Here is a 57,671-nt window from a genome sequence, read left to right as displayed (position 1 = left end):
GCGGGACTTTCTAAGCCGATTTGTTCGGCCAGGGCGATCGCTTCGAGAATACTATCGACATCGCCGCGATTGGCTAGATTTCGAGCGTTGGCGAGTTTGTTCGTATCGTCTCGGGCTTGTTGGACGCGCTGGGTAATTTCTTGATATTTCGTCGTCGCCCAATATTGGTTGTCCACCTCCAACAGGTTCGTCGCTTCTCGAAACGCTGCCGTCCACCGTTGGTTTTTTAGGTGGTTTTCGATCGCTTCGTAAATGTCTTCTCCTTCCGCCCAAACCTTTTTCCAAGACTCGATGCGAAGTTCGATGGTGCGTTCTAAGGTTTGTCGCGGTTGGGGCGGTAAAGTATCGGTGGGAACGCGACGGGCGATGTCGATCGCTTCGACGAGTTTGCCGTTTTGAAAGGACGTTTCCGCTAAATCGAGTAAATCTTGCGTCCAGAGTTCCAAATGTTGGTCGATGGTGGGGCGCAATCCCGCATCTTCCGAAACGCTACTGACGAGTTCGATCGCTTCGAGTAAATCCTCGGGATTGTTCTTGTTTGCCGCCAGTTGTCCGCAGTAAAGCCGCATCGACGCCGAAGCCGTCGGCCAGAAAATTGACGGACAGTTCGGAACGGCGGGCAACCGCAACAACAACGCTGTGGCGGTAATTCCAGTACCCATCGTACCGAGACCGAACAACAACGCCCAGACTTGCCAGGGGGGAAGTTGCCATTTGCGTTGCTGAGACTTGGCAGATTTGGAAGACTTGCGGCGACGGCGCCGAGACGAAGACGACGCCGGCGATGCCGATTGCAAGGCGTCTTGGGATTGCGAAGCCGTTCGTTTAGACGGTACGGAGTCCTTACGGACGTTCTTGCGATTCAACGGCACACCTCGATCTCTCCTCATCACCAATACCTCTGGCTTCTCACGCAGAGACAGGATCGATCGATATCGTAACATTGTCCCTCAGTTCGAGGAGCGGGTTCGTTTACAGTGAACAGGCCAACCATACGCCCCATCCCCAAACCCCATGCAACACATCATCATCACCGGAGGATCGAGTGGAATCGGAAAAGCTACCGCCCTCAAATTCGCCCAACAAAACGCCAAACTCTCCATCCTCGCGCGAGATTCCGCCAAACTCGACGCCGCCAAAGCCGAACTCGAAGCGGTGACATCCCAACAGGTTCTCGCCCTGTCCGCCGATGTCAGCGATCGAACCGCCGCCGAAACCGCCATCCAAACAGCGATCGATCGTCAGGGAATCCCCGATCTCCTCGTCTTATCCGCCGGAATCGCCCAACCGGGTTACGTCACCGACTTAGACACCGACACCTACGAACGCGCCATGTCGGTGAATTACTTCGGTTCCCTCTACTGCACTCGCGCCGTTCTCCCCGCGATGATACAACGCCGTCGCGGTCACTTGGTCTTTCTCTCTTCCGGGGCGGGATTGGTGGGCTTGTTCGGTTATAGTGCCTACAGTCCCAGTAAATTCGCCGTTCGCGGTTTGGCGGAATCCTTGCGGGGCGAGTTGAAACCCCAGGGAATCGGCGTTTCGGTGGTGTATCCGCCCGATACGGATACGCCGCAACTGGCGGAGGAAAACCGCACCAAACCCCCGGAAACTCAGGCGATTACGGCGACGGCGAAACTCTGGACGCCTGACGCCATCGCCCGAGAAATTGTCAAGGGCGTTCGTCAAAATCGCTTTGTGATTGCGCCGGGGTTGATGATGGGGATGTTGGCGCGATTTCACGGGGCGATCGATCCGCTGTTAGAGGGGTATTTCGATCGCGTTGTCGCCAAATTCCAAAAACTCTCGTAATTCCATGAATCGGCTGCGACGACAACTCGATATCCTCGAAACTTGGCTGCACTACAAATCGGGCGATCGCTACTTTTGGGGATGCGCCAGTCTCGGCGTCTCTCTCTATTTCGGACTGGTTTCTCTCGTTTACGCCTTCAGTTTCGACTATATCGTTCAAGACGACGCCCGCCAGCATATCGTTGGGTTGCAACGCTTTATCGATCCGGCGTTGTTTCCCAACGATGCGATCGCCGATTATTTTCTCTCCGTCGCCCCGTTAGGATACCGCAGCTTTTACGCAATTCCCGCCCAATTCGGACTCGAACCGTTAGTTTTCGCCAAGTTCGTCCCCCTCGGCTTGTCTTTACTGACAACGGGGTTTTGGTTTTCCGCCTCGTTGGAACTGGTTTCGCTTCCCAGTTTGGCGTTTTTATCCGCTACCGTTCTCAACGAAACCATTTGGATGAACGACGATCTCAGTTCGGCGACACCTCGGGCGTTTCTCTATCCTCTCTTTGCGGCATTTTGCTATTTTTTACTTCGAGAAAATTTAATTTTACTCTTAATTTGCATTGCCTTACAGGGTTTATTTTATCCGCAAATTATGCTTTTAGAAATTGCAATTTTAGGGGTTCGATTGTTGGAAATTCGCCCAAAACGGGGTCTCTTAGAATTGCAGTATAATTCGATCTCCTACGATTCCCCTACCCAGGTAGGGGCGAACGGCCGTTCGCCCCTACGCCAACGGTTTCGGAATTTCATCAACTCGTCTTATCGCAAGCTCTCCAACAGACCGAAAAACAGCATTACTTTAACTCGAAACCCCCCAAAATATCGTTTTTTTATCGCCGCCTCTCTGGTGAGTTTTCTGGTTTTACTCCCGTTTTTCCTCAACTTCTCCGAATCGGGAACTGTCGTCACCACTTCGCAAATGAAAACCATGCCCGAGTACGGATTCGGCGGACGAAACGAGTATTTCGGCGTCTCTTGGTTTCGCTTTCTGTTTCACGGATCGAGCGGCTTAAGAATTCCCATTTTCCCCTCTATTTTACCCCTGGGCTTGGCGTTACCCATTTTAATATTTTACCTTAAAAATAAATATTACACTCAAAAAATCGCTTTAATTTTATATTTAATTCTCGCTTCATTAGTATTATTTACAATCGCCCATATATTCTTACTCAAATTCCATTTTCCCAGTCGCTACACCTATCATAGCTTTCGTTTTGTCCTCTCGATCGCCTCCGCCATCGCCTTCGCCAGTTTTCTCGATTTAGCCAAAGCAAACCTTCAAAATCCATCCTTAAAATTCCCCAAATTCCACATCATTGGCGTGCGACTATTCCTAATCTTTTCGATCGTCTCACTCCTGGGTCCCTTGATTCCCGTGGTATTCTTAAACTATCAAGGATGGCAAATTGGTAAATCTCCCGAAATTTACGAGTTTTTAGCGCAGCAACCCATAGATACTAAGGTGGCGTCGCTATTACCCGAAGCGAACAATATCCCGGCGTTTTCCGGTCGATCGATCCTCGTCGGGAGAGAGTTCGCCATCCCCCATCAGGTGGAATATTACCGAGACTTTAGAAATACCGCAAAAGACGTAATTCGCGCTCATTACACCGACGACGAAACGGAATTTTCAGACCTCGTTCGCCAGCGAAACATCGATTTCTTTTTTATCGACAACAATACCTTTAATCGAGATTTTTTAAAACAACCCTTAAAACAAAAAGATTGGCTGTTTAACAGTTTATTGAATCCCGTGGTATCTGAGGTAATTTCAGAGTTAGAACGAGGGAAACGTCCCGTTTTACTGAAAAAGGGCGATAGCTGCGTGGTTGTCAAAACCGATCGATCGCAGTTAATCGACGCCAACTGTGTAACCCAATCTCCCCTATAGGTGCGTTGCGTGAAACGCACCTATAGGGACTTTCAAGGACTTTGACCCTTCAAACCTAAAGTTGTCCGTTCGTCGCTAAAATCGCCATACAATCTTCCGTATCCGTACAAATTCGATCGCCCAATATCACCCCCGTTAAATTCACATCTTCCAAATTTGCCCCTTGAAGCGAGACGCCTTCCAAATTCGCCCCTTCCAAATCTGATCCTTCCAAATTAGAATTGGAGAAATTCGCATTTCTCAAATCCGCCCCTTCAAAAATCGAACCTTCCAAATCCACACCGGAAAAATCGACATTTTGCAAATCCGCCCCTTTAAAATCGATTCCATTTAAATCCGCTTCAGTGATAATCGCATCTTCCAAATCGGCGTATTGAAAGTTGGTTCCATCCAAGGATACCGCCCGTAACGTCGCCCCTTCCAGATTCGCCCCCGACAAGTCGCTAGAATTGAAATTCACCCCCGACAAATTCGCTTGGGCTAAATTCACTTGTTCCAAATCAGCGTGTTCGAAGATAGCATTTTCAAGGTTCGCCCCTTCTAAATTCGCCCCTTGTAAATCCGCCCCTTCTAAATTCGCCCCTCTGAGACTCGCCCCGGTTAAAATCGTCGCTTCTAAATGAGATTCCGAAAGGTTAGCAATTTGTAAATTGGCGTTGGATAAATTCGCCCGCGCGAGATTTGCTTTAAACAAACGCGCCCCTTCCAAATTCGCGCCCGATAAATCCGCACTCCACAACGACGCCATTTCTAAATTCGCGCCGCTTAAATTTCCCCCCGTCAGCTTGGCTTCACTTAAATCCGCCCCGACTAAATTGGCGTCTTCTAAATTGACGTTAGGAAATTCCGCATTTTCTAAATCGGCGCCGGATAAATCGCAACCGGAACAGACACCGTCGTTCCGCAGTTTGACTAAATCTCGCGGATCTTCTGAAATTGCGGGTGTCGCCACCAACGCGATCGCGCCGAGAGACCACCACAATCGAGGCGATTTCAAGATTTTAAATATCATGGAAATTCCCTAAAAAATGCTACACATAACTCTATTATCTCTAATATATTCCCGATTGACTAGAGGTGAAATTTTAATGTTTTTTAATATTATGAAATTGCGATCGAAACTCTTTAAAAAACGATAAAATTATTTACATTACTCGACGCTTCAAACAATAAGCTTAGCAAGCAGCGCGATCGAAATTACCCTAAAAAACATTGTTGTTCCCTAGAGAGTTTCCACCGTTGCGCCGCAGTTGTATCATACGTTGAACTATCATACGTTGAACTATCATACGTTAATCGCCAACCTTCCCGGGTACCCCCTCCGTTAACTCCACTATGGCCGCCGCAGTCGCACCCCCAAAAACCACGATCGATCTCCTCCGCGATCGCGCCGAACAATTCCCCGATCGCACCGCATATCTCTTCCTAAAAAACGGCGAAACCGAAGAAATTTCCCTCACCTACCGCGACCTCGATCGCCAAGCCCGATCGATCGCCTCCCACCTCCAACAGCAACAACTCAGCGGCGAACGCATCTTACTCGTCTACCCCTACTCTCGCGGACTGGACTTCATCGCCGCCTTTTTCGGCTGTCTCTACGCCGGATCGATCGCCGTACCCTGTCACCCTCCCCAAAACCGACGGACCGCCATCGACTTACAACAGCGCCTCGGCGACGCCGAGGCCAAACTCCTGCTGAGTACCCAAACCCAACTCCCCAAACTCACCGCCGAACTTCCCGTTCCCGGTCTAGCCACCGATAGCCTCATCCCTGATTACGACTGGATTCCAGCCTCCCAAGCCCCCGACACGATCGCCTTCTTGCAATACACCTCGGGGTCTACCGGACAACCCAAAGGCGTCATCGTCACCCACAACGACCTCCTCACCAGCCAAGCCATGCTGAAACAGGCGTTCGGTCACGACGACACCTCCATCGGCGTCAGTTGGCTTCCCATGTTCCACGACATGGGACTCATCGGAACGGTAATCCAAGCCTTATATCTCGGTCGTCCCTGCATCTTCTTCTCCCCCATCGATTTCGTCCAAAAGCCGATTCGCTGGTTGAACGCCATTTCCCGCTATCGCGCCACCACCAGCGGCGCCCCCAACTTCGCCTACGATCTCCTCTGTCGCCACGTCACCCCCGACCAAATCGCCACCTTAGATCTCAGTTCTTGGGAAGTAGCGTTTTCCGGCGCCGAACCCATTCGTCCGGCCACCCTCGATCGATTCAGCGAAACCTTTGCAGCCTGCGGGTTTCGGCGAGACGCCTTTTACCCCTGTTACGGAATGGCGGAAGCGACGCTGTTCGTCTCGGGAGGTCCCAAACTCACCCCACCGCGCATCTTGTCCCTGGACGAAGCGGCGTTGCGAGAAAATCGCGTCGTTCCCCTCTCTCCCGACAAACCCGGCGTCCGCGAGGTCGTCGGTTGCGGTCGAACTTGGGGAAATCGAACCATCGCCATCGTCGATTCCCACACCCACACCCCCGTCAGAGAAAACCGCATCGGCGAGATTTGGGTGGCGGGTTCGACCATCTGTCAGGGATATTGGAAACGACCCCAGGAAACCGAACGCAGCTTTGGCGGCGAAATTCGCGGCGGTGACGGAACGCGATTTCTGAGAACGGGAGATTTGGGATTTTGGCGAGACGGCGAACTCTTCGTCACGGGTCGTCTCCACGAAGTGATGGTGTTGTGGGGACTCAACCACTACCCCCAACATCTCGAACAAACCATCGAAGCCAGTCATCGGGGACTGCGGAAAAACGGCGTGGCGGCGTTTTCAGTCGAAATTGACGGGGAAGACCGTTTGGTGGTGGCTTGCGAGATCGATCGCAGCTATCGCAAGCAATTCGTCCTCGAGGATATCGTGGAAACGGTGCGCTGGTCGGTGTTTCAGGAACATTTCGCGGAAGTGTTCGCCATCGTCGTTCTTTCGCCGGGTCGTCTCCCGCGCACCTCTAGCGGAAAAATCCAACGCCGTCGCTGTCGGGAATTGTTTGAAAGGGAAGAATTTGAGTGTTTGGGAAGTTGGAAATCCTCCGATGCGATCGATCTGACTTCGACGGTTCGTCGCTACCTCGATCCTCGCCTCCATCTCCGTCGGTATTTGGCGGTACTTCGCGGTTATTGGCGTCAGTTTTGGGGATAAGGTTCGCCAGATACGACGGTCCACAGAGATAAATAGGTGTCGTTGGGGGTGAGGAGTTGGGGTTGGTAGATTTCGGCCATCGATCTCGATGATTCTTGTTGTAAGACTTCGAGAAGTTCGGGAGAGGGATTGAAGAGAAATCCTTCGATATCGGAATCGATCGCCTCTGGCGTCAGGAAGTCAATTCGGACTGAATTATCGAGATGGTGACTCAAGGACATCAAATCGGGGATTTGGGAGGGTTCGGCGTACAAAACCGGATCGATCGCATCATTGAGAATTTCTGCAATCGGCGGATTATGTTGGTTTCGACCTTTGAGATACATCGGAACCGCGTCTAGATTGTGAATTCCCGATGCAATTCCCAAAACCAAAACCATCACCGCAACGGACTTTTTCCAATTGTCCAGCCTTCCGCTTCCCAAAAAACCCGCCACCGCCATTTGAACCATCACCAGGGACGGAACCAGATAGCGAGGTGTCGCCGAAACCCGACCGCCACGGAGGAGATCGATCGCCCCTAAAATCAACAGTGGCGTTACCATAGAAATTAAAATAAAAGACCGAGTGTTCGCAGAAGTTCGGCGCACCACCCAAACCAAAGAAACACCGATAAGCGCCAACACCCAAAGCGCCACCAAACTCCCCAAAACAAGAATATAGGGCGTTTTTGGAAACGGTAAATCCACAAATTGCGCGATAAAACTATAAATCCAAATTCCCACGATCGCCCCCCAACTTTCCCCGTCTCCCGTCCAAGTCGTATTTTCCTGAAACCGTCCCCAACCACGCAGAAACACCAGCAACCACGGCGAAAACAAAACCAAACTCGCCCCCACCGCCACCCAAAATTTTCTGTGTCTTCTGTGTTTCTGGGGTGACTTCTCTTCTGAGAAAATCTCAACAAAAAGCCCATGTGCGATCGCCATCAAACCCGACAATAATGAGGTATACCAAGCCAGCGTCAAACTCAAGCCGTAACCTATCCAATCTTTCCCAGAGTTAGACTTAAGAGACCGCAGCAAAAACAGTCCCGACAACAACACCGCCACCGTCCACAAACTATAGGGTCTTGCTTCCTGAGAATAGCCAATTTGAAACGGCGAAATTGCCATGAGAACGGCGGCGAAACTCGCAGCTAGACGAGTTTGAAACAGTTCCCAGGCTAAAGCATAAGCGCAGGGAATCGCCAGAATTCCGAAAAGGACGGACAGCGATCGCATCGCCCCAGGCGTTCCGCCAACTCGATCGACCCAAAATCGGGTTAAAATAAAATAAAGCGGTGCGTGTTCTGGACTTTGCGACAGCGCCGAAAATACTTCTCGAAAATTTGCATTTTGGGGCGATATTTGATAGAATTGTAATTCTTCTAAATTGGAAGTTTTATCTTTATAAATTTCTCGAATTACGGTTTCTTTAGTGAATCCCGAAACGCGAATAGCGGTGGAGACTTCATCGACCCAAAAAATGGATCGATCGAGTCCGTAAAATCGAAAAAATATACCCAAATAAATAATAAAAATAGTTGAGAAATAATAAATATTTTTAAGATTTGATTTCACTGACAAACTTTCTCAAAAAATATTGTCGTTACTTTAAACAATCGGCTTCTTAGAAGGGTCGATCGTCATCTATCACGCTGCTAACTGGCTGATTTTTCGCCAATTCAAACTTGAACTGGCTTCGACAAATCCACAAACAGCTTACGGAATTGGGCAGTCGTGCGTGACTTCACAGCTTATCTGGGTCGAGTTCTTGGGTTTCACCAGCATGATACTCAGCCATTGCTGAAGCTGCGAGTTTCGCAAGTCTATCTGGAGAACGGGAGAAGGCTTCATCCCACCGCCGCTCGTCCTCAATTTCCTCTAAAATCATAGTCGCGATCGCGTTTTGCTCGCTTTCAGGTCGGGCTTGCAATTTCGCGATAGTGCGACGCACCGCTTACGCGATCGCCCGTTCGAGTAATTCAGTCATTGCTTCTACCCTCAGAATGTTACAACAAGAATAACGACTGTTTGAGAGAGGACTCGATCGCTCGTGCAACAGTGCATCTACTCGATTTTACTGTGCCAAAAAGCGATCGCGGACTCCCGACAGGAGAAGCCTTCACCAATGCAGTGTTAGGCAAGCGGTATAACCCGGAGGCGTAATCCGAGTGCCTGTAAAACCTTCAGAACTGTAGCCAACTCTGGATTGCCTTCACTCGATAAAGCGTTGTAGAGCCTTTCACGTTCTATACCTGTTTCACGGGCAATCTGCGTCATTCCTTGAGAACGCACAATATCGCCTAATGCAGCCACCACTACGCTAGGATTGCCATCTTCAAGGGCAGCTTCGAGATAGGCAACGATATCTTCTTGGGTTTCTAGATGCTCTGCTGCATCCCAAGGATAGGTTTTGAGGGTAGCCATGAGGATCTCCTATAAATCTTTTGCTAAATCTAATGCTGTTTGAATGTCTCGTTTTTGAGTTCGTTTATCTCCTCCTGCCAAGAGGATAATCAAAGTCTCACCTCGTTGTATAAAGTACACTCGATAGCCCGGACCATAATTAATTCGCAGTTCTGACGCACCCTGACCGACTGGCTTAACATCGCCTGGATTACCTATCGATAAACGACGAATACGATATCTATACGCGCTCTGGCTTGGCGATCGCGTAGGGATTCAAACCACTTAATATAAGTCGATGTTTGACGAATTTCCATCATGCATCAAGTGTATCCCGTGGAATCCATTCCAAACTTCTCGGTCAGACGAACTCGACCACTGCGATCGCGAAACAGGCTAATCCAAACAGATGTATCGATCGGTAACATGACGAGTTGCGCGAAGAGCTTTACGATCGAACTCGGAAGCGAACTGAATTTTCCCGGCTAAGTCGAGACGGTTTTTCTTGCGGCGCGATCGAACCCGTTCGTGCAAAGCTAGATTGACGGATTGACTATAGCTCTAGTCTAGCTGAGGTTTTCAGGCGGCTAAATATGGCGTTTCTCAATCTATCTACTGACTGGCAATACCTATTTTTCACTTGAAAAGATTGGTTAACCGAAAGGTGCGATCGCTATCTGATGGGGAAAGAACTGAACCAACAGGATGCCTAGCGGAAAGTGCCGCCTGTTACCCGTCCGCGGCTTTACAGGGTTAGCTGGTTGTTCAGGGGAATAACTCAAAGTAATCGCAATGGCTTGGACGAACGATCGAAAAATCTCGAAGGAAGATCGAGCGTGTAAACGCGAGCGATATTTAGCCGTTCTGCGATCGCAACGATCGCCGCATCTGTAAAATCAAGCTGAGTATCAGAATACTGTTCCAATATCTGATGCACTCGCACCAAATCTTCTGTAGTCATCGACTCAACTCGAACCGCATCAGATGTCATTCTGGACACAAAACGGCGCATTGCTGGATGTCCCAATCTCGATGCAATGAGATAGCAAACTTCAGGAAAAACAAGGCTCTTCGCCGTTTAGGGTGACAGAAAAACTGACTTCACGAGATTTCAGGGGTTTTGGCTCTCGATTCTCCAGGTATTTGTATTTTGCTATACATTTTCCCCCGCAAACGGCGGAGACCCAAAAACAACGACAGGTAGCACCAATGGCTCGTTCGCACTTTGAGCAACAGTCAGTACCCGCTGATGGTTGCGATCGCTGCGATCGGTTAAGGCAAACAGAAAACTTGTGTCGAGTATTGCCATCACGAGCGATCGTTTGGCTGGTTGTTCCAGCCATAAATGGGATCGATTTCATTGCGTAAAATCTCCTCATCAGACTCAGAAACGTCCTGTTGTCCAGACTCACCTAACCCTGCAATGCTGAGCAGGACATTTTGCTGAGAACTGTCGATTTCCTTGCACTGGGCTGTTTTATAATGCAAGTAATCCAGAAAATTTTCTAACTCTCCTATCACTTCATCAGGTAGATCGTTTATTCTCTCAATGAGATGTTGCCGTTCTGCTCTGACATCTCCCCAGCCCTAGAAGGGCGGGGGTTCATGGAATCCACCTGACTCTGACTGGCTCTCGGATAGACCTACACCATCCAGCCTCTTATCAGGGTTCAACCATGCTTCCCGGTCGTTCTTCTCTGACGCTGGCACTGCCGCAACGTTGGCAATCCGAGGACGGCCAATCGAAGATTGTCTATACTGGTTTCCCGCTTGCTGCCAAGCCGACCATAGGAGCGAGTCCGCACCCAGGAATCCGCTTCGAGCGGCTTCCGCTTGGTAGCAGCCATCTGCATCGACAAACCGAGCGAGATATCCACTGAATAAATCTCGCTGAGACACCACCCCACACTCACAGGCATGTACCCGTTGAGAGAGGGGCTTTTTGTTGATGCGTCCGCATATACAGCGCTGGGATAGTTTCGTCGTTTGGGTTGGAAATTCATTGACGCTGCCGCCAGCATTTTCAGCTTTTTGCCGCAGCCGTTCGACAAACATTCCAGGGGCACGTTTACCCACTGAACGACCAAACATCTTTTGCAATGCCCGATAGGAAAGCTTCTCAATGTTGATGAACTTCCCAATAGACAAGATTCTGTTCACTAGCTCACCCTGGAGCGATTTGCGGTGAGCGCTCAACTTCCGTTCAATATTTGATTTGCGCGTCCTGGTCTTCATGTAGCGCTTCGATTGGTTGACGTGCCTCTTCCCCTTGATAGACCGACCTAGCTTACGCTTGCCGTGCTTCTGCCCAGGTTTGGGCAAGTCACACCGGGACGACTCAAAGCAGTCCGGGTTGTTCGCCCTCTGCTGTCGTGCCATCTGCCGTTGCAGTCGTGCGATGACCTTCGATGCGTCGGCCAGTGCATCACAGAACGGCTCCAGAAATGCCTCATCCTCTCCCACCACCGCAATCGTTGATGGGCCAATGTCTGCCCCAACAACATCACCGCCAATCCTGTTTTTTGGCTTCTGAAAAGGCTTTCCTTCATTGATGAGTTGGGCATAGAACAGGTTCTTCCCGTTTACCTTTCGCCTGACCAGGCGCACATACTTCACGGGACTGTTCAGACCATGCAGGATTACCGGGTCGTTGCGGTCGATGTAGGACTGTAACGCCAACCCCTTCCAGATGAAGGTTTCATTTTGCCACTTCATCGGTGACCGCTTTGACTTCCCTTCGAGGGAGTCCATCTGGTTGATGCCCTTAAACCGGACTCGCTTCGAGCGTCCAAGCATCACATTTCGAGCGGCACGAAACGCACGGGTGCCTAGCTTCTGAGCGGTATCCGCATCAATATGCACCCCAATCCAACCATTGCCGCCATTACGGATCTTGATTGCATAGCCCTGGAGCGCGTAATCGCTGAACTCATGCGCATCCCAGGCGAACTTAAACGCATCACTGCGCGTTTTGTTGGCTCTACCGTCTACCGTCCTGGGGAGGGACTGAGCGAATTGAAATAGCTTGGACTGCTTCACCAGTCGGACGCGACGCATCGCCTCACCTAAGCAGGCGTTATAGAGTTGACGCCCTGCTTCCAGTCGAGCCAGCAGCACCCGCTCCTCTGATGGGGTGACCACCAGAGGAATATCGGTCACAAATGTTGGGGTTGACTTGCGGGGCATGATGATAGATTGATAGAGTCTATCTAATATTATCACGAATGAGTCAAAGGAACTACAAAAGCAACAAGAACATTGTATTTAGCTGCAAATACCATGTTGTGTTCTGTCCAAAATACCGTCGTCCGGTTTTGACGGATGGTGTTGACGAGCGATTCAAGCAAATTGCATTGGAGCTATCTGAAGAGCTGGGTTTTGAAATTGTTGAACAGGAAGTCATGCCTGACCATGTTCACCTGCTTATTGACTGCGACCCACAATTTGGGATACACCGGATTGTCAAGCAGCTAAAGGGTCGCTCATCCAGGCTGCTGCGAAGTGAGTTCCCCTGGTTGAAGCGAAGGCTGCCGAGCCTCTGGACAAACAGCTACTTTGTTGCAACGGTTGGGGGTGCCCCTATCGCCATCGTCAGGCAATACATTGAAAACCAGAAATGGGTTGCAGATAACAAATGACTCGCTGCTGCGCTCGGCTGTCTATGTAAGGGGTGGTCGTTCCTCCCCATGTCTGAAGCCAGCGGCTCCCCGACCACCCCTTACAAACCCCGATTTTCGGTGGTTTCAGACATGATGCGATCGCTCGTGGAACGGTGTATCTACTCCATTTTACCGTGCCAAAAAGCGATCGCGGACTCCTGAAACAGACGAGTTGCAGGTAGAGCCTTACGATCAAACTCGGAAGCGAACTGAATTTTCCCGGCTAAGTCGAGAAGGTTTTTCTTGCGGCGCGATCAAACCCGTTCTTGCAAGGCAAGATTTATCAAATCTTCTTTTATCAAATCTTCTTGCGTACTCAGGTTAGTGAGTTGTAATGCTTCACTGACCAGGGATTCATCGACATCGAGTGTAATTCACATGGAGTACCTGTCGGATAATAATCTTTTACGGGATCGATCGACCCAACTTATAAGATCGGCGATCGCCCGTCCGTCCCCTGCACTGAATGATGAGACACAATAGGCAACTACACAAATACAACTGTAACTTTAGCCGTCTTACATTCCTTCTCAATCGATCTACGCTGTTTCGCAGAAACTTTACCAAACAGGTAAATACATCGTTCGTGCTTGGGATAGTAATGGCTGTAGCTCAGAACTTGCCCGATCGCGTGTTTATACTGCCTAACATTTTTTACTTCGATTACTTGAGAAGCTGTCAGAATGTCAATCTTTCCCGTAGCAGTTTTTACTTCGGTTCGACTACCAGACATTCCTGCAGCCAAGCGATCGCGAATCACTCTTTCCTTTTGGGAAGTTTTTGACTTAGGATAACGACGAGTTCCATTCTGTAACTCTTCAATCGCGGGTTTTAGAACAGGGATTCGATCGTGGCAAACGTCAATGATTAATTCTCCTGTTCTTTTGAAAGCATCTTGGGCTAACTGACGTGCAAATCTCTCAAAATAATTACTCATTTTTTCTCGTCAATTTCTTGAAGATAATTTTTTATTTTTAACTTGAGATCTTGTGAAATAGGATATGATAAAACTTCTCTTTCAATATCATATATGGACTTTCCCTGCCTGCGAAGTTCGTCTACAACTGCCTGAAATATTTTTTCAAATCCATATTCTGTTAACCCTTGAGAGATTAATGCCAAAATTCCAAGTACAGCAATTCCTCCTAACATCCCAAAAGGACCACCAAGCATAGCTAAAGCGGCTGTAATTGCTGCTGCGCCAGCCCAACCTGTAACAGCCATAGCAACTAGAAGAACTAAACCAGGCACTCCTAACGCAGCAATTTTATCTACAATCCGATCCACTCTTCATCCTCCTGTTCAAAAGTGACTGAAAATTCAACAAACATATCTTTGATATAGAAATGTTTGCGAACAAGCGGGCGTTTCACCTCGGTCTTATGAGGTTATCCCACAGTTGTGGGATAATACTCCATATTGGAGACTTTTACCGTAGCTGGAGCGATCGAAACACCGCAACCCCCCAAACTCCTCGATCGACTGGTTCTCAAGCACTTGCGGCCTCTCAGTGGTGCAGAAAACTTTTCGAGATCGGGGATTGACAAAATACATGCAATATGTATTTAAGTGTGAGCCATATCCCCGGGATGCACCCGGCAATGCTTATCAATTACGCGAATCCAGGGTTTTATTAGAACCCGCTTCTACCAAGACAAAGACCGCAGTAATAATGTGCATAATCATGCCCACAACAGGAATCCATCCGATACAAGATGTCACAATACCGAGAACATTGCCCGCGATCGGACGATTCTCTTGCTTAGATAACACAACGGTAACAATGTGTAAGGCTAAGGTAACAATGAGTGGAGTCCAAGCAAGACTTACAATTATTGTTCCGCCTAAAACCGGAATACCAAGAGCCGCTTCTAGCCCACCAGAAACCCACTTTAAAATTCGTGCTTTTGAAACATTACTAGCGTGTGACATGGTTAGTTTTGGGTTGTGATTGCTTTAGATTTTATTGGTGATTCTAGTTCTTCTTTGCTGTATTCAGTAGTTTCAAGAAAACCATATAAGCCCCCATTTAGAACCCTAGAAATCCTCAGTATTTAGACACCTCTATCTACAGCAGTGCTAAATCACTTTTGTATTCTCGTCATAAAAAGGGCTTGATAATCTCGATCTTTTCACGGATCGCCGAGGTTTTATAACCCCAAAACTGCCCCGTGAAGAACTCATTTTTTTATATCCTTTATTTTATAGGCAATCAAGCCATAACTGGTGTTTTTTATAAAAATTTAATGCTTTTTAAATTAAAAAAAAGCAGCAAAACAATAATGAAAGAATTTGGACTTTCACCTATTAAGAAAACCTGACATTTAACTCTCGTATTTACGAAAAACTACTTAAATGTTAGGTCGATCGAATTACGTATAAATATGGCTAACTCATGATGATTTGGTTTCTCCTCACCAACTGTGACTTGTCCCTCCTCCAAACCAGTACAGTTCAGAGTTAGAGAAACGATGGTGTCACCTCTTAAGAGGCTCTATATATCTCTCGGCAAAAAACGGCGAGTTTTACGTCAAACGTCCTGAATTATTACAAAAGTTCACAAAACCACCGGATTTCGCCTGCTCCGAGGGAGAGAAAAGCGAGTCTACAGCAGGGTCGAACGGAACAGGGCGACCGCTATAAACACAAGGTTCAGGCAGAGAGGATGGCAAGGGTGGGATCGATCGCATCAGAAACAGCCCGTTTTCAGCCCTATCTCGCCCCCTATCTCATCCCAAAGATCGCATCCCCCGATCGCATCCCCCCGACATCCCCACAAGGTACAATCGAAAAGATTGCATATTTTCGTAAACTCACTGTCGCGACCTTAACGATGACCGTCAATCTTCCCTCGCAGTACGACCCCACCGAAACCGAAGCCAAATGGCAACAATACTGGGAAGACCGCCACGTCTTTAAAGCCGACCCCGACGCCCCCGGCGAACCCTACTGCGTCGTCATACCGCCGCCGAACGTGACGGGAAGCTTGCACATGGGTCACGCCTTTGAAAGTGCGCTCATCGACACCCTGGTTCGCTACCACCGGATGCAGGGACGCAACACCCTTTGGCTACCGGGAACCGACCACGCCAGCATCGCCGTCCAAACCATTCTCGACCAGCAACTCAAAGCTGAAGGAACGAATCGCCACGAACTCGGACGGGAAAAATTCCTCGAACGCGCCTGGAAATGGAAAATCGAATCCGGCGGAAAAATCGTCAACCAACTTCGCCGTTTGGGGGTGTCCGTGGATTGGTCGCGGGAACGCTTCACTATGGACGAAGGACTCTCGGAAGCGGTGTTAGAAGCCTTCGTGCGCCTCTACAACGAAGGACTGATTTATCGCGGAAACTATCTCGTTAACTGGTGTCCCGAAAGTCAATCGGCGGTGTCCGATTTGGAAGTCGAACAGAAAGAAGTGGTAGGTCATCTGTGGCATTTCCGCTATCCCCTCAGTGACGGTTCGGGATATGTGGAAGTGGCGACGACGCGCCCCGAGACCATGTTAGGCGATACGGCGGTGGCGGTGAATCCCGAAGACGATCGCTACCAGTCCATTATCGGGAAAACCGTGACGTTGCCGTTGATGAAACGGGAGATTCCCATTATCGCCGACGAACTGGTCGATCGCGAATTCGGCACCGGATGCGTGAAAGTGACCCCCGCCCACGACCCCAACGACTTCGAGATGGGGCAACGGCACCAACTGCCCAAAATTAACATAATGAATAAGGACGGCTCGCTCAATGAGAACGCAGGCGAGTTCCAGGGACAAGACCGTTTCGAGGCGCGGAAAAACGTCGTCAAACGCCTTGAGGAAGAAGGCTTTTTGGTCAAAGTCGAAGACTACAGCCACACCGTTCCCTACAGCGATCGCGGTAAAGTTCCCGTAGAACCCCTCATGTCTACCCAGTGGTTCGTCAAAATCGACCCCCTGGCGGACTTCGCCCTCAACTGTCTCGACGAATCCGACGCGCCTCACTTCGTCCCCGAACGCTGGAAAAAGGTCTATCGCGATTGGCTGGTGAACCTGAAAGACTGGTGCATTTCCCGTCAGCTTTGGTGGGGACATCAAATTCCCGCCTGGTACGCTGTCAGCGAAACGAACGGCGAAATCACCGACAGCACCCCCTTCGTGGTGGCGAAAAGCGACGAAGAAGCCTTAGAAAAGGCGAAATCTCAATTTGGCGACGATGTGGAATTGGTGCGCGACCCCGATGTGTTAGATACCTGGTTTTCTTCGGGATTGTGGCCGTTTTCAACGATGGGTTGGCCTCACGAAACGAAAGATTTAGCGAAATACTATCCCACCACAACCCTGGTGACGGGTTTCGATATCATCTTTTTCTGGGTTGCCCGGATGACGATGATGGCGGGACATTTTACCGGACAAATGCCGTTTAAGGATGTCTACATCCACGGCTTAGTTCGGGACGAAAACAATAAGAAAATGTCCAAATCTGCCGGAAACGGCATCGACCCGCTGTTACTCATTAATAAATACGGGACGGATTCTCTGCGCTATACGATGATTCGAGAAGTGGCGGGCGCGGGTCAGGACATTCGATTAGAGTACGATCGAAAGAAAGACGAATCCGCCTCCGTCGAAGCTTCCCGCAACTTCACTAACAAACTCTGGAACGCGGCGCGGTTCGTGATGATGAACCTGGAGGAACAGACACCTCAACAACTGGGACATCCCGACGCAGATAAGTTAGAACTGGCGGACAAATGGATTCTGTCGCGGTTCAACCAAACGGTTCGTCAAACCGACGACTACCTCAGTCATTACGGCTTGGGAGAAGCGGCTAAGGGACTGTACGAATTCATCTGGGGCGACTTCTGCGACTGGTACATCGAACTCGTCAAACCCCGCTTACAGGGAGACGACGCCGATACCAAGCGCGTCGCACAGCAAACCCTGGCTTTCGTCCTCGACGGGATTTTGAAACTGCTGCATCCGTTTCTCCCCCATATTACTGAGGAAATTTGGCACACTTTGACCCAAACGGGAGAAGAAACCTGTTTGGCGGTGCAAGGGTATCCTAAAACAGAGGAGTCTGCGATCGATCCCGATTTAGAAGAAGCGTTCGACCTCGTGATTGGCGCCATTCGCACCCTGCGAAACCTCCGCGCCGAATTGGAAATCAAACCCAGCGTTCGCATTGCGGCGATGTTACAAAGCGATAGCGATCGCGAACGGGACATTTTAACCCAAGGCGCACCTTACATCGAAAACCTGGCGCGAGTCGGTCAAGACCAGCTTACAATTGCCGAAAACCTCAATGGCGATTCCGGAAAAACCATTGCGGGCGTTGTGGGTACAGTACAAGTGTTAATTCCTTTGGCCGGAGTTGTGGACATCGATGCAATTCGCGCCAAAATAGAAAAAAGACTCGAGAAAGCCCAAGCCGAAGTCAAGTCCTACGCCGGACGGTTGGGAAATCCCAACTTCGTCAACAAAGCCCCAGAAGCCGTCGTCCAAGGGGCGCGGGACGCTTTAGCGGAAGCTGAAACGCAGGTCGCCATGTTACAAGATCGGTTGAGTCGGCTGTAAGGTTGTCAAAACGACCTGAAAAACAGTCGCAAAAACCGCCAATTTGACCCAAAATCCCGGCGATCGTGCGGTATGGTTTGCATTAAGATACCTCCTAACCCAACAGCGATCGCCCTATGCTACATTTAGCCCAGGTTACGAAAAAAGGTTTGCTTGGTAAGACAGTCTTACGACTTTTAGCCCGCAGACGACCCGATGAAACCTGGGCTGTTTTGTCGGGTGACGAAACCGTGGAAGTGGACTCGAACGCCTACAGCGAGGGTGTATTGGTCTTAGCAGATGTGGGTGCGAACCGCCAGGTCCAAAGCGTTAAAGAAGCCAAAGAGTGGGTGTTGGGGTTAATTACCCAATATCTCGGAAAAGGGTTTACGCCAGAATTTTTACAAAAAGAAGCCGAACGCGCCGAACAGTGGCGTCAATCGCTGACTCTCCAAAGTCAAGATTTAGCGAGGAGAACTGTGGAACTGGAAACTCGCCGCGAACAAATTCAGGCTTTAGAGGAAAAACTCAAACGAGAAAAACGCCTTTTACAGTCGATGGCGGCGCAGTTGAAGGCGAAAGCCAGCAGGAATTGATGATGAGATGATGAGATGATGGGGTGGGGCTTTGGTAGGGTGCGTGACTTGAAAAATAGGGTGTCGATCGTGAGACCTATAAATTGTCACGCACCGCCAATGTACATTGCTCATCACCCCATCACCCCATCACCCCATCATCCCATCACCCCATCACCCCCATCACCCCATCACCCCATCACCCCATCATCCCATCATCGCCGCACGAATGGCGGCACCGATGAGGCCAACTTTCGGTTCGAGGACGATGTGGATGGGAACTTGTTTGAGAAGGGGACTGACTCGGCCTTTGTCGAGATAGGATTTGAGGAAGGTTTGGTTGCGATGGAGTAGGGGGAGGATTTTGGCGGCGATTCCTCCGGCGATGTAGAGTCCGCCGTAGGGAAGTAGTTTTAAGGCGAGGTTCCCGGCTTCTGCGCCGTAGGCGGAGACGAACAGTTCCATTGCTTTTTGGGAAATGTCGTCGGTTTCGTCGATGGCGGCGTTGGCGATCGCTGCGGCGGGTACTGCCTCTTGGAGCATTTTACGGGCGTTGGGGTGGTCTGCAAAGTGGCGATCGCACAGAAATTCGTAAATCGATAGGATTCCTTGACCAGATACCACCCGTTCGACGGAAACGCGATCGATGGATTTGGCGGTTTTGAGATGTTCGAGTAGCTCGAATTCGAGGGTCGATCGCGGTGCGAAATCGCTATGTCCGCCTTCTGTCGCCCCCACGTAGGCGCGATCGCCCCGTCCGATGAGAAAACACTCTCCTAACCCAGTTCCCGCCCCAATGACTGCGATCGGAGCTTCGGGTTTCGCCTCTGCGGTTTGCAGACTGTGTAAATCGTCCCCTTGCAGTCCTAAGACGCCGTATCCGACGGCGACGAAATCGTTAATCAGGGTGACGCGATCGAGCTGTAAGTCTTGTTGTAGCCGCGTTCCGTCCAGCGACCAAGCTAAATTGGTCAGTTGCGAGGTATTCTCCACCACCGGCCCGGCGATTCCGAAACAGGCGCGTTTGGGGGTGGCGTCATCTCCCGCTTCGGCGAGAAATTCGCGGACGATGGGGACTAAATCGGGGTAGTCCTGACTGGGGTAGGTGTTTTCGTGCAACACCTCCAATTCGGGAACGGCTTCGGACGCGGTATCGGTTTCCGTGGCGCGAACTAAGCGCAAAATGGTTTTCGTACCGCCGATATCGCCAGCTAAAACAACACTCATAAAAAGTTCGATCGCACTTCAGAAGGATAGACCCAGCTTAATTAAATCGTATCTTCGACTCACTTTCGCTCAAATAGGACGTATCGCCGTTGAGTTCCATGCGCCAACCGTCCCCAGAACGCACGAATTTTAACACCGCGCAAAACGCCGCGCGAATCTCCGGTTCGCCTCCCATCAAGGCTTTGGCGATTCCCATCAGCGTCGCGCCATGTCCCACCAACAGCAGGTTTCCGGAAAACTCCTCGATGAGTTGTTTCGCCGTGTCTCCGGTTCGTTTCCAACAGACGGATTCGGGCGTTTCGGGATAGGTTGGGGTGGTTCGAGAGTCATAGGTGCGATCGATCCGAGGAAAATCGGCGCTCAACTCCTCAATTGGCGCAGTTTCCGGCATTTCCGTCATCCAGTCGGGATTGAGCCACTCGCAGATTCCCCATTCCAGATAAATCGGGAGATCGAGGGCTTCGGCGACGTGATACGCCGTTTCTGCGGTGCGTCGAAACGGAGAAGCGACGATGCGATCGATCCCTTCTCCTTGAAGCCGTTTTCCGAGTTCCTTCGCTTGCTGTACCCCTTTCGCGGATAACGGCGGATCGTAACGCCTCGTAGCAGTTTCAAACCACTCAGGACGCTCGAAATCGTAGCGATGGCCGTGGCGTGCAATCCAAACGGTTTGAGTCATATCGTCGTTCGTCAGTGAGTTATGGAAAAATTTACAGGCTCGGAGCCTATGCTACCAAGGGTTTCGAGATTTACGAGGATATTGCCAAGATATAGGAATTAATTAGACCGGCAAGAGTACCTCAACTGATGAATTACAATGAAAGTTAACTTAATTTTCAAAACAATCGCAATGTAACGTTCCATTTGCGACTGTTCGGCACGAAGTACGTGCCTGATGCGAACGAAGTCAGTTTGGCGGGTCTATGCCTAGAAGACGCAAGAAAACATTTCCCTGTGGTCACAAAGGTTACGGTCAAGTGTGCCATCGATGCGCCCAAGCCAAGGTTCTAGAAACTCAAAAGGAACAGGTTCGGGCGAAAAAACAGCGAGAGAAGCGAGAATGGGAAGCCACGTTCGATAACGATCCCATCGACCTTCGCACTTTACCGCCCCATGTGGTGACGAAAGCTCGCGATATTATTGCAGGCTTAAACGACGATCGAAATTACCGTGACTTCGGCGGAAAACGGCTGCGTCACAACCGCCAGATTATCAGTATTCCGATTACGCGCAACTATCGCATGATTTGTCACGATAACGGCGGCGTGGCGATTCCGCAGTCGGTGTTGTCTCACGAAGCCTATAACGTTAAGAAACCGGGGGCGCGATCGATCTAATAATTTCGATTCGATTTGTTGAATTCAAATCTCATTTTTGAGATCCGACTCAAGCAAAATCCTTTTGGATTCGGGGCGCAACCGCCGCTATAATGCTATAATTTTAGTTGCGTCGGTTGGGTTTTGACTTCCCTCGACCCAACCGACAAATTTTAAATATCTGTTATCAAATATCTGTTAAAGTCTTTTCCTAAAAACATGAACGACCTCGAACAAGAACAGCTATTTTTTGAAATTCACAGTAACAACCCGCGAGAAAGTCCGGGAAGTTTTGAATCGACGCAAAAAGCCTTTTCGATGTTGGACGAGTTAAGTTCGTCGCCAAATATCCTCGATGTAGGCTGTGGGCCGGGAATGCAAACCTTAGATTTAGCTCGGTTGACAGAGGGGACGATTACGGCGATCGATACCCATCAACCCTACATCGATCGCCTCTCGAACCAAGTCCAAAAATTAGACTTACAAAATCGCATTTTGACCCGCAACCTTGATATGTCCAATTTGCCCTTTTCTGAAGGTGAATTCGATTTAATTTGGTCCGAAGGTGCGATTTACAACATTGGATTTGAAGCGGGATTAAATTACTGGAAATCCTTTCTCAAACCGAAGGGATATGTCGCCGTGACGGAAATTTCCTGGCTGCGATCGCCCGTTTCAGACGAAGCCGCCCAATTCTGGAACACAAACTATCCCCAAATGCAAGATATTGCCACAAATCTAAACAGTATTGCTCGGGCGGGATATCGAGAAATCGGTCATTTCGTACTTCCGGAATCCGACTGGTTGGATAACTATTACAGCGCGATCGAACCCAAACTATCGATGTTGCGAGAACAGTATGGAAACGACGCCGATGCGATGGCGATAATCGAGAGCGAACAGCAAGAAATCGATTTATATCGCCGACATTCCGACGAATACGGCTACGTTTTTTATATCGCGCAAAAGTCGTAAATCTGTAAAAAACACTATGGCAATTCAGCAACAGATTCCAGTTTATCGAACAGCTTCGCTAAAATAACGTTTGAGAATAAAAACCCTTCGGGATCGGTGAGTCGAATTCGGCGGTGTTCCTTGTCGTTTGAGACATCTTCTGACGAATTCTCTGCGGTATAAACCTCCATCCAACCACAGTTTAAATACGGATCGATCGCCTGCCAAAACCGCTTTAACGTCTCCTCGGTGACGTTTCGCTGTAACTCGTCTATCGCCAGCCCCTCCGCCAAGCGAAACCGCAACATCAGCGTTTCCAAAATCAAATCGCTGTCGGAAACCCTTTCCCCCTCGATTTCACCGCCAGAATTGACGTATCGTTCCACCCAGTCAGCATAATCCTTGCGAGTGCGGGGACGGGCGAACCGCTGACCGCCGACATAACTCGTCGCCCCGAGTCCGAAACCGTAATAGGGTCGATCGAACCAATAAGTGAGATTGTGGCGACACTCGAACCCCGGTTTCGCGTAATTGCTAATTTCGTAACGACCGTATCCCGCCGCTGTCAATCGCTGCTGGGCGAGGCGGTAGAAATTGGCGGCGGTTTCGCTGTCGGGGAAGGGTTCGGCGTCCGGTTTGTAGAAGCGATCGAACACCGTCCCCGGTTCCAGAATCAAATCGTACAGCGATAAATGGGCTGGATTGAGTTTCAACGCTGCGTCGAGGGAGTCTTCCCACTGCTGGGGGGTTTGGTGGGGAAGTCCCGACATGAGGTCGAAACTGACGTTGGCGACACCTTCGGTATCTAACAGATTAAACGCAGCGTAAATATCGGCCACCGAGTGCGATCGCCCGCAATATTGAAGCAACTCGTCCTGAAACGCCTGGGCGCCAAAACTGACGCGAGTAATTCCCGCCTGGAGAAACCCGCGAAGTTTCGCGCGATCGAACGTACCGGGATCCATCTCGATGGAGATTTCCGCGTCGCCGACGATACCGAAGTGTCGATCGAGAGTCGTTAAAATGCGATCGAGCTGAGACACCGACAACAGAGACGGCGTTCCCCCGCCGAAAAACACCGTTTCCAGAGGTCGATCGCGCGGCGGCGTCGCTTGAATCTCCGCACAAAGACGCTTCACATAACTTTGAACCGTCAGAGAATTCTCACCGTGTTTGCGATCGCCGACGACCGAAATCGGAAAATCGCAATAAAAACAGCGTCGCCGACAAAACGGGACGTGAACGTAAGCCGAAACAGGCGGCGTCACAGCAATTTGACGCCAATTGTCCCCAGCCTTAACGGTATCGTAAACCGTTCTAGAAAAGTTCAACAAAAATCCAATCCCAAAACTCGATCGAGGATTTCAACCCAAAAAATCAACAACATTTGAGGAACGGTCGATCGTATCGTTGTAGTTTCCCCAAGACCGTCTCGCTCTCCAACACCAACCCTATCTCAGACAACTCGTCAAAGAACAGAGGCCCGAGACGAGTTCGGTTTTGCCCCCTAAAATCGAGGGCGATCGTCAGGGAGATCGACCATTATAATAAACCCATGTCAAATTTTTTTGAGAGCCAGAGAACCATTCTCCCTCTCAAACCCCCAACGTTTCCCCGAAACGTTTTCCGCTCCGATCGATTCGTCTAATCGGCTAGAACGATGCTCGACGCACTCATCATCATCTCATTCATCATAGCGGGAGCAGGCATCGGCTTCTACAGTATCGAACTGCTTCCGGGTAGTGCGATGCAGCAAGTCACCAACATTGACGGCTTGCGCTGGGTCGTAGCCAGCTTCACCGCAATTGTCGGCGGAATGATCGGCCTGTCGGTGCAAACCACCTACCGCCGCATCGAAGCCAACATTCGCGAAATGCCCCTCGAAGTCCTGCTAACCCGAGCGATCGGGTTAGTGGCAGGATTACTCGTAGCCAACCTCATGTTGGCGCCGGTCTTCCTGGTTCCCGTTCCCAAAGACTTTACCTTCATCAAACCCTTCCTCGCCGTCCTAGGAAGCGTCATGTTCGGATTTCTCGGCGTCACCCTCGCCGACACCCACGGCCGAGCGTTTTTGCGCTTGCTCAACCCCAACAGCGTCGAAACCCTGATGGTAGCCGAAGGAACGCTCACACCCGCCGCCACGAAAATCCTCGACACCAGTTGTATTATCGACGGCCGCATTCAAAACCTGCTGGATACCGGCTTTATCGAAGGTCAGTTTCTCGTCCCGCAGTTCATCCTCGAAGAACTGCAACAGGTGGCCGATGCGTCGAACGATCGCAAGCGGGTACGGGGACGCCGGGGTCTCGACATCCTCAACCAAATGAAAGAGGATTACCCCGATCGCATCGCCATCCACCCAGCGGACTACGACGAACCCATGACCGTCGATGCCAAACTGGTACGACTAGCGGCAGAAATCAACGGAACCCTGCTGACGAACGACTTCAACCTCAGCAAAGTCGCCACCCTGCAAAAAGTCCCCGTCCTCAACGTCAACGACCTCGCCCAAGCGGTGCGGTTGTCCTACCTTCCCGGCGACAGCTTCGAGGTAAAAATCCTCAAAACCGGGAAAGAACCCGCCCAAGGGGTGGGGTATCTCGAAGACGGGACGATGGTGGTCGTCGAAGACAGTTCCGACGCCATCGGCAGCGAAATGCGAGTCGTCGTCACCAGCGCCCTACAAACCTCCGCCGGACGCATGATTTTCGCCCGTCCCCACGCTTCCGTCGTGGCGTCGTGATCGGGAGATGATGGGATGATGGGATGATGAGGTAATGAGAATTTCCCCAAGTCTCCCCCTCTCCCCCTCTCCCAATCTCCCAATTTCCCAATTTCCCCCTCTAAATCACGATGCTTCCGTCACCTGAGATTCCCGTTCCAGGGCTTCGATGGTGCGTTGGTATTGAGATTGTAGGCGAGTCCAAAGAGACGGCGCATCCGCTAACTCCCCTTCCTTGCCAATGCGTTCGAGTTGCTTGGCAATGTCCGAGAGGGGCATCGCACCGAGGGCGGCGCTGGTAGATTTCATCGAGTGGGCGGCATCTCGCAAGAGTTCGGCATTGTCCGTTTGAATCGCCCTGTCGATGCGATCGAGCAATTTCGGGGCTTCCTCGAAATACAATTCGATCAACTCCTCCAACGCTTCGATTTCCCGTAAATCCTCCAACGTTTTCTCGTTCAACGGCGTGGCGTAAGCTTCCGGCTTAGGCGAAGGAGACGGCGACGTTAAGGACTCCGTACAGTTGCCCACAGAGGGACTCGGCCCGTTGCCGTTGGTCAATTCCGCCGCATCCAGATGGCTGGCCACCGGACAGCGACTCAGGGCGTCCACCAGTTCGTCTACGCGAATGGGTTTACTGATGTAATCGTCCATTCCCGCTTGAATGCACTCTTCGCGATCGCCCTGCATGGCGTTGGCCGTCACCGCAATCAAATAGGGCCGACGTTCGGACGACCATTTCCGACAAATACGCCGCGCCGACTCCAAACCGTCCATCACCGGCATCTGCACGTCCATCAACACCACATCGTAATGCTGGCGCTGGAGGGCATCGAGAACCTCCAACCCGTTGCTGACCACATCGGCACGATAGCCCATACGTCCCAGGGTTTGCGTAGCCACCTTCTGGTTGACCGCATTATCTTCCGCCACCAAAATCTTTAAGGGTAGACGTTCGGCTAAATGAACGTCCAGTTTCGGGGCTTCGGTATATTCCCGCAACACCGGCCGCCCCTGCAAAACGCTAACGAGTACATCGTAAAGTTGCGAGTGTTTGATGGGTTTGTTGAGGAACGCCGCCAAATCCACGTTGGCATCCTTCACGTCCGACCCCATCGAGGTCAGCATCACCAACGGCAGCGTTTTCCCTTTCTCCCGCTGGCGAATTTTCCGCGCCAGACTCAACCCGTCCAACTTGGGCATCTGCATATCCAGAATCGCCAAATCGAAGGGCGGTTCGGATTCCAACACCTCTAAGGCTGCATAACCGTCGGCGAGAGTGTGGGTGTCCATACCCCAACCGTGGGTTGCCACAGCGAGGATTTTACGGTTGGTCTCGTTATCGTCCACCACCAACAGCCGCTTGTCTCGCAGTTCCACTTCGGGAGCGAAGTTCTCGAAGGCGGCGGGGGCGGGGGCAGTGCGGGCAACCGTCGTAAAATAGAAAATCGAGCCGCGATCTTCAGCGCAGGTGGTAATCGCGAAGTCTTCTGGAGGATCTCCGGTACAAACCCCCATACTTTCGACCCACATCCGGCCGCCCATCATTTCTGCAAGGCGTTTGCTGATGGCGAGTCCGAGTCCGGTACCGCCGTACTGACGAGTGGTAGAGGAATCCACCTGAGTAAAGGAGCGGAACAGGCGGTGCATTCGATCGCAGGGAATGCCGATTCCGGTATCGCGCACGCAGAACTGAATCTCGTAGAGAGGAAGGTCGTCGTTTCCCTGACCGTTACAACGGGTACACTCGAGATCTCCCTCGAGGGCTTCGGCCGTCACCGAGATCACCACTTCCCCGGCGTCAGTAAACTTCACAGCGTTACTCAGCAGGTTCACCAAGACCTGCCGCACTCGGGTCACGTCGCCGCAAATGCTGACGGGGGTGTTCTCGTCCATGAGATAGGCCAGTTCCAAGCCTTTCCCAGATGCCTTCGAGGCCAGTAAGTCGAGGGATTGTTCGACGCAAGCCCGCAAATCAAACGGATGCTGTTCGAGTTCGAGCTTGCCGGATTCGATTTTAGAAAAGTCCAGAATATCGTTGATAATCGTCAGCAAGGCATCGCCGCTACTGCGAATGGTTTCGACAAAATCCCGCTGTTCTGGCGAGAGGGGCGTATCTAACAGCAAGCCAGTCATGCCGATGACGGCGTTCATGGGGGTGCGGATTTCGTGGCTCATGGTGGCCAGAAACTCGCTTTTGGCTTGGGTGGCGGCCAGGGCGCGATCGCGGGTGCGGGCTAGGTCGGCGGCGGTTTGTTGCCGTTCGATTTCTCCGCCAATCCACTGAGCCATGAGTTTGAGGATTTCACGATCGACCGGTTTGAAGGGGTCGCGTAAGGGAATCCGACTCGAAAAACTCAAGGTTCCGTAGACTTCTCCAGCCACCACCAGCGGCGTACCGATATAGGCTTGAATGCGGAACGGCCCGTATTTCGGCGGTACGTTCGTCCCGTACATGAGCAGAAACTCGAAGTACAGGGGGTCTTGGGCTTCGATGGTGCGATAGCAGTAGGTCTCTTCCAAATCCATCACATCCCCCGGTGCGATCGCGTTCTCGGGAGATTGGGCGACCACCACCTCGAATCGATCGTCTTCAATCCGAGACAAAATCCCGATTTCCATACCGAACCGCTGGCGTCCTAACTCCAACAATCCCTGCAACCGCTCCTCGAAATCGAGCTGGCGAGAGGAGGTGACTTTGTAAATGGCGCGAATGGAGGCTTCGCTTTCCCGCAGGTCTTCTTCGGCCAGTTTGCGTTCGGTAATGTCTCGGGAAACGGTGACCACTTCCCGCACTTCTTGGGTGTTGGGGTCGCAGACGGCGCGACTGGTGGTCTCGAACCAAACGTAATGGCCGTCTTTGTGGCGAATGCGGTAACTGATGGTGAGGGCTGCCGGAGACGAGAGCGCTTCCACTGTCGAAGAGAGGAAACTCTCTAAATCTTCTGGGTGAACGAGATCCCGCGCCTGTTTGTGGACGAGTTCTTCGGGTTTGTATCCCAACAAAACCTCGCAGGCGGGGGAGGCGTAGATAAAGGTTCCATCGGGACGCTGGCGGGCGATGAGATCGGTGGAGTTTTCCGCCATTAGGCGATAGCGTTCCTCGGTTTCCTGCCGTTCGGACTGCGATCGACCCAAGGCGTCGAGCATTTTGTTGATACTCTGGGCTAAGCTCGAAAGTTCGTCTTGACCGACCGGTTCGAGGCGCATCTCCAAATCGCCGCGATCGCCGACGCGACTCACACTCTCGGTGAGAGACGCTAAGGGCGACAGCACCAGTTTTTCCACTAACAGCAACGTCAAGCCGCTAAAGGCGAAGCCCACCCCGGAGAGGATGACGGTGAAGTATTTCAGGCTGGCTTGACCCTGTTGGTAAATGACGCGAGGGGAATCCACCCGCAATAACAGGGTGGGTTGGCCGTAGATGTCGTTGAGGAGGGTATATCCGGCAATTCGTTCCTTGGTGGAAAACGCCACATTGGTCGGCGGGAGGGGCGATCGCCAGAAGGAGGGTTCGGTGGTTTCCTGTCTCGAGTCCGGGGGAGGAGGGTCGGGGTTCGCCGTTAGGGGAACGATGGCGATCTCGTGGCTGTCGAGTTCCAAGTCTCCCGCCAGTTGGGTCGCGCTTTGGCAGATATTGACGCCGCGATCGATCGTCGCCAGGGCTTGTCGGGCGTCTTCGGGAAGCTCGGCATCGCTGACATCGTAAAGGTAGAGGGAGAGTTGGGTGCGGTGGCCGATTTTTTGGATTTCGGTGCGATCGAGATCTCGCGCGACCACGAGGCTGCCTCGAGAGGGGCCGGTGGCGCTACTGGTGACGATGGGACGGGAGACTACGGTCATCGCCCCCCGCTCGAGTTTGAGAATGCCGCTGACGCTATCTTGGGGATCGTCGTGGTGCAGAAGGGGACTGTCCGGTTGCAGGTGGCTCGTCAAGTCTTCCGGTAGGGGCGCAGCGGTTTGACGGCGGCGATCGAATCCTTTACTAAATCGAATCTTTCCCTCGCCATCGACGAAAACCATTACGTTAAGATTGAGATAAGAAAACGTCGAATCGACGAGGTTCGATCGCACGTACTCTCGATTGCCCGTTTTCATAAACTCATAGGTATCGTCCCACTCTGCATAGTCGCGGGCCATAGTGTTGGTACTGGCAATTTCCGAGGAGATCGCACCGAGGGCGTGGACAACATCTTGGCGAACGTATCGTTCTTCAAGGCGATCGAAGTCGCGCAGCAAAACGAACGAAGATGTGGCGTATAACATTAAATTGAGCGCCACCAACGCCGCACCGACGATGAGTAAGGTTTTTTTGCGTAATTTCATGCCGGAGTGGAAGAAGACGACCAGTCTGTAACAGAAACGAGATGCACCGATGGAACCAGAAAACTATCGCGTATCGAAGGATACCTACTGCCTAAATTGTATAGATTTACCGGGGACTCGTAACTCGCGCCCCACAACAATTAATACTTAATTCAAGCAATATTGCCCGTGATTTCCACTTCAGACTCCCAAGATCGGCGTCGTTGGCGGTTGGTTCTCGGCTCTGAGGCCGAGGAAGGGACAACCGACGACGGAATACTCGACCCTCGCGATAAGGCACTCGATCGCGCTTTATCAGCTTTGTACGACTCGGACCGTCGCGGGGGCTTAGGAAGTTCCTCTCCCAATATCGCTCGTTGGCTTGGTGACATCCGATCCTATTTTCCCAATTCTGTGGTGAAAATCCTGCAACAAGATGCGATCGAGCGTCTGGATTTGCGGCAAATGCTCCTCGAACCGGAGCTTCTGAACCAGGTAGAACCGGACGTGCGTTTGGTGGGGGACTTACTCGCCCTCAAAGATGCCATGCCCGTCGAAACTCGAGAAACTGCCCGTCAGGTGGTGCGTCAGGTGGTCGAAGACCTCAACCGCCGTCTGGCTGTAACCACCCGTCAAGCGGTCGTCGGAAGTCTCGATCGCGCCCGTCGCAACCGCCGACCCCGCTATCGAGAGATTAACTGGGATCGCACCATTCGCGCGAATTTGAAGCACTATCGACCGGAATACGGCACGATAATTCCCGAAACCCTCGTTGGATACGGTCGGAAACGGTCGTCTCTTCAGGATATCGTGCTGTGTCTCGACCAAAGCGGCTCGATGGCCACCTCGTTGGTGTACGCCAGCGTGTTTGGGGCGGTTTTGGCGTCCCTCTCGGCGGTCAACGTCCGTTTTGTGGCGTTCGATACGTCGGTGGTGGATTTGACAGCGGATCTCGGCGATCCGGTCGATCTGCTGTTTGGACTGCAACTCGGCGGCGGAACGGACATTCAACAGGCGTTGGCCTACTGTCAGAGCCAGATTCACCGCCCTCTCGATACGATTTTGGTGTTAATTAGCGATTTGTTTGAAGGGGGGAATGTTGAGGCTCTGTTCGATCGTATCGAAAATTTAGTGCGATCGGGGGTTCGGATGGTGACGCTTTTGGCGTTAAACGACGATGGCGCCCCCGATTTTTCTCATGGGAATGCCGAACGATTGACCGCTTTGGGCGTTCCCTGTTTTGCTTGTACGCCGGATTGGTTTCCGGAGTTGATGGCGGCGGCGATTCAGGGACGGGATTTGACGCAGTGGGCGGGGAAATATTTGGCTTAGCCTCAATTGGTGTTTTCACCCTCAGAGACACCGAGGATATCGAGAGGTTGGGGGTGGGTGAAAATAACAGCTAAATTTATGGCGATCGCATTGCTTTTAAAAACTCTTTTACGGCTTGGATTTACTCGAACGGACGCCGGAAATGCACCCGTCAATTAACGTCTATATCCGGCAAAAATAGACTGCGATCGACCTCCTGTATGGCTCTCTATTCTCCAGCGTAAAACGCCAATCGATCGCGCCGTCAAATCCATACTTTTGGTATGACAAAACCTTGATAAATTGCCAATCGATTGTCATGTATTATCGACGCCGCCGCTCGTTAAATTAATTGCGATCGCAAAATACCCTGAAGCGGAATATCCATTTCTTACCCATAGCGTTCTAAAATTCGATCGAGAATCGTTTTAAGTAAATCCTGTTCGGAAGATGGTATAAAAAATGGTCTAAAAAATTAGAGCGTTTCGTCAATAAAGAACAAGCGCAATCCGGGATCGTCCCCTGAAATCTCGAGGATTCCTGGGTATTCGGAGTTTGAGGCGATCGGCGGATTTTATACCCAGTCCGACCCTACCCAGATTTTATATTTAAATTAACAAATGACACCGTAATCTCAGAAGAACCGGATTCCTTCCGACTGCTGCCAAAAAATACCGGATAAAATTACCCGCCGTTCGATTGCAGTTTCGGTTGATTTTAAATAATTTTAAATTAATTGTAAAATAATTAATTGTAAAATCCTTTTCGTCGCAAAACTACCCGTCAAAACAATATCTAATTATCAATTCATGAATATAACTCATTAAACCCAGAAAAAGCTAGGGTTTAGGGGGATCTGATAGAAGGATAATTTAACCAATCTTATCAAAGCTCGACAATTTTTATAAAAATCACATAAAATGTATTCAAAATATATCTAAAAATTAATCTTCAAACCCTGAAAATCTCCCGGTCTTCCGTGCCTCTGTTACGAACCCTCCAAAACTCTCCAAAATGGTGAAATTCAACGTCAGACGAGGCTTATTTCTCTCCCATCTCCTCGTGATGCTCGTCGGCTTAGGGAGCTTTATCCTGATTAGCAAAATCTACTCCCCGCGCCAATTCCTCCTACAAATCGAACGCATGGAACACACCGAATTTTTCAGCGTGCGTTCAGTAAAAACCTATCTCGTCAAAGGCTTTGAAATCGCCTGGAACCGCAGCACCTTTTGGTCGGTCATCACGGGGGCTTCCGCCGCCGGAATCCTCAGCTATTGGCTCTCCAAACGTATCACCCAACCCCTACGGCGAATGCGACAAATCACCCAGAAATTTGCCGCAGGCGAATTTGACGAACGGATGCCCAAAAGCGAAATTCCCGAATTCAACCAACTCAGCCTCAGTTTCAACCGCATGGCGGACAGCATCATCGATATCGAACAGCGTCGCCGCACCCTCATTAGCGACATGACGCACGAACTGCGAACGCCGCTGACGGTAATGCGGGGCTATCTGGAGGAACTGGCGGACGGACGCCTCAATCCCACCCCAGAAACCTATTACAAACTCGCCAAGGAAACCCGACGCCTGGAACGGCTAGTCAACGATTTACAAGAACTCTCGAAAGCCGAGGCGGGGTATCTCACCATCGACGCCAAACCGATGCCGTTACAGCCGTTGTTAGTGTCTTTGGTCGATCGCCTCTCAGAACAACTCCCCGAAGAGTTGAGTTTGTATTTGGACTGTCCCGAGGATTTACCGGAGGTTCGGGCCGATCGCGATCGCACCGAACAAATCCTCGTCAACCTACTCGGAAACGCCGTTCGCTACTCCGACGAGGGTAAAATCGGCTTGCGGGCGCAGGCGGTCGGTTCCACCGTCTGGGTGGAAGTCAGCGACAGGGGAATCGGCATCGCCGAGGAAGACTTACCCTACGTCTTCGATCGATTTTGGCGGGCCGAACAGTCGCGAAACCGCTATTCCGGAGGAACGGGAATCGGTTTAGCAATTACCCGGCGACTGGTGGAACTGCAAGGGGGACGCATCGAAGTCGAAAGCGAACTCGGACGGGGGAGTGTCTTTCGCTTTTCCCTTCCCGTCGCCCGTTCTCAACGGCGTTTTCTCCGGACGGCGGACGAGTTTTGATACGATCGCTCAAGTAACGTCGATGCAAACGTCTACAACAGGCTCGATCGTATTCATCGAAAAAACTCAACGGGTATCAGATGCGAATTTTAGTCATGGGTGGAACCCGCTTTATCGGGGTTTACCTCACGAAGCAATTAGTCGAAGCCGGCCATGAGGTGGTTTTGTTCAACCGAGGGAACAAAAGCGCCCCCGTCGAGGGGGTCTCGGAAATTCACGGCGATCGAACGGACCCCGAACAGTTGCGCGAAAAGCTTTCTGGCGAGTCCTTCGACGCCATTTTCGACAACAACGGCCGCAAACTCGGCGACACGCAACCGTTAGCGGATTTGTTTAAAGACAAAATCCAACATTTTATCTACGTCAGTTCGGCGGGGGTTTACCTCAAATCCGATCGAATGCCCCACCGAGAAGGGGACGCCCTCGATCCTGAAAGTCGCCATCGCGGGAAATTCGAGACGGAAGAGTATTTAGCCAAACAGGGGGTTCCCTTTACCTCGATTCGTCCGACGTACATTTACGGGCCGCTGAACTACAATCCTTTAGAAGCCTGGTTTTTCGATCGCATCGTCCGCGATCGACCGATTCCCATTCCCGACAGCGGAATGCAAATCACCCAGTTGGGTCATTGCGGCGATTTAGCCAAAGCGATGGTGGCGGTGTTGGGGAACGAAACCGCCATCGGTCAGATTTATAACGTCTCGGGCGATCGATACATCACCTTCGACGGCTTAGCCAGGGCTTGTGCGGTGGCGGCGGGGAAATCGGCCGATTCCCTAGAACTGGTGCATTACGACCCCAAACAGTTCGATTTCGGCAAACGCAAGGCGTTCCCCTTGCGATCGCAACATTTCTTCTGCGACATTCGCAAAGCCCAAGACGAGTTGAACTGGACGCCAGCATTCGACCTGATTTCCGGGTTGAAAGATTCCTTCCAAACCGACTATCTCGCCAACGGACGAGATAAAGCCGAGGTGGATTTCTCCACCGACGACGAAATTCTCGCCGCCCTGTCGCGGTAGATCGATCGACCCACAACGACAGATCCCCCCCCAAAACAACCCCGATATCTCAGCGATACCGGGGTTTTCCTGTCATCTTTCCCAGCAACAACCTTACTCGTCTTCAGCGAAGACAAAGCGACGCAGTTCGCTGGCGTCAGGTTCGGGGCTAGATTCGGCGAATTCCACCGCGTCGTCGATGACCCCTTGAATTTTCTTCTGAATGTCCTTGAGTTCCTCCGCACTGGCGAGGTTTTCTTCCGTCAGATAGGTTTCAAACCGATGAATCGGGTCGCGAGAGAACCAGATTTCTTTTTCTTCTTTCGATCGCAGTTCGTCCGGGTCAGCCAGAGAGTGGCCTCGGAAGCGATAGGTCAACGCCTCGATGAGGGTGGGGCCTTCCCCGGACCGCGCACGATCGACCGCCTCTTGCGCCGCCGAGCGCACCGCCATCACGTCCATACCGTCCACTTCCACCCCAGCCATGTTGAAGACACTGGCTTTCTTGTAGATTTCCGGTTGCGAGGTGGCTCGTTCGTGAGCCATCCCGATGGCCCATTTATTGTTTTCGACGACGAAAATAATCGGTAACTTCCACAACGCCGCCATATTCAGGGTCTCGAAAAACTGACCGTTATTGCTGGCACCGTCGCCGAAGAAGCAAGCCACCACTTGGTCGGCGGAGTCGTCCCCCATCACTTCCTTGCGATAGCGCACTTGGAACGCCGCCCCCATCGCCACGGGAATACCTTCGGCGACAAACGCATAACCGCCGAGGAGTCGGTGGGGTTCCGAGAACATATGCATCGACCCCCCGCGCCCTTTACTGCATCCGGTGGATTTTCCGAACAGTTCCGCCATCACTTCCCGGGCGGGAACGCCGCAACTGAGGGCGTGAACGTGGTCGCGGTAGGTGCTGCAAACGTAATCTTCGCCGGGGCGCATGGCTTGGATGACGCCGGAGGATACGGCTTCTTGACCGTTGTAGAGGTGAACGAAGCCGAACATTTTACCGCGATAGTACATTTCGGCGCACTTGTCCTCGAAGAAGCGCCCTAAAACCATGTCTTCGTAGACTCGCAGCCCTTCTTCCCGGCTGATTTCAGCCGTATTGCTGTAGGACGTGGGGATTGTGCGTTCTGTGACCATTAGTTTCGACGTTGCAAACTTTTGACTTAATAAATATAGGATACGGGAGACGGGGCGGGGTGCGTATCGAACTTTCTCAAATCTGGATTGAGACAGGAGTTCGGCACTTGTCGCCCAAGAAACCCGATTTCTCCTTCTGACCCTGACGCTGAAATCACAGAATTCTGTAAAGAAACCGGGTTTCTGCGTAGGGATTGAGAACTCAGATTTTCTGGGATTTCCCCGATTTATGACGTTCTGCATCGATATCGAACGCGATGGCTGCATCTCAATAATTTAAATTCATCGCAGACAAGCTGACGGACTCGAGCGAGCGGCTGTTGGGTTCCACGGAGGTTTATACAACCTACCCAGAGCTTCATGTTTTTACAAAATTCAGATGCACCCAAACGCGATCGATCGCACTGTTGGAAATCCCTCTCTTCCTGGTTCTCTGTAAAAAACCCCGATATCTTCTAGATACCGGGGGACTTGCGGTTGGTAAGTCACCACTTACCAAAACTCAAAAATAAGCCGAAAAAAACCGAGATAGATTATACAAAAAAACTGTTTTTTAAGCAGTTTTTTTAACTACAAAATTCTCGATTTTTTACAGCAAAACAGTCTATTTCGACTTATTTTTTCTTCAGCCAAGAGAACATCGCCCGCAAGTCTTTCCCGACTTCTTCGATGGGATGTTCGGCTTCTTGGCGGCGCATGGCGGTAAAGCCAGGTTTGCCCGCTTGGTTTTCTAACACGAATTCCCGCGCGAACTGACCGGATTGGATTTCGCCGAGAATTTGTTTCATGGCTTCTTTGGTTTCGGCGGTGACGACGCGAGGTCCGCGAGTGTAATCGCCGTATTCAGCGGTGTTGGAAATGCTGTCGCGCATGGTTGCCAAACCGCCTTCTACCACTAAGTCAACGATGAGTTTGACTTCGTGCAAGCATTCAAAATACGCCAGTTCCGGTTGGTATCCGGCTTCGACGAGGGTTTCAAATCCGGCTTTGATTAAGGCACTCAAACCGCCGCAGAGAACCGCTTGTTCGCCAAACAGGTCGGTTTCGGTTTCTTCGCGGAAGCTGGTTTCGAGGATTCCGGCGCGGGTTCCGCCGATGCCTTTGGCGTAAGCCATGGCGCGATCGCGGGCTTGTCCGGAGGCATCCTGATACACGGCGAACAGACAGGGAACCCCTTCCCCTTGTTCGTAGGTACGACGCACTAAGTGACCGGGGCCTTTGGGGGCGATCATCACCACGTCCACGTTTTCGGGGGGAACCACTTGTCCGAAGTGGATGTTAAACCCGTGGGCGAACGCCAGAATATCGCCGTCTTTGAGGTTGGGGGCGATTTCTTGGGTGTAAACGGATTTTTGCACTTCGTCGGGCAGCAGAATCATAATCATGTCGGCTTTTTCTGCTGCTTCGGCGACACTGTACACCGTCAGTCCCGCTTCTTTTGCTTTCGGGGCGGACTTACTACCTGGATACAGCCCGACAATGACGTTGATGCCGCTATCTTTTAAGTTCAGGGCGTGGGCGTGACCTTGCGACCCGTATCCGATAATGGCGACGGTTTTACTGGATAACAGGTCGAGATTGGCATCTTCGTCATAGTACATACGAGCCATGGGGACTTCTCCTTGGAAAAACTCGGTGGGTGGACGGACTACAGCGGTTTCTGCGGTATTTCCAGTTTGTGGGTGACTGGGCTGGAAACAGAAAACGCTGATAAAACACAAATTTTGATTCTATCAAATTCTGGGGCTGTATATCCGTTCTCGATCGAGGCAGTTTGGGAAACCGTCGCGACGATCGAAGACGAGGTAGACTACGGGAAACTCTCGCACGATATCTTTGACAATATCTTTGACAATAGAGTTCAAAAGAGTTCAAAAGATTTCAACGGTTGGAAAGAGGGGATAAGGAATGAGTTGGGCGCGGTATCCGACAGGTTGGGCTGTAGCGATGGCCTCGATCGCCTTAATCGCCGGAAGTTCGATGGCGCAAGTCGAACCGACGGAACCGACTGAGGAACAGAACGGACAAACGGAAACGCTTTCGGAGGAGGAACGGGAGGAGTTAGAGGCTTTTCGCGATCGAGAATTCCTGCGGGAAAACGTCGAACGCAGCCTAGCCGAAAGTACGTTTTTGCGAGATCGCATCGACGAGGAAATTGAAGACGCCATGGCCGCCAACCGGCCGCCAATTACCGCCCTGTTCGTGGTGTTGGCGTTGTTACCGATTCTCGGGGCGATCGCGGTATGGTTGATTCTCAATCGCTTGGAAAATCGAGCCGCCGCCTACGCCCAGGAACTCGAAAGTCTCAAAGCTGACGCCATGTCGGAGTTAACCTCCTTGGTGTCCGAGGCGCAAACGGTTCTCGACGAAATTCAACATAAAATGGAAGTTCCGCTTCCGGCTGTCTCGGCGACGGCGACGCCCCCAGTACAGCGCCATCGCGACGATCGATTTCTGGAGGAAAACCCCGCCGAAGACCCCACTCCACCCCCTCCGCCGCCACGACGCGCGACGGTGTCCGACGGACGGGAACTGTTACAGGAGTCGTCGGAGTCGGGAGAGGAGATTCTCGAAGACTCTTCGACTGAAGCACTTCCCCCCCAGGAAGAGGTGGCGAGTCTCCTTGAAGATCCTGAAGCAGAGGAGGTTTCTGAGAGCGATCGCATCCTCACTGACGAAATCCTCGAAGAGGAGGAAGACTCCGAGAGCGATCGCATCCTCAGCGACGAAATCCTCACAGACGAGGAAAGCCGCGAAGAACCTGAAGAGGAGGAAGAATTCTCACAGCGCGATCGCATCCTCAGCGACGAAATCCTCACAGACGAGGAAGAGGAAGACGAGGAAGAAACCCTCTTCGACTCCCCCAACCCTCACAATATGAGTTTGCTCTTCGAGGAAGAAGCGGAAACGCCCCAAACCGTCCGAGAAGCCCCGCAACCCGAAGATCCCCAACGATTGAGAGCCTTGTTCCACGAGGAAGAAGAGGACGCGGACGTTGAAAATGAGAAAGATCTCGAACCTCAAGACTCCGTAAACGGAACCACCCCCCAATCCTCCACGACCAAACGGATTCCACCGCCGCCCCCATCGGGAACGCCACCCCGCGACGACGAAAGCGCCCGAGAATTTTGTCGCCAGGGGAACGCGCTGTTTTTCAGCCAGCGATACGCCGAATCGATCGAAGCTTACGATCGCGCCCTCGCCTTAAAACCGGATTACCATCAAGCCTGGAGCAATCGCGGTAGCGCCCTGTTCCACCTACAACGCTTCGACGCCGCCATCGAATCCTACGATCGCGCCTTGGAATTCAAATTCGACTATCCCGAAGCCTGGAACAACCGAGGCGGCGCCTTGACGAAACTGCGCCAGTTCGAGGAAGCCCTCACCTCTTACGATCGCGCGGTACAACTCAAACCGGATTACGTGGAAGCCTGGAACAATCGCGGTTTGGCGTTGATGGAACTGGGACAGTTCAAGGAAGCGATCGCCTCCTACAACCGCGCCGTCAAGCAAAAACCCGACTACGCCGAAGCTTGGAACAATCGCGGTTTGGCTCTCGCTGCAACTAACCGCCACGAACAGGCGCTTCCTTGCTACGCCAAAGCCGCTCAAGTCAAGCCAGATTACGCGGAAGCCTGGAAAAATCGCGGCGCGTCTTTACTGGCCTTAGAACGGGACGAGGAAGCCCGCCAGTCCTACGTTCGCGCTACGGAACTCACCCCCAACGACCCGGCGGCGTGGTTCTATTTCGGTCGTCTCCTGGCGAAACTTCAAGAGTACGAGGAGGCCATTTCTGCGTTCGATCGGGCCACGGCGATTCAACCGAACGCCCCCGACGTTTGGTATAACAAAGCTTGTTGCTATAGCGTTGGCGGCTTTGTCGCTCCGGCGATCGCTGCGTTAGAAGAAGCTGTTCGTTTGGCACCCCATCCGTATCGAGAACAAGCGAAAACCGATCGCGCCTTCGACGGAATTCGGGAAGACGAACGGTTTAAAACCTTGATTTACGAATAATTTATCCATTTTTTACGGACTCATCCCAACACAGGTAAGGCTTATGAAACTTCAACACGCTTCGCTTTTCCTCCTCTCGACGCTTTTGGTGTCCGTCGAAGCCGCCACCGCCCAAACTCCCCCTGATACCGCCCCCACCGCCCCCCAACCGGAAACGGTGACGCCGCCTCAACCCACTGCAACGCCGACGCCGATTCCGCAACCCCCCGCCCCTCCGGCCGCCGTTCAAACTGCACCCGCCGCACCCGCCCCCGCTGCGATCGATCGCTCGGAAATCGAAAGAATTGTTGAAGAAAGTCTCGAAGATAGCGATGCCGTCCGCGACGCCATCGACAACGCCGTAGACGATAATTTTTCGTGGACTTTTAGCCTGCTGAATATTCTCCTGTTGTTGTTGATTCTCTTCCCCATCGTCGGCATTATTTTGCTGTGGACGATGCGCCGCAACGCCATCGACCAAGTGGTTGAAATTGTGGAAGACCGCCTCAGTCACGATTTGAAAGATGAAGTCAGCCGCGAGTTAAAAGCGGAATTCGAGACTCGTCCGTCTCTTCCCGACGGGGGCGGCGCGTTAGCGACTCAGGAACCGGGACAGTTGAAGGATATGGTGTCGATGGCGTTGTCGGTACAGAACGTCATGGACAACGCCCGCCACACCATCGAAAATTCGATGGATTTACAGGAACGGTTGGGAACTCGCCTCAAGGATGTGTTTGAAATGCACTTGCGTCAAGGGCGGGAACTGGCGGCGGCGGGTCAACATACGGAAGCCCTGGCCGCGTTCGATAAAGCGATCGAAATCGATGGCGGCCATCCCTTACCGTTCTGCGAACGGGGCGCGGTATACGCCCAACTGCAACGGTTTGAGGAAGCTCTCTCTTCTTACGATCGAGCCATTGAAGTCAGTCCTGACTTTCCCAACGGATGGTACGGAAAAGCTCGCTGTTTCGCCCTCGTCGGTTACGGCGAACAAGCGATTGAAAATCTGAAAAAGGCCATCGAACTCAATTCTGAGTTGAAAGCCCAAGCGCAATCGAACCCGGATTTCGCCTCGATTCGCGAAAATGAATGGTTCCAAACCGCTGTCGTCGGCTAATTCTACCGTCGGGGCGTCGTCCACAACGCCCCGACGTCAACCCTCGATTTTCTTTGTTTTAAAAAAAACTATTACAATTTACAAAAAAAAATGACATTCTACGCAAATTCCTGTATAAGTCTCCAGATCCCCGGCATCTTGGAGATGCCGGGGATCTGATGCAACCCTCGATCGAACTGTCTATTTTCTTTTTTTTTAAAAAACTATTACAATTTACGACAAAGTATTGACATTAACGCAAATCAAGTATAAAAAATCGGTTTTATGAATCCACTCTCTCTCAACATCTTAGCCATCGGCATTTTCAGCATGACCATGCTTACCCTTGTCGGTCCGATGGTGAACCTTTCCCCCGTCGTTCCCGCCGCTACCGTATTCGTCATTTTGGGACTGGCGACGGTAGACACCTTGGGCTTTAACGGTCAAGGAACGATGGTATTACTGGATTGGCTGGGGAATACCACCAGCGATCGCCGCGATCACATCGTCCGTCACGAAGCCGGACATTTCCTCGTCGCCTATCTCCTCGAAATCCCCATCGCCGACTACACCCTAAGCGCCTGGGAAGCCGTCAAACGGGGCTATCGCGGCTACGGCGGCGTTCAGTTCGACGACGCGCATCTCCTCGAACAACTGCAACAGGGTACCATTTCCGCCCAAACCCTCGATCGCTACGCCAAAGTCTGGATGGCGGGAATCGCCGCCGAACAACTCCACAACACCCACGAAATCGGCGGAGACAACGATCGCGTACAACTGCGTCAAATTTTCAAACAACTCCGTCCCGCCGTCACCGACATCGTACAACGAGAACGCTGGGCAATTTTCCAAGCCAAAACCCTCATTTCCACCCATCAAGACGCCTACAACGCCCTCGTGGAGGCCATGACAGAAGGTCGCAGCGTCGCCGAATGTTGCCGGGTTTTGGATGAAGAGATGATGGCATGATGGGGGAATGGAGGGAGCGGTGGGTTAAACCTTTCGCAAGACCAAGACCTCGAAGGCTTCTAAGGTTTCAGGAAGATCGATCGCCGTTCCCGTTTCCTCTCGAAACGGCTCCGTTCGATTGTCGCGAGCCGAAACCAAAATTTCCCATCCCGTGCGATCGATCGGAACGTCCAGGGTCAGCGGCTTTTTAAACGAAAAATTAATGGCTACCAACACCGTCTCGCCGTCCGTTTCCCGCAAATAGGCTAAATGCTCGTGGGGATAGTGAATTAACGTTTGCACCCGCCCCCACAACAACGCCTCGCTGTTGCGACGGACTGCGATGAGCCGTCGGTAAAAATGCCACAACGATCGCTCGTCCTTTAGCTGCGCCGCCACGTTCACCTCTTTATAATTGGGGTGAACGGGCAACCAAGGTTGAGGATTTTTCCCGAAACTAAACCCCGCTTGCGGCGAATCGTCCCACTGCATCGGCGTCCGCGCCCCGTCCCGCCGTTCGGGAACTTCGCCGCTTTCGGGATTCGGTGCGATCGCCTGATCCCGCGACAGTTCCAAGGGAATATCGTCGTAGTCCACCATCCCGATTTCCTGACCGTAGTACAACACCGGCGTTCCCCGCACCGTCAGTAACAGCGTCGCCGCCGCCATCGCGATCGCCATCGAATCGACGCACAAACTACAGTCTACCCACCGCGAAAGATGTCGCGGAATGTCGTGATTGTCCCAGAAATACACCGGTTGCGCCCCTTCCGGCGTCAGGAGTTCTTTGCGTTCGATTTCCCCTTGCAAATGACCGGGATACCAGGGACTAAACGCAAACTCGAACGTAAACGGTAGATGCAACTCGTCATGATTGACGCCGTAAAACGCCACGGACTCGTAAAGTCGGTTGTCGATGAAGGTTTCGCCGATGAGGAGGCGATCGTCGTATTCATCGATAATTTGCCGGATTTCGCGGACGATTTCGTGGTTTTCCGGTAAATTTTTCTCGTAGAGGTGATGGTAGTTGTTATAAGCGTTTTTGTCGCTGGAGGCGAATTTTCGCGGATTGTCGCGGAAGTATCGGTCTTTGCTATAGGCACTCGAAGCGTCTAAGCGAAACCCATCCACGCCGCGATCGAGCCAAAACCGCACGAGATCGAACACCGCTTCTCGAACCTCCCGATTGCGCCAGTTGAGATCCGGTTGGTTGGGGTTGAACGTATGAAAATAATACTGGTTCCGTTCCTCACAAAACGTCCAACCCGAACCGCCGAAATAGGACAGCCAGTTATTGGGCGGATTGTCTTTATAACCTTCTTGCCACAAATACCAGTCCGCTTTGGGATTCTCGCGGCTCGATCGCGACTCGAGAAACCAATCGTGTCGGTCCGAGGTATGGTTTAGCACCAAATCTAAAATGATTTTGATGCCGCGCTGGTGTGCTTTTTCGAGCAGTTCGTCAAACTCCTCCAAAGTCCCGAACATCGGACAGATTTCCCGATAGTCGCTCACGTCGTACCCGTTATCGACCATCGGAGATTTGTTAATCGGAGAAAGCCAAATGGCATCGACGCCGAGGGATGTTGGACTGTTGGGATTGCCGTTGTTTAAATAGTCCAAGCGTTCGATAATTCCCCGCAAATCTCCCACGCCGTCGCCGTTACCGTCTGCGAAGGTGAGGGGATAAATTTGATAAATAACACCGCGATCCCACCATTTTTTACGGCCGCAATTCATATATTTTTACTTATTCTCTACGGTTTTAATTATCCATATTTTTTGGATAAAACGCAGTCAAAAATTAATAGAAGCTTGAAATACTTTACTTAAGTTTGAATTTTTCAACTTTTTGCAATCTATAAATTCTATCTAAAGATAGATTAAAATGCTGACCCAAATTGCTAATTCTAATTGATAATTATTTCTTTAGATATTCTTCAGATCCCCGGCATCTTGAAGATGCCGGGGATCTAGCCCAAACTCCTCAAAAAAAACTCCTCAAAAAAATCTCAAAATTGAAGACAACGCCGCTACGAGAGCAATTTTCCGGTCGATTTTCACGGTAGAAAAGGCCGCTACATCACCGATCGCAGCGAATGGCGAAAGTCTGTATTTCCCGTATAACCGGATAACTGAGCCAAATCCTCTAACTCCCGAACCCCTTCGTACAACTCCCCGTTAATTTCCCACGTCGGATAGGCGCGAATTCCCGCCGAACGACAAACCTGGGGTTTCCCGTTGACCCCGCGCGGGTCGCATTCAATATAGTCCACCAGTTCAAAAGCTTCTCGTCCGAATAGCTGCTTCTGACTATAACAGTGGGGACACCAGTAGGCCCCAAAAGTCCGCGCCCCAATTTCCCGTAAATATCGCGCGAATTCCACCTCAGCGGTTCCCGACTCCGTAGTGACGGCGGGAGGGGCTTGTTTCGTCCCGGCGACGGGTTCTGGCGCAGCCGCCACAGTGGGGGAAACATTCGCGTACAACCCCGTGACCCCGACGAGGGTGACAATCCCCACCAACAGACTCGCAAACAGCGGTTGTCCCGCGTCTTCCCAATCGCGGCCGAACACCGCCAGTCCGAACAAACTAAAAGAAAAGAGGGCTGACGCGAAGCAATAGGGGCAGAACTCCTGAAATTCCGTGACTAATAAATAGCTTAAATAGCCGCTAAAGGCGGCCATGACTGCGCCACCGACGAGTAACGCCCATCCGGTGATTCGATCGACTCGATCGCGACGGCGGCGGTTCTCCTGCGGGTCGAAGGAATAGGGCGCGAAGGCGAAAATCGTCATCGCTGCGTATCCCAGGAAGCCGAACACCGTCAGCGGAAGTCCGAAAACGGTAGCGTAGGGGCTAGTCAACACGCGATCGCACCCTTCCGTCGGACAGATGGCGGCGACGTTGTTCGTCAGCTTCACCACCGTTAACACCGTGGTTTCCAAAGCGCCCAACAGGGCGATCGATCCCATCAACGGGCGAGACCAGCGATAAAAACGATCGATCGAACGTCGGCGAGTCATAGCGGTTCTCCGTAGGATGTTTCCCGAGTTTTTCAGCTTTTTTAAGACGGCACTTTTTTATAGGACGGAGACGGAGCGATGGAACTATTGCGATCGACGCTGTTGTGAGCGGCGTCTACAAACTGACCGACGCGAATCGGATCGATCGGGGCTTCGATGTTGCCATGTCGCTTCAAGGAACTCGACACGATCGCCCCATCCGCCGCTTGCATCAATTCCGAAATATTTTCCCAAGTGGCGCCGCTGCCAATCAAAACCGGCTTGTTGCGGGCGGCGTGTTTCGCCAGTTCCAAATCTTCCAAACTCGGCGGCATCCCCGTGGCCATTCCCGAGAGAATGACACAATCTGCCAAACCCCGTTCGATGGTTTCGCGCACCGTCAAAGTGAGACTGGGGGTTCCCAAGGGCTGGGCATGTTTGACCAACACGTCCGCGAAAATCTGCACGTCGCTGCCCAGTTCTCGGCGGTAGCGCATCAGATCGTGAGCGCAGCCTTCAATAATGCCTTGATCCGTCACCATCACCCCCGTCAAAACATTGACGCGGATGAATTTCGCCCCCACGCAAGTAGCGATCGCGAGGCTGCTGTGGGCGTCGTTGCGGAGGACGTTCACGCCGATGGGAATCGTCACGATACCGCGCAACCGTTCCACGATCGACGTCATGGCGCTGACCACCGCCGGATCGACGCGGGAGTTCGTAAAGGGCGCGTCGAAGAAGTTCTCAACGATGATACCGTCTACACCACCGGCCGCGAGGGCGGCTGCTTCGCGTTCGGCTCGATCGATCACCGCTTTCAGACTCCCCCCCCATCGCGGCGAGGAGGGTAACGGCAATAAATGTACGACTCCAATAATGGGATTGGGGGTTTTGAAAATCTGCTCGAAGTCCACGTTTTTGCTTGTCTCGGAGTCAGTGACTAGGGGTGTTCGATGAAAGTGCTAACAGAAGCGGCGACCGACGACACTGTCGCTCGGTCACGGGAAGAGGGCGCGTCTCGGCGGTTCGCCCGTCGGGTCGCCCCTCGGGTCGGATGCGATCGCCCTGTGCCTTACGGATATCCGTCGAGGCGATCTCTCAACGAGATCGATTTCGAGCGAACTCGGCCCGTCTTATATGGATTATAGGGGGTTCAGTGTCGCTCGTTTAAACTGTAGGAGGTAGGACGACAGGAGAAAACGCCCTTGAAACTCGCGTTGGTGGTACTGTTAGCGATTGCGGGATTGGCCGTCGCCATCGAAATCGGCTTGCGAGTATTGTTTGGTTTTGGCAAACCGCCATTGTACGTCGCCGACGACACCATTGGCTATCGTTTGGCACCCAACCAACAGACCCGCCGTTTGGGAAATCGCATCGAGATCAACCGCTATTCCATGCGTTCTGAGGATATCGCACCAACTCCCAATCCCGATACCTTGAGGGTTTTACTTCTCGGGGATTCGATCGCCAACGGCGGTTGGTGGACCGACGGAAACGAGACGATTTCCGCGATTTTACAACGGCGTTTAGCCCCGATTTCTCCCGTCGTAGAAGTCCTCAACGCCTCCGCGAATTCCTGGGGACCGCGCAACGAACGCGCCTATTTGGAAAAATTCGGCACTTTTGGCGCTCGTGTTGTTGTTTTATTAATCAATACAGACGATTTGTTCGCCAGTGCGCCGAGTTCGCTGAAAGTGGGGCGCGATCGCAGCTATCCCGATCGCTATCCGCCCCTAGCTTGGGTGGAAGTTCTCTCCCGCTACGTTCTTCCCGCCCCTCAATTTCCCGAATTCGAGAACGCCGCCCCCGAAGAAAAAGATATCGTCGGCGCTAATTTAACGGCGATCGAACAAATTCACGAGCGATTACTCGCCGACAACGTTGAATTTCTTCTCGTGATGACGCCCCTCAAACGAGAATTAGGAGAACCCGGATCTCGCGATTACGAAATTCAAGCCCGCCAACGCTTGTTACAACTGACCCAAACCCTTCAAATTCCCTATATCGACTTTCTTTCTCTCTTCAACCAACAGGATTCGATCGACTCCCTTTATCGAGACCACATCCACTTAAGTCCCTTCGGAAACGAACTCGTTACCGCAGCGATCGAACGCCAAATTCAAGAGAATCTCAATCAATAAACCCATCAATATCCCTTTTTTTGATACTCATAAAAAACTATTTATAAACATAAAAAACAATATTTTTTGAATTGAAGCAACCAATTCAATCGGGTATTTTCTCGAGCTATTTTGCAGTTAAATTGGCTAAAATTTAGGGATTAAAACTCTCCATTTCCTCCGTATTTACGAACCAAATCCCTTCAACCCGTCTCTTCAAACCCCCTGAAACCATCCCGTCAAATTTTTAAAAAAACTTTAAAAAACATCGCCCCAACTGCCAGAATCTCCGAGCTACAGTTGGGAAAGGACTGTCCCAAAAAATGGTGTTACCCCTGATGAGTCAACCCCCCACCCCCGTCCCGTTCGTCGATTTACACGCCCTGCACCAACCCCTACAAGAGAAAATCGAGGCGGCCGTGCGGGACGTACTCGATCGCGGCGACTTCATCCTCGGACGAGCCGTCAAAGCCTTCGAGCGGGATTTCGCCAGAACTTGCGGCGTCGAATACGGCATCGGCGTCGCCTGCGGAACCGACGCCATCGCCCTCGGACTCCGCGCCTGCGGCATCGGAACGGGGGATGAAGTCATCGTTCCCGCCAACACCTTTATCGCCACCCTCATCGGCGTCTTACACGCCGGAGCGACCCCCGTCCTCGTCGATTGCGATCCCAACACCGCCCTCATCGACCTAGAGGCCGCAGAACGGGCGATTACGCCCCGTACCCAAGCAATTCTCCCCGTTCACCTGTACGGACAAATGGTGTCTCCATCAGGTTTACAAGCCCTCGCCGAAAAACACGACCTGCTGATTTTTGAAGACGCCGCCCAAGCCCACCTCGCCCAGCGAGAAGGCTATACCGCCGGGTCAGTGGGAACCGCCGCCGCCTTTAGCTTCTACCCCAGTAAAAACCTCGGCGCAGGTGGCAACGGGGGAATTACCGTTACAAACAACAGCCCCATCGCCGAACGCCTGCAAGCCCTGCGGAACTACGGCGCCCCTCAAAAATACGTTCACGCCTATCGCGGGACGAACAGCCGCCTCGATACCCTACAAGCGGCGATTCTCAACGTCAAACTGCCCCATTTAAGAGACTGGAACCGCCAGCGCAACCAAGCCGCATCCCGTTACGATCGACAGTTGGAATCCTTACGAGAGTGCGGTATCGTCCCCCTGCGGAACGACAGCCAAGGCGGTCACGTCTATCACCTCTACGTCCTGCGCGTCACCGACGAGTCGCCTCTGACGCGGGACGAACTGGCCGCCGAACTCGACCAACAGGGCATTCAAACCGGCATTCACTACCCGATTCCCTGTCATTTACAACCCGCGTATCGAGACCTCGGTTACGAGGAAGGGCGTTTTCCCCATTCCGAGACCCTATCCCGTCAAATTCTCTCCCTGCCGATGTATCCCGGCTTGAGCGAGGCGCAGATCGATCGCGTCGTGGGGGCGATCGAAACCGCCGTTCGCCATCCCGTCGCCACCGCTGGCTCGTAAACTTGAAGAAAACCGCATCGCACAACCCTCCTAACAGTTGGTTGAGACCTCGGTTATGAAATTACAAACGACCCTCAAAACCTCGTTCGATCGCTACCCCAGCGAACTCATACTCAGCGTTCTGCTGGCGTTGATGTACCTGCCCCTCATCGCCCACTGGTACGACGGCTGGCTCAACAAAACCATCAGCCTCGAACACGAATACTTCAGCCACGGCATCATCGGCTTGCCCTTCGCCGCCTATATCATCTGGACGAAACGCGATCGCTGGCGAGACCTCGACGATCGCTTCAACCCCCTCGGCGCCGTCTTACTAGGTTTGGGTGGCGTCCTGTACGTCAGTCGAATGCCCGATTTCGTCAACCTTTCCTTTCCCATCGTCCTCGCCGGATTGTCTCTGGGATTAAAAGGTCATCCCGGCTTTAAACTCATGGCGTTTCCCTGGCTGCTGGTGTTGCTGGCGACGCCCAACGACCTGCCCTATCTCATCGCGCCGTTTTCCGAACCCCTACAAAGCTTCATCGCCGGAACCGCCGGATTTATCCTGACCCAATGGGGATTGGACGTGACCGTTCAAGATATCCTACTGCTCGTCGGCGGTCGCGTCGTGGAAGTCGCACCCCACTGCGCCGGGTTCAAAATGCTGTTTACCACCCTTTACGTGGCGTTGATGCTGCTGTATTGGACGGGTTCGTTGAAATCTAAAAAAACCACGGTCGTCTTTTTACTGTGCGCCGTGGCGATTAGCGTCATCACCAACATTTTGCGAAACACCTTCCTCACCCTGTTTTACGGAACTGGACGAGACGAGTTGTTTCACTGGCTACACGAAGGCTGGGGCGGCGACGCGATTTCCGCATTTATGCTGTTAGCCTTGATTCCAACCCTGGCGGCGATCGAACGATTGCGCGAGGCTCTGTCCGGTTCCGATACCATCGAGTCCGTGTAGCCTAGAAGCAATTCTCGAAGACCGCTTGCTGTTCGTTGTCAAAGCTAATCGTGGAAAAATCCGCCCCGTTCCCTAAATTTCTCCGGCGATCGTCCCCCTTTGCCCTCGCGGCGATCGTCCTCTTCCTCCTGCTGTTGCTGGCCGTCGCCATTCCCAACTACATCCGGGGACAACTCCCGTTTCGCGAAGCCCAACCCGCCGAACTGAGTGGCTTACAAAAACTCAACGACACCGGACTCGAACTGTCCGGATGGACTACCGTCGACCTGAGAACGGTAAATTTAGGATCGGGGGCTTGGGTCATGCAAACGCTCATGTGGGACGATCCCGCCAGCCTTCCTTACGATCCCGGCCAGGCGACGGTGTTGCTGCACCCTCAAAAAGGACACAGCGGCACGCGATCGCAGCCGCAAATGGAATGGACCGACATTCGCGGCTTGGGGAACGCTCAAGGAGAGTGGAAAGAAGACAACCAACGTCAGTTCCAGTTTGACGCCACCGCCGACGACGGCACCGAAGCCACCGTGACCGTGCGATTTTTCCGAGGCTGGACCGCTCAAAAAACCTACGCCATCGCCCAATGGTACGCTTGGGAAACGGGGGGACATCCCAGCCTGACGCGCTGGTTTCAAGCCGACCGTCGGGCGCGGTTAGACGGTCGCCGAGAGCCTTGGGTGGCGGTTTGCGTGATGACCCCCATCGAACCCTTGGGGGACATCAAAAACGCCAGACCGCTAATTGAAAGTTTGGCGTCGCGGGTGCAAAAGGCGTTGATGGACAAAGCGTTTGTCGAGCCGTCTCGAACGCTGTCCCCCTCCACGGGGAACCAACGGTCTTGAGGAATCGCTGCATGGGAAAAGGGCAACCCAAATCGAACTGGCGATCGCTCGTGGCAGTTCTCACCGAAGCCGTCCTGTTGACGCTGTGGGGATTGCCCCTAACTGAGGCGATCGCGCAAACCGAAACGGAACTCGTCCCGCCCGATCTCACCCGATCTGAAAGCGAAGACGAGGAGGACATCGACCTCGATGCCATTCCCTCAACCTTACCCGTTTGGACGCGCCTACAGCTATCCGGTGAAGTCCAACACCGCCAGATGGTGGAGTACCTAGAAGAACAGGTGCGCCAGCGCCTCGTTCGCCCCCTCACCCCTCCAGACTTGTCCCCTCTGCTTCCCGAGGAGGACAGCCGCCGCGGCCCTATCAGTGGTGAAAACTGGGACGTTTATCGCCTCGCTCCCGGCGACGCCCTCTCCGTCGTCGTCCAACCGCCTTTTCAAGACCTGACCACCAGCGCCGAAATATCCTTTCAAGGGACGATTTTCATGCCGTTGCTGGGGACAGTTTCTTTACAAGGGCTGACGGTGGAAGAAGCCACCCAAAAACTGCGGCAGGAACTGAATAACTACGTCGTCAACCCGGACGTACAAGTGGTGTTGGCCTCCCCCCGTCAAGCTCAAGTGACGGTGACGGGAGAAGTAGCCCGTCCCGGCTTTTTCCCCATTCCCCCCAACGCGCCCCTGGTGCAAGCGATTCTCAACGCCGGAGGCGTCACCATCGATGCGGACTTGCGCCGGGTCACCGTCCGGCGCACCCTCGGCGACGGCAGAACCCTCACTCAAAGCCTCGATTTGTACGAACCGCTCATCGAAGGCACGGCAATTCCCGATTTACGCTTGCGAGACGGAGACGTTATCGTGGTTCCCCGCCGCGATCGCACCTTTGCCGGAGACTACAACCGCCAAGTCATCGATCGATCTGCCTTGTCGGCGCCCCAACAAGAACCCATCGCCGTCACCGTCATCGGCGAAGTCGCCCGACCGGGATTTTACGACTTTCCCCCCGTTCCCCCGCCAGCCATCGATACGGCAATTCTGGCCGCCCAAGGAACGAAAGTCACCGCCAACCTGCGCCGCACGATCTTGCGACGCACCCTCGACGACGGAACGACCCTCGAACGGGAAGTGGATTTGTTTTCGCCTCTGGTATTTGGCGAAGCGTTACCGGAAATTTTGCTCGAAGACGGGGATGTGGTGGTCGTTCCCGAACTGACTGCCGAAGAACGGGAAGCCTACGAACTCGACCTAGCGGCTCGATCGACCCTGGCACAAGAACAAATCATCGTGCGCGTTCTCAGTTATCCTAGCAATGCGGCCAGCACCCAAGCGTTACCAAACGGCAGTACCCTGGCCGATGTTCTCAGCGGCGTTCCCCTCAACGCCGCTCGCTTGAGTCGCGTCGCCGTGATTCGCTTTGACGAAGACCTCGGAGAAGCCGTCACGACCCATTACGACGGACGAGAAGCAATTTTGGGCAATCCCGAAGAAAATCCCATCCTTCAGGATAAAGACGTGGTGGTGGTCGGCCGCAACTTTATCGCCTCCTTGGGGAATTTCTTAAATAACTTTACGCAACCGTTCCGCGACGTTCTCGGATTTTTGCTGTTTTTCGACCAACTCTCGAACAGTGCCGATAACCTGTTCCGTCCGACGGGAACTGACAACAATAACAACAATTAACAAGAGCGATCGAATCTCAAGTCTGCCCTCGACAATCGCCCGTTCTCAGTACACCATCGTCCTGAAGAGGGTCGATCGCGTACCCCAAGCCATCGCGTATCGCTTAAGATAAAAATAGTTGCACGCAGGTAGATCGATCGTGGCTCCTTCTATCGTCAAACGGTACGGTATTGCATTCGCCAAGTATAAAATCGCAGGGTTCGGCGTCTTTGCCCTAGCCGTTGGTGTGGCGGGATTGATGGGATTGCAAGAACCACCGCCCCCCAACTACAAAGCCACAGGGGTCATGAATTTGAACGAACAACCTGTGATTTTGTCCGAAACCGGGCCGGCCATTCAAGAACAAGGACAACAAGCTTTAACCCAAGACTATCTCATCGACGACACGACCGCCGAAGCGGTCAGCGAACAACTCGGCGTCAATCCGAGAAAAGTCAAATCCGCCCAACTCCGTACCCCTGGCGAGGAGCAGCCGAAATTTTACCGCCTCATCTATACCGATTCGACTCCCGAACGAGCCAGCGCGGTGGTTAATTTGTTGATGGAAATTGCCGTCGAGAAAAGCTACCTCCTCAATACCTCTCGCCTGCAAGCCCTCATCGATGCCTTGAACGAGCGGCTGCCTGACGTCCAACAAGACCTCCGAGAAGCCGAAGACCGCTTGGTTCAGTTCGATCGCGTCCAAGGGGCAGCCATTACCCTAGCCCAAGACGGATCGATCGTCGCGCAGATTCGCGGCAGCCAAGAGCAACAAGAGCAACTGCGATCGAAAATCGAAGAAATTTCCGGTCAAATGCAAAGCCTCGAGCAACAGTTGGGGTTGAACGTTTCCCAAGCCTACGCCGCCTCCGCTCTCAGTCGCGATCCCATTCTCGGTAACTTGCGGGCCCAACTCCATCAAGTGGAAACTCAACAAGCCATGCGCGGACAAACCCTGCGGCCGCAACATCCGCAAATGGTGGAATTACAGCGTCAACTCGAGGGATTGGAACGACTGTTCGCACAACGGGCTTCTGAAGTCCTCGGCGGTGAAGGGATCGTCACACCGTTGTACGACAGTCAGGCCATTCGGCAAGCCAGTAGTCTCGACCCCATGCGGCAAGAGATGGCCGCTAAATTGGTACAGTTGCAGACTCAACGGGATACCCTAACGCGCAGTTTGACCCAAGCCGAGCAGCGCGAACGGGAGTTGAAAGCCACCTACGCCAACTTACCGGATTTGCAACTCGAGCGCCAACGGTTACAGCAGGAGGTGATGTTGAAGAAAACCCTCTCCGACCAATTACAAGCGCAACTGGTGGATGCAGAAGCGGCGAAAGCTGAAACGGTAGGTAACTTGGCGATCGCTCAGGAAGCGCAAGTCGTCGAACAAACCGAAGAGCCGCCCAACGTGGCCATGTTGGTGCTGCTCGGGGGCGGCGTAGGACTCGCGGCCGGTGGCGCGTTGATTTTCTTACTGTCAGCCCTCGAAGGTAAGTTTTACACCGTTGAAGAGGTGCGTGCCGCGCTACAGGAGCGCGATTTACTGGTGTTGGGGACGCTGCCCCATATCCCCACCGAGGAGTTCGGCGACCCGAACCAACTGCCCGTTATCGTGGCGCCCGATTCGCCCTATTTGGAGTATTACGAGCGCTTCCGCAGCAACTTGCGGCGGGTAGAAGGGGGAGCGCCGAAAGTGGTGCTGGTAACGAGTGCTAAAGCCGGAGAAGGCAAGACCTTTACGGCGTACAATTTAGCCATCGCCTCGGCGCGCGCCGGGAAACGGACGCTGCTCGTGGAGGCGGATTTGCGATCGCCCTCCAACGCCGATTCTTTGAAAGTCGCCCTCGACCCTCAGAGCCAGTTGGAACCCTTACGCCACTATCGGGATTTCCAAAGCGGGATGCGCTTCGTTCCCCAAGTGGCCAACCTCTACACGCTTCCCAGTCCCGGCCCGCAACAGCACGCGGCGGCGATCGTCGAATCGAGCGAGTTACGGCAGTTGCTCAACCAAGCCCGCGTTCAGTTCGATTTCGTGGTGGTAGACTCGCCCTCTCTGAGTCAGTGTAACGACGCACTCTTACTCGAACCTCACACGGACGGTATGATTCTCGTCGCGCGTCCGGGGGTGACGGAAGGCGGCTTGCTGGCAGAATACGCCGAAATGCTCGAAGAAGCCGAAGACCGAGTTCGGGTGTTGGGCGCAGTGATTGACGATGCCGATATTTCGGTGGAATTCCCCGCCCACCTCTTGGAGGCCGAAGAGGTCGAGATGACAGAGTCGGAAATGCCGTTTTACGATTTCTGGGACACCGAAGAATTGGAAGAAGAGTTTCCCAACGGCAAAACAAGCCGTTCGACCGTGCCGCAAGACGTACCCTCCCGCCGTTCGTAACTGCGGGCGTTTGGCGGAAGCCAGGTCTCCGAATCGGGAAATGTCCTCCCGTTGGATTCCCCCATCTCCCGATTGTTAAAACTTAGAGGGAACCGTTCCCCATCCGGGGACTTTTTCCGCCGCGCTCAAGGTAAAGGCAGCCAGTTCTTCGAGTTGTTCGCGAGAGAGCCAGCTTTCGGGGACTTCCCGACACCAGACCGTCGGTTCCGACCCATCGTAGGTCATGGGAAAGCGCATAAACTCTACAAACCCCTCGATATTGTCCCGAGGGGGCGTGGCGCCGGCTAAATCATCCGTGGTTAAAGAAACCGGCGGAAACGGCAGCGTCAACCCGTTAGAGTGACAGTAGGCGCAGTTTTCCATAAACAGTTCCCGGCCTCGGGTGAGGGCTTCTCCGTCAAACTCGCGGGTGTGGCCGCTGGCATCAGCTTTCACCGCTGCCGGGCCGTCGGACACCAAGTACCGTTTCACATCTCGATCGACTGGCCCCGCCTCTGCTGGAGACGCCGCCAAAACGAGACTGCTACAAAGCAAGAGAACCGCGAACAGGTGACGGAACCATCCCGTCAGCGCCATCGCGGTCGTCGGCAATCGAAAAGACATACTCTAAAATGTAAATTTTTATGACTAACATCAGATCCCGGTGTCCGAACGCGAACACCGGGACAGCCCTATCGAGGCAACCGGTTTTAGTTATAAACCTTGCCGCCTCCCCACATCACACCGCGCAGCTTGGGTTGAATCAAGATGTGACCGGCGATGTCGAACAAGTCTTCGTCCGTCAGGTTTCTCATTTCGGGGAAGATATCCGAACTCGAGGTGGCCGGGTGCAGCTCCGAAATATCGGTTTCGCCGTCGTAGGTGGTGGGATGTTTCATGTAATCCACTAGAGCTTCGACGTTATCGCGACGGGGCGTCGCCAAGGCCAAATCTTCCAGACCCAGTTTCACGTTGGGGTTAGTTTTGGTAATCCCTTGGGGATGACACTGAGCGCAGATATCCCCAAAGAGACGCTGGCCGCGAGTGGCTTGTTCGAGGCTTAACGTCACGGTGTCTCCCTGTTCGTTCAAGGGAACCGTGCGCGTTTCGGCGTCGAGATCCAAAGCCATCGCACTATTGACAAATATTTGAAACGCAAAGAACACTGTGGCTACGGTTAGCCCAAAAACTCTTTTTAGCATAGTTTTCCTCTAAAACTTGTTGACTTATCCCACGGCAGAGCCGTGGGACGCCCGATTTGGCGAGCATTTTGTCAATATGAATATCATGCCAGAGTCCGGCAACTTTGGCGCGTCGGTCTTAGGGATTTGTCACGGTAGAGGGAACGTCGATTTCCGAAGTCCCAACGTGGCTGAGGTGGCCGTCGAAGGCTTCGGGAGGGGTCGCGTGCAAGCGCATCAATCGGGCTAGGGTCTCTTTCAGTTGCGGTCGAGGCACGATCGCATCGACGAAACCGTGGTCGAGTAAATCTTCGGCGCTTTGGAAGTTTTCCGGTAGTTTCTGGCGCAGGGTTTGTTCGATGACGCGGCGTCCGGCAAAACCGATGGTGGCTTTGGGTTCGGCCAGAATAATATCGCCGAGCATGGCAAAACTGGCGGTGACGCCGCCAGTGGTGGGGTGCGTGAGAACGGGAACGTACAGCAAGCGAGCGTCCCGATGCCGCTGTAGCGCCCCGGAAATTTTCGCCATCTGCATCAGGCTCAACATCCCTTCTTGCATTCTGGCACCGCCGGAGGCGCAGACGATAACTACGGGACGGCGTTCTTGAGTCCCGCGTTCGACGAGGCGGGCGAGTTTTTCACCGACGACGGACCCCATGCTTCCTCCCATAAAGCGGAAGTCCATGACGCCCAAGGCCACGGGGCAACCGTCGATTTCTCCCAAGCCGGTTTGTACGGCGTCCTTGAGTTGAGTTTTACCTTGATATTCGTTGAGGCGATCGCGGTAGGCTTTGCGATCGCGGAAACCGAGGGGATCTGTCGGACGGAGGTGTTCGTCGAGAGGCTGCCAGGTGTCGCGATCGATCAGTTGCTCGATTCGCTCCTCGCTAAAGATCCGAATGTGATGTTCGCATTCGGGACAGACCATTTGGTTCGCACGCAGGTCTTTGGTATAGGTCAAAACCCCGCAGGACTCGCACTTCGTCCACAGTCCTTCTGCGATTTCGCGTTCCTGTTGTTTTTGACCCATTGAGTTTAATTTGCGCCGGTCTGCAAACCAATCGAATAGAGACATGAAGTTTCTCGGGATCTTTAACGAATCTTCGCGATCTTATAAAAAGTGCGATCTTAGATACAGATCGCATCCTATCAAATTCCGGTGTCGAAAGCACCTCCACTGTGTCAGATCGCAATCTGGGAGCGACTCTCGATCGACCCTTGGAAGGCTGCGATACCGTCAAATGAAGAAAAATTGTCTTGTTGGATTAGAGATGATGAAACGTTACGGGACTTCGTTCGCACTCCCTCGACTCAAACACGCCGCCATGCCCTTCGCTGTGGCGGCGGTGCTGTTCGGCAGTCTGACAACACTTCCGGCTGCTGCCAACGTGACGCCGCAATTCGACTCTCGGTTGGCAGAAGCTGAAATTTCTCCGATGGATCTCAATCGGGCTAAAAACTACGCCCGTCAAGCGGCCGAACAAGCCAACGGTGGCTTAGGGGAATACCGCGCCGAACCGGCCATGCACGGCCCGTCTGCCGATTCTCCTTACGACATCAACGAAGACGGCACGATTACCTTTACCTTCCTCGGACGGGCGCCGGAATCTCAAACCTACACCGTCGAAAGCGTCGTCACCGTCGATCCCGAGACTTGGCAGGTGGAAATCGAATATAACGGCCCGATTCAGGAGTCATAGTCATGGCGTGATGGGGGCATGGGGCTTGGTTGGACTCACGTGACTAGGCTGGGAAAAAATAGCTCGAGATAGCCTCGCACGATCGCGTCTCCCCAGAGGGCAGCGATCGCGCCGCCGAGGGCGAGAAACGGTCCGAAGGGCATCGGTTGCGATCGACCCAGCCAACCCAACGCCATCGCCAAACCGCCGACGCACGCCCCCACCGCACAGCCGAGAAACCCGCCTAAGAGCATGAGCTTCCAGCCCAACCACGCCCCAATGGCCGCCGTGAGTTTGGCATCTCCGGCGCCCATCGCTTCTTTTTTAAATGCAACAGATGCCACGAGACGAATGGCATCGACGAGCCAAACGCCCACCACGGCGCCGACGACGCCCGCCATCAAGCCTTCGATGGGAGCGCCGTTTTGCCACCCCACAGCGGTTTGAAACACTAAACCCAACACGACCGCCGGTTGGGTGATGGCGTTCGGAAGGGTCATGGTATCGAAGTCGATGAGTGATAACACCAACAGTCCCGTCAGAAACAGCCCGTAGCCGAAGGCGGTCAGAGACAGTCCGTACAGCCAAAATACAAGAACGAACAACAACCCCGTTATGGTTTCGACGAGGGGATAGCGGGGAGAAATGGGGGCGCGACAGTGGGCGCAGTGTCCCCGAAGCCACAGCCAACCCAATACGGGGACGTTTTCTCGCCGTCGGAGACGATGGCCGCAGCGAGGACATCTCGAGGGCGGCCACAGTAACGACAGTCCGGCGGGAAGGCGATACACTACCACGTTGGCGAAACTCCCCACGGACGCGCCGAGGGCGAAAACGATGGCATAGGCGGGAAAGGTCAGCCAAAATTGTGACAACATCTTTGAGAGCGAACAGTCAACAGCGAACAGTCAACAGCGAACAGTCAACGATCCGACTGACCGAAAATTAGGGGTTTCAAGCCCCGCCCTTCCAGGGCGGCATTTAAAATGCTAAACTGAGTTCAGTCCGGTGCAGGGTGAATTCGTCGGTAGCCCAACCCGATTTCGGGATTCATACGACCATTGCGACATCGGTGCAGAGGTGCGAGAGACCTCTTTAAAAACGCAAGCACTCAAAAGAGTCGCGAGTCCAGAAAAGTCAAGCATTTGCTCAAATGCTTTCTAACGTACCGTGGGGCGCACGGA

48 protein-coding genes (1 of these 48 running past the window's edge) are annotated in these 57,671 nt (G+C 52.7%); 22 read left to right on the top strand and 26 right to left on the bottom strand.

Features of this window, described 5'->3' with window-relative positions; translation table 11 throughout:
* Window positions 1-872, bottom strand: partial view of a hypothetical protein gene (locus tag ACP5D4_RS00240; protein ID WP_428009598.1) — the beginning only. The gene continues 1,168 nt to the left of window position 1, outside the view; 872 of the gene's 2,040 nt are visible here — the first part of the coding sequence; its start codon is at window positions 870-872; its stop codon lies beyond the left edge, outside the window.
* Between the two features lie 142 nt (window positions 873-1,014).
* Here ACP5D4_RS00240 and ACP5D4_RS00235 point away from each other — a divergent pair, with 142 nt between their 5' ends.
* Together ACP5D4_RS00235 and ACP5D4_RS00230 are read left to right on the top strand one after the other, a co-directional pair.
* Window positions 1,015-1,812 (top strand): SDR family oxidoreductase, encoded by a 798-nt coding sequence (locus ACP5D4_RS00235; protein WP_428009597.1) that lies wholly within the window; start codon window positions 1,015-1,017, stop codon window positions 1,810-1,812.
* Window positions 1,813-1,816: 4 nt separating this feature from the next.
* Window positions 1,817-3,697: a hypothetical protein gene (locus ACP5D4_RS00230; RefSeq protein ID WP_428009596.1), complete on the top strand. Its 1,881-nt coding sequence runs from the start codon at window positions 1,817-1,819 to the stop codon at window positions 3,695-3,697.
* Between the two features lie 55 nt (window positions 3,698-3,752).
* On the opposite strand, the gene ACP5D4_RS00225 is transcribed toward ACP5D4_RS00230, so the two are convergent.
* Window positions 3,753-4,709 carry a pentapeptide repeat-containing protein gene (locus ACP5D4_RS00225; protein ID WP_428009595.1) on the bottom strand — a complete coding sequence of 319 codons (957 nt, stop codon included), beginning with the start codon at window positions 4,707-4,709 and terminating at the stop codon, window positions 3,753-3,755.
* A 323-nt stretch (window positions 4,710-5,032) separates the two neighbouring features.
* Here ACP5D4_RS00225 and ACP5D4_RS00220 point away from each other — a divergent pair, with 323 nt between their 5' ends.
* Window positions 5,033-6,853 carry a fatty acyl-AMP ligase gene (locus ACP5D4_RS00220; protein WP_428009594.1) on the top strand — a complete coding sequence of 607 codons (1,821 nt, stop codon included), beginning with the start codon at window positions 5,033-5,035 and terminating at the stop codon, window positions 6,851-6,853.
* Here the strand turns inward: ACP5D4_RS00220 and ACP5D4_RS00215 are convergent.
* The 7 genes from ACP5D4_RS00215 to ACP5D4_RS00185 all read right to left on the bottom strand — a co-directional run bounded on the left by ACP5D4_RS00215 (window position 6,838) and on the right by ACP5D4_RS00185 (window position 12,402).
* A complete protein-coding gene (locus ACP5D4_RS00215) occupies window positions 6,838-8,361 on the bottom strand; it encodes a glycosyltransferase family 39 protein (RefSeq protein WP_428009593.1) in 1,524 nt (507 codons plus the stop codon). The genes ACP5D4_RS00220 and ACP5D4_RS00215 overlap by 16 nt on opposite strands.
* Window positions 8,362-8,584: 223 nt before the next feature.
* The gene (locus ACP5D4_RS00210) at window positions 8,585-8,728 is read right to left on the bottom strand and encodes a hypothetical protein (protein ID WP_428009592.1); all 144 of its coding nucleotides are present in this window, start codon (window positions 8,726-8,728) and stop codon (window positions 8,585-8,587) included.
* A 245-nt stretch (window positions 8,729-8,973) separates the two neighbouring features.
* Complete coding sequence (locus ACP5D4_RS00205) at window positions 8,974-9,264, bottom strand: addiction module antidote protein (protein ID WP_428009591.1); 291 nt, start codon at window positions 9,262-9,264, stop codon at window positions 8,974-8,976.
* A 9-nt stretch (window positions 9,265-9,273) separates the two neighbouring features.
* Window positions 9,274-9,462 (bottom strand): type II toxin-antitoxin system RelE/ParE family toxin, encoded by a 189-nt coding sequence (locus ACP5D4_RS00200; protein WP_428009673.1) that lies wholly within the window; start codon window positions 9,460-9,462, stop codon window positions 9,274-9,276.
* 559 nt (window positions 9,463-10,021) lie between these two features.
* Complete coding sequence (locus ACP5D4_RS00195; protein WP_428009672.1) at window positions 10,022-10,255, bottom strand: PIN domain-containing protein; 234 nt, start codon at window positions 10,253-10,255, stop codon at window positions 10,022-10,024.
* Between the two features lie 296 nt (window positions 10,256-10,551).
* Entirely contained in the window at window positions 10,552-10,764 is a 213-nt protein-coding gene (locus ACP5D4_RS00190; protein ID WP_428009590.1) for a hypothetical protein, read from the bottom strand.
* Between the two features lie 66 nt (window positions 10,765-10,830).
* Entirely contained in the window at window positions 10,831-12,402 is a 1,572-nt protein-coding gene (locus tag ACP5D4_RS00185; RefSeq protein ID WP_428009589.1) for a zinc ribbon domain-containing protein, read from the bottom strand.
* 65 nt (window positions 12,403-12,467) lie between these two features.
* On the opposite strand from ACP5D4_RS00185, the gene tnpA reads away from it, so the two are divergent.
* A complete protein-coding gene (gene tnpA / locus ACP5D4_RS00180) occupies window positions 12,468-12,881 on the top strand; it encodes an IS200/IS605 family transposase (protein ID WP_428009588.1) in 414 nt (137 codons plus the stop codon).
* A 275-nt stretch (window positions 12,882-13,156) separates the two neighbouring features.
* On the opposite strand, the gene ACP5D4_RS00175 is transcribed toward tnpA, so the two are convergent.
* The 4 genes from ACP5D4_RS00175 to ACP5D4_RS00160 all read right to left on the bottom strand — a co-directional run bounded on the left by ACP5D4_RS00175 (window position 13,157) and on the right by ACP5D4_RS00160 (window position 14,834).
* The gene (locus ACP5D4_RS00175) at window positions 13,157-13,276 is read right to left on the bottom strand and encodes a type II toxin-antitoxin system VapB family antitoxin (RefSeq protein ID WP_428009671.1); all 120 of its coding nucleotides are present in this window, start codon (window positions 13,274-13,276) and stop codon (window positions 13,157-13,159) included.
* Between the two features lie 113 nt (window positions 13,277-13,389).
* On the bottom strand, window positions 13,390-13,839 hold the full coding sequence (locus tag ACP5D4_RS00170) for a hypothetical protein (RefSeq protein WP_428009587.1): 450 nt from the start codon (window positions 13,837-13,839) through the stop codon (window positions 13,390-13,392).
* A complete protein-coding gene (locus ACP5D4_RS00165) occupies window positions 13,836-14,189 on the bottom strand; it encodes a hypothetical protein (protein WP_428009586.1) in 354 nt (117 codons plus the stop codon). Before ACP5D4_RS00165 ends, ACP5D4_RS00170 begins: the two co-directional genes overlap by 4 nt.
* Before the next feature lie 321 nt (window positions 14,190-14,510).
* Window positions 14,511-14,834, bottom strand: a complete 324-nt coding sequence (locus ACP5D4_RS00160; protein ID WP_428009585.1) for a hypothetical protein — start codon at window positions 14,832-14,834, stop codon at window positions 14,511-14,513.
* Window positions 14,835-15,735: 901 nt separating this feature from the next.
* Here ACP5D4_RS00160 and ACP5D4_RS00155 point away from each other — a divergent pair.
* Both ACP5D4_RS00155 and ACP5D4_RS00150 read left to right on the top strand, forming a co-directional pair.
* Window positions 15,736-18,459, top strand: coding sequence for a valine--tRNA ligase (locus tag ACP5D4_RS00155; RefSeq protein WP_428009584.1), 2,724 nt, complete (start codon window positions 15,736-15,738; stop codon window positions 18,457-18,459).
* Window positions 18,460-18,575: 116 nt separating this feature from the next.
* The gene (locus tag ACP5D4_RS00150; RefSeq protein WP_428009583.1) at window positions 18,576-19,034 is read left to right on the top strand and encodes a hypothetical protein; all 459 of its coding nucleotides are present in this window, start codon (window positions 18,576-18,578) and stop codon (window positions 19,032-19,034) included.
* A 186-nt stretch (window positions 19,035-19,220) separates the two neighbouring features.
* On the opposite strand, the gene ACP5D4_RS00145 is transcribed toward ACP5D4_RS00150, so the two are convergent.
* Window positions 19,221-20,240: a glucokinase gene (locus ACP5D4_RS00145; protein WP_428009582.1), complete on the bottom strand. Its 1,020-nt coding sequence runs from the start codon at window positions 20,238-20,240 to the stop codon at window positions 19,221-19,223.
* A 37-nt stretch (window positions 20,241-20,277) separates the two neighbouring features.
* Window positions 20,278-20,919, bottom strand: coding sequence for a histidine phosphatase family protein (locus tag ACP5D4_RS00140; RefSeq protein WP_428009581.1), 642 nt, complete (start codon window positions 20,917-20,919; stop codon window positions 20,278-20,280).
* Window positions 20,920-21,163: 244 nt separating this feature from the next.
* Between ACP5D4_RS00140 and ACP5D4_RS00135 the strand changes: the two genes are divergently transcribed.
* Together ACP5D4_RS00135 and ACP5D4_RS00130 are read left to right on the top strand one after the other, a co-directional pair.
* A complete protein-coding gene (locus ACP5D4_RS00135) occupies window positions 21,164-21,577 on the top strand; it encodes a DUF7682 family zinc-binding protein (protein WP_428009580.1) in 414 nt (137 codons plus the stop codon).
* Window positions 21,578-21,775: 198 nt separating this feature from the next.
* A complete protein-coding gene (locus tag ACP5D4_RS00130) occupies window positions 21,776-22,531 on the top strand; it encodes a class I SAM-dependent methyltransferase (RefSeq protein WP_428009579.1) in 756 nt (251 codons plus the stop codon).
* A 14-nt stretch (window positions 22,532-22,545) separates the two neighbouring features.
* On the opposite strand, the gene hemW is transcribed toward ACP5D4_RS00130, so the two are convergent.
* On the bottom strand, window positions 22,546-23,844 hold the full coding sequence (hemW, locus tag ACP5D4_RS00125; protein ID WP_428009578.1) for a radical SAM family heme chaperone HemW: 1,299 nt from the start codon (window positions 23,842-23,844) through the stop codon (window positions 22,546-22,548).
* A gap of 326 nt (window positions 23,845-24,170) precedes the next feature.
* Between hemW and ACP5D4_RS00120 the strand changes: the two genes are divergently transcribed.
* Entirely contained in the window at window positions 24,171-25,253 is a 1,083-nt protein-coding gene (locus ACP5D4_RS00120) for a PIN/TRAM domain-containing protein (protein ID WP_428009577.1), read from the top strand.
* A gap of 105 nt (window positions 25,254-25,358) precedes the next feature.
* On the opposite strand, the gene ACP5D4_RS00115 is transcribed toward ACP5D4_RS00120, so the two are convergent.
* Window positions 25,359-29,558, bottom strand: a complete 4,200-nt coding sequence (locus ACP5D4_RS00115) for a response regulator (RefSeq protein ID WP_428009576.1) — start codon at window positions 29,556-29,558, stop codon at window positions 25,359-25,361.
* Between the two features lie 168 nt (window positions 29,559-29,726).
* Between ACP5D4_RS00115 and ACP5D4_RS00110 the strand changes: the two genes are divergently transcribed.
* From ACP5D4_RS00110 to ACP5D4_RS00100, 3 genes are all read left to right on the top strand, one after another.
* Window positions 29,727-30,869, top strand: coding sequence for a VWA domain-containing protein (locus ACP5D4_RS00110; protein WP_428009575.1), 1,143 nt, complete (start codon window positions 29,727-29,729; stop codon window positions 30,867-30,869).
* Window positions 30,870-31,862: 993 nt separating this feature from the next.
* The gene (locus tag ACP5D4_RS00105) at window positions 31,863-32,993 is read left to right on the top strand and encodes a sensor histidine kinase (protein ID WP_428009574.1); all 1,131 of its coding nucleotides are present in this window, start codon (window positions 31,863-31,865) and stop codon (window positions 32,991-32,993) included.
* A gap of 80 nt (window positions 32,994-33,073) precedes the next feature.
* A complete protein-coding gene (locus tag ACP5D4_RS00100; protein ID WP_428009573.1) occupies window positions 33,074-34,015 on the top strand; it encodes an NAD-dependent epimerase/dehydratase family protein in 942 nt (313 codons plus the stop codon).
* 93 nt (window positions 34,016-34,108) lie between these two features.
* Here the strand turns inward: ACP5D4_RS00100 and pdhA are convergent, their stop codons facing one another.
* Both pdhA and ilvC read right to left on the bottom strand, forming a co-directional pair.
* The gene (gene pdhA, locus ACP5D4_RS00095) at window positions 34,109-35,143 is read right to left on the bottom strand and encodes a pyruvate dehydrogenase (acetyl-transferring) E1 component subunit alpha (RefSeq protein ID WP_428009572.1); all 1,035 of its coding nucleotides are present in this window, start codon (window positions 35,141-35,143) and stop codon (window positions 34,109-34,111) included.
* A gap of 614 nt (window positions 35,144-35,757) precedes the next feature.
* Window positions 35,758-36,753, bottom strand: a complete 996-nt coding sequence (gene ilvC, locus ACP5D4_RS00090) for a ketol-acid reductoisomerase (RefSeq protein WP_428009571.1) — start codon at window positions 36,751-36,753, stop codon at window positions 35,758-35,760.
* A gap of 298 nt (window positions 36,754-37,051) precedes the next feature.
* On the opposite strand from ilvC, the gene ACP5D4_RS00085 reads away from it, so the two are divergent.
* The 3 genes from ACP5D4_RS00085 to ACP5D4_RS00075 all read left to right on the top strand — a co-directional run bounded on the left by ACP5D4_RS00085 (window position 37,052) and on the right by ACP5D4_RS00075 (window position 41,201).
* A complete protein-coding gene (locus ACP5D4_RS00085) occupies window positions 37,052-39,157 on the top strand; it encodes a tetratricopeptide repeat protein (protein ID WP_428009570.1) in 2,106 nt (701 codons plus the stop codon).
* A gap of 43 nt (window positions 39,158-39,200) precedes the next feature.
* On the top strand, window positions 39,201-40,253 hold the full coding sequence (locus ACP5D4_RS00080) for a tetratricopeptide repeat protein (RefSeq protein WP_428009569.1): 1,053 nt from the start codon (window positions 39,201-39,203) through the stop codon (window positions 40,251-40,253).
* A gap of 264 nt (window positions 40,254-40,517) precedes the next feature.
* Complete coding sequence (locus tag ACP5D4_RS00075) at window positions 40,518-41,201, top strand: ATP-dependent Zn protease (protein ID WP_428009568.1); 684 nt, start codon at window positions 40,518-40,520, stop codon at window positions 41,199-41,201.
* A gap of 24 nt (window positions 41,202-41,225) precedes the next feature.
* Here the strand turns inward: ACP5D4_RS00075 and ACP5D4_RS00070 are convergent, their stop codons facing one another.
* From ACP5D4_RS00070 to btpA, 3 genes are all read right to left on the bottom strand, one after another.
* On the bottom strand, window positions 41,226-42,920 hold the full coding sequence (locus ACP5D4_RS00070; RefSeq protein ID WP_428009567.1) for a glycoside hydrolase family 13 protein: 1,695 nt from the start codon (window positions 42,918-42,920) through the stop codon (window positions 41,226-41,228).
* A 338-nt stretch (window positions 42,921-43,258) separates the two neighbouring features.
* Window positions 43,259-44,206, bottom strand: coding sequence for a vitamin K epoxide reductase family protein (locus tag ACP5D4_RS00065; RefSeq protein ID WP_428009566.1), 948 nt, complete (start codon window positions 44,204-44,206; stop codon window positions 43,259-43,261).
* 41 nt (window positions 44,207-44,247) lie between these two features.
* A complete protein-coding gene (gene btpA, locus ACP5D4_RS00060; RefSeq protein WP_428009565.1) occupies window positions 44,248-45,099 on the bottom strand; it encodes a photosystem I biogenesis protein BtpA in 852 nt (283 codons plus the stop codon).
* Window positions 45,100-45,390: 291 nt separating this feature from the next.
* On the opposite strand from btpA, the gene ACP5D4_RS00055 reads away from it, so the two are divergent.
* The 6 genes from ACP5D4_RS00055 (at window position 45,391) to ACP5D4_RS00030 (ending at window position 53,648) form a co-directional block, all read left to right on the top strand.
* On the top strand, window positions 45,391-46,326 hold the full coding sequence (locus ACP5D4_RS00055; protein ID WP_428009564.1) for an SGNH/GDSL hydrolase family protein: 936 nt from the start codon (window positions 45,391-45,393) through the stop codon (window positions 46,324-46,326).
* 317 nt (window positions 46,327-46,643) lie between these two features.
* On the top strand, window positions 46,644-47,807 hold the full coding sequence (locus tag ACP5D4_RS00050) for a DegT/DnrJ/EryC1/StrS family aminotransferase (protein ID WP_428009670.1): 1,164 nt from the start codon (window positions 46,644-46,646) through the stop codon (window positions 47,805-47,807).
* A 55-nt stretch (window positions 47,808-47,862) separates the two neighbouring features.
* A complete protein-coding gene (gene crtB / locus ACP5D4_RS00045; protein ID WP_428009563.1) occupies window positions 47,863-48,756 on the top strand; it encodes a cyanoexosortase B in 894 nt (297 codons plus the stop codon).
* Window positions 48,757-48,806: 50 nt separating this feature from the next.
* Window positions 48,807-49,595 carry a cyanoexosortase B system-associated protein gene (locus ACP5D4_RS00040; protein ID WP_428009562.1) on the top strand — a complete coding sequence of 263 codons (789 nt, stop codon included), beginning with the start codon at window positions 48,807-48,809 and terminating at the stop codon, window positions 49,593-49,595.
* 11 nt (window positions 49,596-49,606) lie between these two features.
* Window positions 49,607-51,274 carry a polysaccharide biosynthesis/export family protein gene (locus ACP5D4_RS00035; protein WP_428009561.1) on the top strand — a complete coding sequence of 556 codons (1,668 nt, stop codon included), beginning with the start codon at window positions 49,607-49,609 and terminating at the stop codon, window positions 51,272-51,274.
* A gap of 139 nt (window positions 51,275-51,413) precedes the next feature.
* Window positions 51,414-53,648 carry a GumC family protein gene (locus tag ACP5D4_RS00030; protein WP_428009560.1) on the top strand — a complete coding sequence of 745 codons (2,235 nt, stop codon included), beginning with the start codon at window positions 51,414-51,416 and terminating at the stop codon, window positions 53,646-53,648.
* Window positions 53,649-53,723: 75 nt separating this feature from the next.
* On the opposite strand, the gene psbV2 is transcribed toward ACP5D4_RS00030, so the two are convergent.
* From psbV2 to accD, 3 genes are all read right to left on the bottom strand, one after another.
* Window positions 53,724-54,251 (bottom strand): photosystem II cytochrome PsbV2, encoded by a 528-nt coding sequence (psbV2, locus tag ACP5D4_RS00025; protein WP_428009559.1) that lies wholly within the window; start codon window positions 54,249-54,251, stop codon window positions 53,724-53,726.
* Window positions 54,252-54,337: 86 nt separating this feature from the next.
* On the bottom strand, window positions 54,338-54,829 hold the full coding sequence (psbV, locus tag ACP5D4_RS00020; protein WP_428009558.1) for a photosystem II cytochrome c-550: 492 nt from the start codon (window positions 54,827-54,829) through the stop codon (window positions 54,338-54,340).
* A 118-nt stretch (window positions 54,830-54,947) separates the two neighbouring features.
* Window positions 54,948-55,883: an acetyl-CoA carboxylase, carboxyltransferase subunit beta gene (gene accD, locus ACP5D4_RS00015; protein ID WP_428009557.1), complete on the bottom strand. Its 936-nt coding sequence runs from the start codon at window positions 55,881-55,883 to the stop codon at window positions 54,948-54,950.
* Window positions 55,884-56,079: 196 nt separating this feature from the next.
* Here accD and ACP5D4_RS00010 point away from each other — a divergent pair, with 196 nt between their 5' ends.
* The gene (locus ACP5D4_RS00010; RefSeq protein ID WP_428009556.1) at window positions 56,080-56,508 is read left to right on the top strand and encodes a hypothetical protein; all 429 of its coding nucleotides are present in this window, start codon (window positions 56,080-56,082) and stop codon (window positions 56,506-56,508) included.
* A gap of 35 nt (window positions 56,509-56,543) precedes the next feature.
* On the opposite strand, the gene ACP5D4_RS00005 is transcribed toward ACP5D4_RS00010, so the two are convergent.
* Window positions 56,544-57,365, bottom strand: a complete 822-nt coding sequence (locus tag ACP5D4_RS00005; RefSeq protein WP_428009555.1) for a prepilin peptidase — start codon at window positions 57,363-57,365, stop codon at window positions 56,544-56,546.
* Between the last annotated feature and the right edge of the window lie 306 nt (window positions 57,366-57,671).

The organism is Baaleninema sp., assembly GCF_049974805.1.
Lineage (GTDB): Bacteria > Cyanobacteriota > Cyanobacteriia > Cyanobacteriales > Geitlerinemataceae > Baaleninema.
The sequence above is the reverse complement of the archived record's forward strand: the minus strand, read 5'-3'. Positions and strand labels throughout refer to the sequence as shown.

What these genes read in the sequence shown, in the direction of transcription:
- ACP5D4_RS00235 (WP_428009597.1), top strand. Translation starts at nt 1,015, where the DNA reads ATGCAACACATCATCATCACCGGAGGATCGAGTGGAATCGGAAAAGCT.
- ACP5D4_RS00230 (WP_428009596.1), top strand. Translation starts at nt 1,817, where the DNA reads ATGAATCGGCTGCGACGACAACTCGATATCCTCGAAACTTGGCTGCAC.
- ACP5D4_RS00225 (WP_428009595.1), bottom strand. Translation starts at nt 4,709, where the DNA reads ATGATATTTAAAATCTTGAAATCGCCTCGATTGTGGTGGTCTCTCGGC.
- ACP5D4_RS00220 (WP_428009594.1), top strand. Translation starts at nt 5,033, where the DNA reads ATGGCCGCCGCAGTCGCACCCCCAAAAACCACGATCGATCTCCTCCGC.
- ACP5D4_RS00210 (WP_428009592.1), bottom strand. Translation starts at nt 8,728, where the DNA reads ATGATTTTAGAGGAAATTGAGGACGAGCGGCGGTGGGATGAAGCCTTC.
- ACP5D4_RS00205 (WP_428009591.1), bottom strand. Translation starts at nt 9,264, where the DNA reads ATGGCTACCCTCAAAACCTATCCTTGGGATGCAGCAGAGCATCTAGAA.
- ACP5D4_RS00195 (WP_428009672.1), bottom strand. Translation starts at nt 10,255, where the DNA reads ATGCGCCGTTTTGTGTCCAGAATGACATCTGATGCGGTTCGAGTTGAG.
- tnpA (WP_428009588.1), top strand. Translation starts at nt 12,468, where the DNA reads ATGAGTCAAAGGAACTACAAAAGCAACAAGAACATTGTATTTAGCTGC.
- ACP5D4_RS00170 (WP_428009587.1), bottom strand. Translation starts at nt 13,839, where the DNA reads ATGAGTAATTATTTTGAGAGATTTGCACGTCAGTTAGCCCAAGATGCT.
- ACP5D4_RS00160 (WP_428009585.1), bottom strand. Translation starts at nt 14,834, where the DNA reads ATGTCACACGCTAGTAATGTTTCAAAAGCACGAATTTTAAAGTGGGTT.
- ACP5D4_RS00155 (WP_428009584.1), top strand. Translation starts at nt 15,736, where the DNA reads ATGACCGTCAATCTTCCCTCGCAGTACGACCCCACCGAAACCGAAGCC.
- ACP5D4_RS00150 (WP_428009583.1), top strand. Translation starts at nt 18,576, where the DNA reads ATGCTACATTTAGCCCAGGTTACGAAAAAAGGTTTGCTTGGTAAGACA.
- ACP5D4_RS00145 (WP_428009582.1), bottom strand. Translation starts at nt 20,240, where the DNA reads ATGAGTGTTGTTTTAGCTGGCGATATCGGCGGTACGAAAACCATTTTG.
- ACP5D4_RS00140 (WP_428009581.1), bottom strand. Translation starts at nt 20,919, where the DNA reads ATGACTCAAACCGTTTGGATTGCACGCCACGGCCATCGCTACGATTTC.
- ACP5D4_RS00135 (WP_428009580.1), top strand. Translation starts at nt 21,164, where the DNA reads ATGCCTAGAAGACGCAAGAAAACATTTCCCTGTGGTCACAAAGGTTAC.
- ACP5D4_RS00130 (WP_428009579.1), top strand. Translation starts at nt 21,776, where the DNA reads ATGAACGACCTCGAACAAGAACAGCTATTTTTTGAAATTCACAGTAAC.
- ACP5D4_RS00120 (WP_428009577.1), top strand. Translation starts at nt 24,171, where the DNA reads ATGCTCGACGCACTCATCATCATCTCATTCATCATAGCGGGAGCAGGC.
- ACP5D4_RS00115 (WP_428009576.1), bottom strand. Translation starts at nt 29,558, where the DNA reads ATGAAATTACGCAAAAAAACCTTACTCATCGTCGGTGCGGCGTTGGTG.
- ACP5D4_RS00105 (WP_428009574.1), top strand. Translation starts at nt 31,863, where the DNA reads ATGGTGAAATTCAACGTCAGACGAGGCTTATTTCTCTCCCATCTCCTC.
- ACP5D4_RS00100 (WP_428009573.1), top strand. Translation starts at nt 33,074, where the DNA reads ATGCGAATTTTAGTCATGGGTGGAACCCGCTTTATCGGGGTTTACCTC.
- pdhA (WP_428009572.1), bottom strand. Translation starts at nt 35,143, where the DNA reads ATGGTCACAGAACGCACAATCCCCACGTCCTACAGCAATACGGCTGAA.
- ilvC (WP_428009571.1), bottom strand. Translation starts at nt 36,753, where the DNA reads ATGGCTCGTATGTACTATGACGAAGATGCCAATCTCGACCTGTTATCC.
- ACP5D4_RS00085 (WP_428009570.1), top strand. Translation starts at nt 37,052, where the DNA reads ATGAGTTGGGCGCGGTATCCGACAGGTTGGGCTGTAGCGATGGCCTCG.
- ACP5D4_RS00080 (WP_428009569.1), top strand. Translation starts at nt 39,201, where the DNA reads ATGAAACTTCAACACGCTTCGCTTTTCCTCCTCTCGACGCTTTTGGTG.
- ACP5D4_RS00075 (WP_428009568.1), top strand. Translation starts at nt 40,518, where the DNA reads ATGAATCCACTCTCTCTCAACATCTTAGCCATCGGCATTTTCAGCATG.
- ACP5D4_RS00070 (WP_428009567.1), bottom strand. Translation starts at nt 42,920, where the DNA reads ATGAATTGCGGCCGTAAAAAATGGTGGGATCGCGGTGTTATTTATCAA.
- ACP5D4_RS00065 (WP_428009566.1), bottom strand. Translation starts at nt 44,206, where the DNA reads ATGACTCGCCGACGTTCGATCGATCGTTTTTATCGCTGGTCTCGCCCG.
- ACP5D4_RS00050 (WP_428009670.1), top strand. Translation starts at nt 46,644, where the DNA reads ATGAGTCAACCCCCCACCCCCGTCCCGTTCGTCGATTTACACGCCCTG.
- crtB (WP_428009563.1), top strand. Translation starts at nt 47,863, where the DNA reads ATGAAATTACAAACGACCCTCAAAACCTCGTTCGATCGCTACCCCAGC.
- ACP5D4_RS00035 (WP_428009561.1), top strand. Translation starts at nt 49,607, where the DNA reads ATGGGAAAAGGGCAACCCAAATCGAACTGGCGATCGCTCGTGGCAGTT.
- psbV2 (WP_428009559.1), bottom strand. Translation starts at nt 54,251, where the DNA reads ATGTCTTTTCGATTGCCGACGACCGCGATGGCGCTGACGGGATGGTTC.
- psbV (WP_428009558.1), bottom strand. Translation starts at nt 54,829, where the DNA reads ATGCTAAAAAGAGTTTTTGGGCTAACCGTAGCCACAGTGTTCTTTGCG.
- accD (WP_428009557.1), bottom strand. Translation starts at nt 55,883, where the DNA reads ATGTCTCTATTCGATTGGTTTGCAGACCGGCGCAAATTAAACTCAATG.
- ACP5D4_RS00010 (WP_428009556.1), top strand. Translation starts at nt 56,080, where the DNA reads ATGATGAAACGTTACGGGACTTCGTTCGCACTCCCTCGACTCAAACAC.
- ACP5D4_RS00005 (WP_428009555.1), bottom strand. Translation starts at nt 57,365, where the DNA reads ATGTTGTCACAATTTTGGCTGACCTTTCCCGCCTATGCCATCGTTTTC.